The organism is Micromonospora humidisoli, from assembly GCF_016900955.1.
Classification (GTDB): Bacteria; Actinomycetota; Actinomycetes; order Mycobacteriales; family Micromonosporaceae; genus Micromonospora; species Micromonospora wenchangensis.
The window spans coordinates 402169-459839 of sequence record NZ_JAFEUO010000004.1 but is presented as its reverse complement, the minus strand read 5'-3'; the positions used below and the strand labels follow the sequence as shown (position 1 = coordinate 459839).

Below are 57671 nucleotides of genomic sequence, written 5' to 3'. Positions count from 1 at the left end.
CGTCCATCGGCGTGACCCTCGGAGCGGCGGTTCCCGTCCAGGCCGCCCCCACCGACCGGTACGTGGCCCTCGGCGACTCGTACGCCTCGGGTGTCGGCGCCGGCAGCTACACCTCCGAGAGCGGTTCCTGCCAGCGCAGCACCAACGCGTACCCGGCGCTGTACAACACCAACATCAAGCCGGCTTCGTACAAGTCGGTGGCCTGCTCCGGCGCGACCACCACCGACGTGGTCAACAGCCAGCTCTCCGCGCTCAGCTCCACCACCACCCTGGTCAGCGTCACCATCGGCGGCAACGACGTCGGCTTCACCTCGATCATGTCGACCTGCGTGCTCCAGGGGGAGACCCAGTGCATCGCGGCGGTGCAGGCCGCCGAGAACAAGGCCCGCGCGGAACTGCCCGCCAAACTCGCCACCGTCTACAACGGCATCAGATCCCGCGCCCCGTCGGCCCGCGTGGTGGTCGTCGGCTACCCGGTCTTCTACCAGCTCGGCACGGTCTGCGTGGGGCTCAGCGCGAACTCCCGCACGAAGATCAACGAAGGTATCAACCTGATCGACGACATCACCCGTACCGCCGCCACCTCGGCCGGCTTCACGTTCGCCGACGTACGGTCCATCTTCGTCGGCCACCAGTTGTGCAGCTACGGCGAGAAGTGGCTGCACGCGTTGAACTTCGCCAACCTCGGTGTCTCCTACCACCCGACGGCGGCCGGCCAGTCCGGCGGCTACTACCCGGTCTTCCGGTCCGCCGCCGGCTGACCTGACCCGCGTTCCCCGGCTCTACCGTGACCGCGTCGCCCTGTCCGGGGGCGGCGCGGTCACGGCCGCTTCCCGGATCGCCGGCTGCCGGTCCGGTCCGCAGGCCCCGCTGTGCGGGCCGGTCCTGTGTGGGCCGGTCCTGTGTGGGCCGGTCCTGTGTGGGCCGGTCCTGTGTGGGCCGGTCCCTGCGTGCGCCGGTCACCACGCGGGGGTGGGCCGGCTTTCCGGGCGCGGCCGGGCTTGCCTGGTGAGGGACGTCGAACGGGCCGACCCATGGATCTTCCGGGCCGGTGGATGCCAGCGGCCCGGCTGGACGCCGACGTCGACCCTAGTCGTCGCGGACGCTTTAGAGCTGATGACGTTGACGACTCGCTGGGCGGTGCCCGTTTGTCGGTGCTCGCTTGTCGGTGCTCGGCGCTCGGTTCTCGGTGCAGCCCTGAACCGTCGCTTCGGGCCGTTCGGGCCGTTCGGGCTGCTCGGGCCCTCCGGGTCGGGCGTGGTCGAGGCAGCCCCGGTCGCCCGCAGCGCGTGGGTAGTCGTCGGTACCGCACTGTCCGGCGGGATTCCCGGCCAGGGTGGGTTGTCGTGATCGGTAGGTGACCACGTGGTGTGTTGCCGACCCGGAGCCGAAAAAGGTGCTGCCCGGCGCGGGTCGCGGCCCGATCGCTGCTTCCGGTGCGAGGAGGTGCCGTGACCCCGCCCGCCCTCTCCGCAGGGGTGATCCGTTGATGTCGTCAGGTCGAAAGGGCGCGGAGGGGCATCGGTGGCGGCGGGTGGTACGCGTCACGGGCGGTGCTGGGTGGGCTGGGCCGCCGCCGGCCGGCGGCGGCCCAGCCGGCCCTCGGCCGAGGTGTCCCGGGTCGGACCGGTGGGCGACGGGCCGCTGTGGGGGAGGGCTTTCAGCCGGGCAGGACCTTCTCGATGGCGGCCCGCAGCTCGGTCGAGTCCGGAGCGACAGTCGGCGCGAACCGGGCGGCGACCGTACCGTCCGGGGCGACCAGGAACTTCTCGAAGTTCCACCGGACGTCGCCGGTGTGCCCCTCGGCGTCGGGGGTGTCGACCAGCGCCGCGTAGAGCGGGTGGCGGGCCGGGCCGTTGACGTCGACCTTCTCGGTCAACGGGAAGGTGACCCCGTAGTTGACCTGGCAGAACTCGTCGATCTCGGTGGCCGTGCCGGGTTCCTGCCCGGCGAACTGGTTGCACGGCACGCCGAGCACCACCAGGCCCCGGTCGGCGTACTCGGTGGCCAGCGCCTGGAGGCCGGCGTACTGCGGGGTGAGGCCGCAGCGGGAGGCCACGTTCACGACCAGCAGCGCCCGGCCCCGGTGGCCGGCCAGGTTGGCCGGGCCGCCGGCCAGGGCGTCGATCTCGATGTCGAAGACGGTCATCCCGCGAGGTTAGCGCCCGGCCCTCCCGCCGGTTCGCCGCCGCCGCGCCCCCCGCCACGCCAGGTCGCCCTGCCACCTGGCCGTGGTCGGTGCGATGAATCGACGGATACGCATCTTGACGAAGTGATGACGGTGTGAGTAGCGTCTCCCCATCGATTTGGAAAGTTTCCTAACTGTTTGAGGAGGCGCCTCATGAAGAGATCGCTCCGCCGCGCCCTCTGGGCCGGCGCCGTCGTGGCGCTGACCGTGGCGGCGGTACCGGTGACCTCGGCGTTCGGCGCCGGAAGCGTCACCGCGACATTCGCCTCGGCGCAGGACTGGGGGACCGGCCACGAAGGGCGGGTCACCGTCACCAACGGCTCCAGCGCCAGCGTCAGCACCTGGCGTATCGAGTTCGACCTGCCGTCCGGCACCACCATCAGCAGCTTCTGGGACGCCGACGTCACCAGCAGCGGCAACCACTACGTGGCGGTGAAGAAGAGCTGGGCCGGGCCGCTCGCCCCGGGGGCCAGCTTCAGCTGGGGCTACAACGGCACCGGGCCGTACAAGGCGCCGCTGAACTGCACGATCAACGGCGTGTCGTGCGGCGGGGGCACCCCGCCCACCACCACGAAGCCGCCGACGACCCCGCCACCCACCACCGCCCCGCCGACGACCCCGCCCCCGACGACCCCACCGCCCACCACCCCGCCGCCCAGCGGGGACAAGAAGGTCGTCGGCTACTTCGCCGAGTGGGGCGTCTACGGGCGCAACTACCACGTCAAGAACATCGCCACCAGCGGCTCCGCCGCCAAGCTCACCCACATCCTGTACGCCTTCGGCAACACCACCGGCGGCCGCTGCACGATCGGGGACAGCTACGCCGACTACGACAAGGCGTACACCGCGGCCGACAGCGTGGACGGCGTCGCCGACACCTGGGACCAGCCGCTGCGCGGCAGCTTCAACCAACTGCGCAAGCTCAAGAAGATGTACCCGCACCTCAAGGTGATCTGGTCCTTCGGCGGCTGGACCTGGTCCGGTGGCTTCACCCAGGCCGCGCAGAACCCGGCCGCGTTCGCCGAGAGCTGCTACAACCTGGTCGAGGACCCGCGCTGGGCGGACGTCTTCGACGGGATCGACGTCGACTGGGAGTACCCCAACGCCTGCGGTCTGAGCTGTGACAGCAGCGGCCCGAACGCGTTCAAGAACGTGATCTCCGCACTGCGGTCCAAGTTCGGCTCGTCGGCCCTGGTCACCGCCGCGATCACCGCCGACGGCAGCAACGGTGGCAAGATCGACGCCACCGACTACGCCGGTGCGGTGGGCAACCTCAACTGGCTGATGCCGATGACGTACGACTACTTCGGCGCGTTCAACGCCCAGGGTCCCACCGCCCCGCATTCGCCGCTCACCTCGTACACCGGAATTCCGCAGCAGGGCTTCAACTCCGATGCGGCGATCCAGAAGCTCAAGTCCAAGGGCGTGCCGGCCAACAAGCTGCTGCTCGGCATCGGCTTCTACGGTCGCGGCTGGACCGGGGTGACGCAGGCCGCCCCGGGCGGCACCGCCACCGGCGCGGCCCCCGGCACCTACGAGGCGGGCATCGAGGACTACAAGGTGCTGAAGAACACCTGCCCGGCCACCGGCACGATCGCCGGTACGGCGTACGCCAAGTGCGGCAGCAACTGGTGGAGCTACGACACGCCGGCCACCATCGGCGGCAAGATGACCTACGCGAAGAACCAGGGCCTCGGCGGCGCGTTCTTCTGGGAACTCTCCGGCGACACCGGCAACGGTGAGCTGATCGGCGCCATCAAGGGCGGCCTCGGCTGAGCCGAGCGTCCGACGCACCACCCGCGCGGGGAGGGACCGGCCACCGGTCCCTCCCCGCACGGCTGTGGCGGGCCCCGACGAAACGCCGGCCGGGCGGCGCGGCGCGGCCGTGACGGGTTGCCACCTGACGGGTGCGGTGTGGCAGACTCGCCGCTCGGCATCCGGTCGACATCCGCACCGTCGACATCCGCACCCGGGGAGGACGCATGGGTCGCAGGCTCCGCACCGCCGGCGTCGTACCGCTGGCCCTGCTGCCGTTCGCCCTGCTCGGCTGCGGCCAGAGCGGCGACGGCGAGGCCGACGGCGGGCCCACCAGGGTGCCCGCCGAGGAGGCGTCGGCCAAGGCCCGCGAGCGGGTCCAGGCGTACCTCGACGCGATGACCGCCAAGGACCCGGCCGCCGGCCGCAACCAGCTCTGCGCGACGATGCAGGCGGGGTTCGACGCCGCCGCGACCGGGCCGAACGGTGATTTCGCCGACCATTTCGAGGTGCCCGGGGCGACCGTCACCGACATCCGCACCGGTGCCCGGGGGCAGGAGGTCAGCACCACGGTGACCGTTTCGGTGGGATCGACGAAGGTCACCAGGCGGCTGCTGTTCACCGTCACCCGGGACGGCGCGGACTGGTGCATCGCGGGCGAGGAACCCGGCGGGCACAGTCCCGCGCCGTCGCCGACCCCGTGACTCCCAACTGCCGGAACCCCGCCCCTCGGGGCCGCGACGTCCGGACCGTCGCCGTACGCTTTCTGCCATGCGCCATGAGTGGCATCAGCTGAGCTACCCCGCCGTGAGCAGCCCCGGGCTGCAGACCAGCCGCCCCACCGTCGACTCGGCGGAGGACGCCGCCCTCGGTCTCGACAGGTGGCGTGACCTGCCCCGTGAGCAGATCCCGCCGTGGTCCGACCCGGCCCAGGTCGCCGAGGTGTGCAAGGTGCTCGACACCGTGCCGTCGGTGGTCGCCCCCTACGAGGTCGACCAGCTCCGCCGCAAGCTGGCCCTGGTCTGCGAGGGCAAGGCGTTCCTGCTCCAGGGCGGCGACTGCGCCGAGACCTTCGCCGACAACACCGAGAGCCACCTGCTGGCCAACGCCCGCACCCTGCTCCAGATGGCGATCGTGCTCACCTACGGCGCGTCGCTGCCGGTGGTGAAGGTGGCCCGGGTCGCCGGCCAGTACACCAAGCCCCGGTCGCTGCCGACCGACGCCCGGGGGCTGCCCGCGTACCGCGGCGACATGATCAACGCGCTGGAGGCCGACCCGGCCGCCCGGGTCGCCGACCCGCAGCGCATGATCCGGGCGTACGCGAACTCGGCCGCCGCGATGAACATGCTGCGCGCCTACCTGGCCGGCGGACTGGCCGACCTGCACGCGGTGCACGACTGGAACAAGGGCTTCGTCAAGAACTCCCCGGCGGGGGAGCGCTACGAGGCGATCGCCCGGGAGATCGACCGGGCCATCGCGTTCATCCGGGCCTGCGGGATGACCGAGGACGAGGCGCTGCGTACCGTCACCCTCTACTGCTCCCACGAGGCGCTGGCCCTGGAGTACGACCGGGCGCTGACCCGGGTCTCCGACCGTCGGGCATATGGGTTGTCCGGGCACTTCCTGTGGGTCGGCGAGCGGACCCGGCAGCTCGACGGCGCGCACATCGACTTCATCTCCCGCATCGCCAACCCGATCGGCGTGAAACTCGGCCCGACCACCAGCCCGGACGAGGCGATCGAGCTGTGCGAGAAGCTCAACCCGGACAACATCCCCGGCCGGCTGACCCTGATCAGCCGGATGGGCAACCACAAGGTCCGCGACGCGTTGCCGCCGATCGTGGCCAAGGTCACCGCCGCCGGGGCGAAGGTGGTGTGGCAGTGCGACCCGATGCACGGCAACACCCACGAGTCCTCCAACGGCTACAAGACCCGGCATTTCGACCGGATCGTCGACGAGGTCCTCGGCTACTTCGAGGTGCACCGGGGGCTGGACACCCACCCGGGCGGCATCCACGTCGAGCTGACCGGCGAGGACGTCACCGAGTGCCTCGGCGGGGCCCAGGGCATCGAAGACCTCGACCTGCCCGGCCGGTACGAGACGGCGTGTGACCCCCGGCTGAACACCCAGCAGTCGCTGGAGCTGGCCTTCCTGGTGGCGGAGATGCTCCGTGGCTGACCCGACGACGGGCGTCGGCCCGGTGGCCGACCTGCGTTCCGACACGGTGACCCGACCCACCGCCGGAATGCGGGAGGCGATGGCCGCCGCCGAGGTCGGCGACGACGTCTACGCCGAGGACCCGACGGTCAACGCGCTGGAGGCCGAGGTCGCCGCGCTCTTCGGGCACGAGGCGGCGCTCTTCGCCCCGACCGGGACGATGGCCAACCAGCTCGCCCTGCAACTGGTCGTCCCACCCGGTGACGAACTGCTCTGCGACGCCGACGCGCACGTGGTGACGTACGAGGTCGGCGCGGCGGCGGCGTACGGTGCGATCTCCACGCGGACCTGGCCGCCCCTCGGCGCGGGCCTGGACCCGGGCGTGGTGGAGGCGATGATCCGGCCGGACGGCTACTTCGCGGTGCCGACCCGGGCGATCGCCGTGGAGCAGACCCACAACCGGGGCGGTGGTGGGGTGATCCCGCTGGCGACCCTGCGGGAGCTACGCCGGGTCGCCGACACCGCCGGCCTCGCCCTGCACTGCGACGGGGCCCGGATCTGGCACGCGCACGTCGCCGACGGGGTGCCGCTGCACGAGTACGGCGCGCTGTTCGACACCCTGTCGGTCTGCCTGTCCAAGGGCCTCGGCGCACCCGTCGGCTCGCTGGTCGTGGGCAGTGCCGAGCGGATCGAGCGGGCCCGGTTCCTGCGTAAGCGGATGGGGGGCGGGATGCGGCAGGTCGGGGTGCTCGCCGCCGCCGGCCGGTACGCCCTGGCCCACCACCTCGACCGGCTCGTCGACGACCACGCCCGGGCCGCCCGGCTCGCCGAGGCGCTCGCCCCGTGCGGGGTGCTCGCCGGCCCGGTACGCACGAACATCGTGCCGTTGGACCTGACCGGGCACCGGCTCGACGCGCGGGCCCTGGCCACCGCCGCCCGCGCGGAGGGGGTGCTGCTGTCGGTGCTCGGCCCCCGCACCGCCCGTCTGGTCACCCACCTCGACGTCGACGACGCCGCCATCGACCACGCCGCCAAGATCCTCCCCGACCTGCTCGCTCCCTGACCCCCGCTACCGGTGCCGCCCCGCCCCGCCCTTCCATTCCCTTCCCGGCTTCCGGTGTTGATCAAGAAGTTTGCGTCAGCGTGGAGATCAAACTTGACGCAAACCTCTTGATCACCGCGCAAACCTCTTGATCACCGAGGGCGTGGAGCCGGCGGTGGCGGGCGGCGGGAGAGGACGGGGCTGTCAGGGGTGGAGGCGGTTCAGGGTGGCTATGTCGGTGGCGTGGCCCTCGTGTTTCTCGGTGGGGGTCTCCACGACGACGGGGATGCCGGCGGTCGCCGGGTGGGCCATCAACTCGGCGAAGGCCGGCTCACCGATGTTGCCCTTGCCGATGTTCTCGTGCCGGTCCCGGGTCGAGCCGCACAGGTCCTTGGAGTCGTTGGCGTGGATCAGCTTGAGCCGGTCCGCCCCGACCGTGGCGACCAGGGTGTCCAGGGTCGCCGTCATGCCGCCCGGCACGGCCAGGTCGTGCCCGGCCGCCCAGGCGTGGCAGGTGTCGAAGCAGACGCCCAGCCCCGGGTGCCTGTCGACCGCGTCCAGGTAGGGGCCGAGGTGCTCCACCCGGGAGGCCAGTGACCGGCCACCCCCGGCGCTCGGCTCCACCAGCAGCAGCGGACCGCCGCCGGCCGTGGTCTCGTCGAGTAGCGGCAGCAGCGACTCGCGTACCTGCCGCAGGGCGGTCTCGGCGTAGCCGGCGTCGACCGCGCTGCCGGCGTGGAACACCACGCCCCGGGCCCCGATCGCCCGCCCCCGACGCAGCGCGTGCGCCAGCGTCTGCGCCGACTTCTCCACCGTCGCGGCCGTGGGCGAACCGAGGTTCACCAGCAGCGACGCGTGGATGTAGACCGGTACGCCCCGGGCGGCGCAGCCCTCGGCGAACAGCGCGTCCTGGGCCGGGTCGCCGGGCGGCAGCGCCCAGCCCCGCGAGTTGGCGACGTAGACCTGCACCACCCGGGAGCCGGTCGCGTCCACGTACGGCAGGGCCGCCCTGGCCAGCCCACCCGAGGTGGGGGTGTGCGAGCCGACCGGCCGGTGGGCGCTCACAGGCAGCCCAGGGTGACCGGGGTGCCCGGGGGCACCTGCGAGTTCTCGCCCGGGTTCTGGAACCGGACGATGCCGTTGGGGTTGAACTGGACGTTCACCGTGAACCCCGCGCCCTCCAACTGCTGCTTGGCCTGCTGGCAGGGCAGGTCGACCACCCGGGGGACGGTCACCTGCGGCGGGCCCTTGCTGACGTCCAGCTTGACCTTGGTGCCCTTCTCCACGCCCGCGCCGTCGGCCGGGCTCTGCCCGAGCACCTCGTCGCGCGGCTTGTCGGATTCCTTGTACGTCTCGACCAGCTCCAGGCCGAGCCGGGACAGGGTGCTGCGGGCGTCGTTGAGGCTCTTGCCGACCAGGTCGGGCACCGTGATCGGGGCGCGGCCCCGGCTCAGGATGACCGTCACCTTGGTGCCCGGCTTCACCTCGGTGCCCACCTTCGGGTTGGTGTCCACCACCACCCCGGCCGGCAGGTTGTCGTCGTAGCGGGGCGTGCCCTTGGCGACCACCAGTTTCGCGCTGGTCAGGTCGGCCTCGGCCAGGTCGAACTCCTTGCCGACGACGTCCGGCAGCGGGAACCGCTCCGGGCCCAGGGAGAGCGTCAGCGTGATGGTGCCACCCTTGAGGATCTTGGCAGCCGAGCCCGGGTCCTGGGTGATCACCCCGTCGCGGGGGACCTTCTCGTCGTAGCGTGGCGCGGCGAAGGCGATCTGGAAGCCTGCCCGGTCCGCCTGCGCCTGTGCGTCGGCCCGGCTCAGGTTCACCAGCTGCGGCGCGACCGTGTACCGGCCCACCCCCACCCACCAGCCGCCCATCGCGGCGAGCAGGCCGACCACCACCACGGCCGCCGCGACCGACAACCGGCCGCGCGGGGTGCCCATCATCCGGGTACGCAGCTCCGCCAGCCGGGACCGCAGGTCGGTGTCCTCGGCGGCCCGCCGCCGGTGCGGGCGCTGCGGGGCGGCCGGCTCGGGCAGCCGGGCCCAGGTCGGCCGGGTCACCGGGCTGACCGCCGCGACCACCATCGTCGGCTCGGCCACCGCCGGCAGCTCCCCGGCCACCCGGCCCAGCACGGCGGTGTGCGCGTTCGGGTTGCCCAGGTCGTCCCGGGCCACCTGCACCTCGGCCAGCAGGGCACCCGCGTCGGCCGGGCGGGCGCCCGGATCCCGCCGGGTCGACCGCGCGACCAACTCGTCGAGCACCCGGGGCAGGCCGGGCACCAGGACCGACGGGGCCGGCACGTCCTTGTCGACGTGCTGCCAGGCCACGTCGACCGGACGGTCCCCGTCGTACGGCACCCGGCCGGTGAGCATCTCGAACAGCACGATGCCGGCCGAGTAGACGTCGGTACGGGGGTCGGCGCGTCCGTCGGTGACCAGCTCCGGCGCCACGTACGCCACGGTCGCCATCAGCTGGTTGCCGTCGCCCTCCTCGGCGCTGGCCTCCACCGCGCGGGCCAGGCCGAAGTCGGCGACCTTGACCACGCTGTCGACCAGGTTGGCGACCCCGCCGGTGGGTGCCTCGGCGACCAGCACGTTCTCCGGTTTGACGTCGCGGTGGACCAGCCCGGCCCGGTGCGCGGCGGCGATCGCGGCGAGCATCTGCTCCATGATCGCCAGCGCCTCGTCGGGGTTGAGCCGGCGGCGTTCGGCCAGCACCTCGCGCAGGGTGCGACCCCTGACGTACTCCATCACCAGGTAGGGCAGCCCCTGGTGGGTGCCCTGGTCGTAGACGGCGACCACGTTGGGGTGGGTCAGCCGGGCGATGGCCTTGGCCTCGTCGGTGAACCGGTCCGGGAAGCCCGCCAGCCGGGACCGAGCCTGCGCGGCCTGGGACGGGTGGATGATCTTCACCGCAACGGTACGCTCCAGGCGCTCGTCGGTGGCGGTGTACACGGTCGCCATGCCACCACGGGCCACGCGACCGCGAATGCGGTAGCGCCCGTCGAGCAGCGAGCCCAGCAACGTGTCGGCGACCTGTATGTCCATCGGCAGGGAGTCTATGTGTCCTGAGGGTGAAGGTTGAACAGGATGCTACAGCCGGGGCCGGCACCGGTCGGTCCCGCCGCGCTCACCCCCGGCCCGGCGGGGTGCCGCTGCACGGGTGGCCGGGCGACGTGGCAGGGTGGTCGGGTGACCGAACCCGTACCCGCCGACCAGGCCGTCGGCAGCGACCTCGCCGGTCCCAGCGACCCGGCCGCGTGGCTCACCCTCCCGGACGTCGCCGAGCGGCTCGACCTGTCGATCAGCAAGGTGCACCAGATGATCCGGGACCGCGAGCTGCTCGCCGTCCGCCGTGACGGTGTCCGCCGGATCCCCGCCGACCTGGTCGCCAACAAGACGGTGCTCAAGCACCTGCCCGGCGTGCTCACCCTGCTCGCCGATGCCGGCTACGACGACGAGGCCGCCCTGCGCTGGCTCTACGAGCCCGACGACACCCTCTCCGGCGGCACGGGCGCGGTGACCCTCGGCGGCGACCACGCCCGCGAGGTCAAACGCCGCGCCCAGGCCCTCGGCTTCTGACCCCACCCCCACTCCTGATCCCGCCGGCCTTCACCGCGCCGGCCGCCCGCCGAACCGCGTTGATCAAGAGGTTTCGGTCATCCCCGGGGACATCCGTGACGCAAACCTCTTGATCAACGCGACCCAGCGACGTGCCCAAGCGACGCGACCGAGCGACGCGACCGGGCCGGGCCGGGAGCGGGGTGGGTCAGTCGGCGCGGCGGGTGGCGGCGATGGCGAGGTCCACCAGGGCCTGCCGGGCCTCGGTGTCGAGGTCGACGCCGGTCAGGGCGGCCAGCGCGGTGTCGGTCAGGGTGACGATGCGTTGCTCGGTGCGGGCCAGCGCGCCGGTGCCGGCGATCACCTCACGGAGCCGGGCCACCCCGTCCGCGTCCAACTGCGGATCGCCGAGCCGGCCGAGCAACAGCTCCCGACCGGCCTCGTCGGCGGCCTGGACCGCCGCCGCGACCAGGTAGGTGCGCTTGCCCTCGCGCAGGTCGTCGCCGGCCGGCTTGCCGGTCTGCGCCGGGTCGCCGAACACCCCGAGCACGTCGTCGCGGAGCTGGAACGCCTCGCCGAGCGGCAACCCGTACGCCGAGTAGGCGGTGCACACGTCGGCGGAGGCGCCGGCGAGCGCGCCACCGAGCAGCAACGGCCGCTCGACGGTGTACTTGGCCGACTTGTACCGGGCCACCTTGCCCGCCCGGTCCAGCGAGACCTCCCCGGTGGCCTGGGTCAACACGTCGAGGTACTGCCCGACGGTGACCTCGCCGCGCATCTCGTCGAAGACCGGCCGGGCCCGCGCCACCGTGTGCGGGTCCAGCCCGGCGGAGTGCAGCAGCTCGTCGGACCAGACCAGGCACAGGTCACCGAGCAGGATCGCCGCCGCGTCGCCGAAGGCGTCCGGGTCGCCGCCCCACCCGTGGGCGCGGTGCCGGGTGGCGAACCGCCGGTGCACGGCGGGCTCGCCACGCCGGGTGTCGGAGCGGTCCATCAGGTCGTCGTGGATCAGGGCGCTGGCCTGGAAGAACTCCAGCGCCGCCAGGGCGGTCACCACCTGGTCGGCGTCCACCCCGCCGGCGCCCCGGAATCCCCAGTAGGCGAACGCCGGCCGCAGCCGCTTGCCGCCACCGAGCACGAACCCCTCGACGGTCTCGGCGATCGGCGTCAGGGCGTCGTCGATGCCGGCCATCCAGCTACGCCGGCCGGCCAGGAACTCGGTCAGCGCCTTGTCGACACGCTGCCGCAGGCCGGCACGGTCGACGGGGGAGACGGGAGCAGCGTGGGTCACGCCACGACGCTAGCCGGTCCCCGCCGCTGCCGCCTCACCAGCGTCTCGGCGCGTCACCCGGTCCGCCTCCCGCCCCGTACGACAGGCGGGCGCGGCACCGCGACGGCGGGGGCCGGCCGTTGCCCGCACCGGGCCCGGCCGACGGCCGGCCCGGGACGGCCCGGCGTCCGGGGACCGGCCCGACGGGTGCGGTCCGGCCGCCGGGCCCCCGACGGCGGTCCGGCGGCCGGCGGCCCGATCGGGGCGTCGAGCACGACGGCGAGCTGCCGCCGCCAGCGGTCGCCCGGGACGCGCACCGAGCGTTCCCAGCGGGACACCTCGTGCCGGGTCAGGGTGGCGGTGCCGGCGGCGGCGCAGAGTTCGTCGGCGAGCCGCCGCTGGCTCCAGCCCCGGGCCAGCCGGAGCTGCGTGATCAGCCGCCCGAGCGGGCGGGGGTCGGACGGGGTCATCGGGCCTCCGGCGGTTGTCGGCGCGGCCCGCCCGCCCCGCAGGGCGGCCGACGTGCCGCTGTCGTGTGCTGCCGACCCCCGCGCGTGACCCCGGGCGTCGGCCCCCACCGACGCCACCCGCGCCCCCTCGTTCTACCCCCGGGGTACGACGGGCGACCGTCACCGGGTTTCGGTGGGCGTCGATGCTCAGGTGGGAAGTGCGTGGGGGTGGGCGGCGACGCCCGCTAGAGTCGTCTCGTGGCGCTCGGTCTTCCCTCCGTCCTTCCCAATCCCCAGCCGGCGATCGGGGAGCTGATCCGCGACCGCCAGCCGACGTTCTCCTTCGAGTTCTTCCCGCCCAAGACGGCGCAGGGGGAGCGGCTGCTCTGGCAGGCGATCCGGGAGCTGGAGCCGCTGCGCCCGTCGTTCGTGTCGATCACCTACGGGGCCGGCGGTTCGACCCGGGACACCACGGTCGCGGTGACCGAGCGGATCGCCACCGAGACCACGCTGCTGCCGATGGCGCACCTGACCGCCGTCAACCATTCCGTCGCCGAGCTGCGCAACGTGATCGGGCGGCTGGCCGGCGTGGGGGTACGCAACGTGCTCGCCGTGCGGGGTGACCCGCCCGGTGACCCGGGCGGCGAGTGGGTCCGCCACCCGGAGGGCGTCGACTACGCCGAGGACCTGGTCCGGCTGGTCCGTGAGGCCGGTGACTTCAGCGTCGGGGTGGCCGCCTTCCCGTACAAGCATCCCCGCTCGGCCGACGTGGCCAGCGACACCGCGCACTTCGTGCGTAAGTGCCGGGCGGGCGCGGAGTTCGCCATCACCCAGATGTTCTTCGACGCCGACGACTACCTGCGGCTGCGCGACCGGGTGGCGGCGGCCGGCTGCGACACGCCGATCCTGGCCGGGGTTATGCCGGTGACCCAGATCGGCACCATCGAACGCTCGGTGCAGCTGTCCGGCGCGCCGTTCCCGCCCGCGTTGGCCGCGCGGTTCGAGCGGGTCGCCGACGACCCGGAGGCGGTCCGCCGGCTCGGCATCGAACAGGCCAGCGAGATGTGCGCCCGGCTGCTCGACGAGGGGGTGCCCGGCATCCACTTCATCACCCTCAACCGTTCTCCCGCGACCCGGGAGGTGTGGCGCAGCCTGCGGGCCGACGCCCGGGTGTGAACGCGCCGGCCCCGACACCTCGACCGCGCCGCGACGGTTGACCGATGGTGGGCACACAGCTGAAGTGGGACGAGTACGCGACCGCGTGGGCGCGGTTGCACGGCGGCTTCGACCCCCGGGTCGCCGCGCCGGTGGTCCGTGCCTGGCTGCGTTTCGCGTACCACGTCGGTTACGTGCTGGGTCGGCTGCGGGTGACCCCGACCGCGGTGACCGTCGGCGGGGTGCTGCTCTGCCTGTGCGTGCCGCTGTTCAGCGCCCGGTCGGCCCACGGGCCGATCGTCGGCGCGTTGTTCGTGCTGCTCGCCTCGGTCGCCGACAGCGTCGACGGGGCGGTCGCGGTGGCCACCGGCCGGACCACCCGGCTCGGCTACGTCTACGACTCGGTCGCCGACCGGCTCGGTGAGATCGCCTGGCTGGCCGCGTTCTGGCTGGTCGGAGCGCCCGGAGCGCTGGTGGTCGCGGCCGGCGCGCTGTCCTGGCTGCACGAGTACGTGCGGGCCCGCGCGGTCGCCGCCGGGATGCGGGAGATCGGCGCGGTCACCGTGGGGGAGCGGCCCACCCGGGTCTGTGTCGCCCTGGTGGGGTTGCTGCTGGCCGGGCTGACCGGGCTGATCGACCCCGATCTGGCCGCCGGCACGATCACCATGGCCGCCGCCGTCTGGGTGCTGCTGGCCGGCTTCGGCCTGGGCCAGCTGCTGTCCACCGTCCGCCGGGCCCTGCTCGACGCCGGCTGACCCGCCCGCCCCGACGGGTCGGGCAGGGGCGGGGGCCTACCAGGCGGGGCCGATCTCGTCGGCGACGATCTGCGCGGACAGGGTGACCATGGGCAGGCCGCCGCCGGGGTGGGTGGAGCCGCCGACCAGCCACAGCCCGTGCACCGGGCCCCGGTTGGCCGGGCGGAGCAGCCCCCCGGCCGTGCCGTAGATCGACCCGCCGGGCGCGGCCGTCGTGGCGTCCAGGTCGGCGGGGGTACGGATCTCACGGAACACCAGCCGGTCCCGCACGTCGACCCCGCGCGCGGCGAGCACGTCGAGGACCCGGTCGGCGTACGCGTCGGCGAGCCCCGGCCGACGCCAGTCCACGGCGTCCGGGGCGGTGCCGTGGCGGGCGGCGTTGACCAGCACGAACCACGCCTCGTGCCCGGCCGGGCGGGCGGTCGGGTCGTCGGCCACGGTGACGAAGACCGTCGGGTCGGTCGCCGGCCGGGCCCGCACCCCACGCCCGGGGTCGCCGAAGACGGCGTCGAACTCGGCGTCGTAGTCGGCGGGGAAGAAGACGTTGTGGTGGGCCAGCCCGGAGTCACCGCGGACCCCGAGCAGCAGCACGAAACCGGCGAGGCTGCGGTCGGTGAGCGCGGCCAGCCGGCCCGGGTGCGGCAGCAGGTCCCGGTAGACGGTGAGCGCGTCGGCGTTGGCGACGACCACGTCGGCGGGGACGGGCGCGTGCACCCCGGCCAGGCGTACCCCGTGCACCCGGCCGCCGGCGGCGTCGATCCGGGTGACCGTCTCCCCGGTGCGCACCGTCACGCCCAGGTCGAGGCAGCGGGAGAGCAGCGCGTCGGCCAGGGTGCCCAACCCGCCGCGCAGGTACCAGCCGCCGAAGGTCAGCTCGGCGTAGGGGACGGCGACCAGCGCGGCCGGGGCGCGGCGCGGGTCCGCGCCGGTGTAGGTGGCGTACCGGTCGAGCAGCATCCGCAGCCGGGGGTCGGACAGGTGGCTGCGGCCCAGCCCGCGCAGGGTGCGGCCGGGCCCGATCGCGGCCAGGTCACCCAGCCGCCAGGCCAGCGCGGCCAGGTCGCGTGGCGAGTCGACGGTACGCCGCAGGATGTCCCGGTGCGACGCGGTCCACACCCGGGCGGCCCGCCGCCACAGCCGCCGCCAGTCCGCGGCGGCCCGGTCGCCGAGGGCGGCACCGATGCGGGCGGCGAACTCGTCGGGGTCGGCGCACGAGTCGAGGGCCGGCCCGCCGCCGGGGAAGACGTGCCGCACGATCGGGTCCAGCGGGACCAGGTCGAGATACTCGTCGAGTTTCGCGCCGGTCGCTTCGAACAGCTCGTGGAAGACCTGCGGCAGGGTGAGCAGGCTCGGCCCGGTGTCGAAGTGGAAGCTGCCCGCCGGGGTGTCCTGGACGTGCCGGCCGAGCTTGCCGCCGACGGTGTCGGACCGTTCGAAGACGGTCACCTCGTGCCCGCTGACGGCGAGCCGGGCGGCGGTGGCCAGCCCGCCCACGCCGGCGCCGATGACCACGATCCGCGCCATGCCGTGCCTCCTAGCTGACCGGACGGCCCCGCCAGGACAGGCGACGCCGCTTCCGCAGATGGTACGACCGCAGCGTCAGCCAGCCGAGCACCACGACCGAGCCGGGGTGGGCCAGCGCGTCGGGCCAGGCCCGGCCGCCGGTGGCGCGGGCGCTCACCACCCGCCCGGCGACTCCCGCCGCGTACCCGGTCAGGGCCAGCCCGGCGGCCGGCGGCGAACCCGCCACCAGCGCCGCCACCGCCAGCAGCGGCGGCGCGCTGTAGAGCAGCAGCAGCGCGGCGACCACGGTCGCGGCGGCCACCGGGTGGCCGAAGGTGGCCCAGAGCGACTTGGTGTAGCCGTCGCGCAGCTGCGGCCAGCTCTCGTACATCAGGCAGGTGGCCAGCCGGGAGCCGTCGGCCAGCGCGATCCGCCCGCCTGCGCGTTTCACCGCCCGGGCCAGCTCGATGTCCTCCAGCACCCGGTCGGCGACGGCGGCGTGCCCGCCGGCCCGCTCGTACCCGGCCCGGTCCACCAGCAGGAACTGCCCACCGGCGGCGGCCAGCGACGGCCGCGGCGAGCGTTCCATCGCGCGCAGCGGCAGGAAGGTCAGCCACAACCACTGCAACAGCGGCTGCACCAGCCGGTCACCCACCGTCCGCACCATGATCCCCGGGTACGCCGACAGCAGCGTCGCCCGCGCCGCCCGCAGCTCGGTCACCGCCGCCGCGACCGCGTACGGGGTGAGCACCACGTCGGCGTCGACGAAGGCGTACACGGTGGCGGCCGGCCCGGCGTGCCCGGCGAGCTGGTGGCAGGCGTGCGGCTTGCCCAGCCAGCCCGGCGGCGGGGTGACCCCGGTGTGCAGGGTGACCCGGGGGTCGTCGCCGACCACCGAGCGGACCACCTCGGCGGTGCCGTCGGTCGAACCGTCGTCGAGCACCACGATCCGCAGGCCGGGCACCCCCTGCTGGGCGAGCAGCGCGCGCAGGCACGGGGTGACCCGGTCGGCCTCGTCGCGCAGCGGCAGCAGCACCGCCACCGTCTCGTCGACCCCGACCGGCCCGTCGACGGGCCGGCGCAGGAAGTACCGGGCGTTGACCCAGGTGTGCGCGGTCAGCGCGGTCACCGCGACGGCCAGCACGAGCGCGACGACGGTCACCGCCACGCCCCCGTCGACCCGGGCCGGGGTTGCCACAGGGTCGGCGTCGGCCCGCGTCGTGCCGGCGGGCCGGTCCGGGTGCCGGTCATGCCGGGGTGTCGACGCCGGTGCGTCGCGGTGCCGGCCGGTCGGCGGGCCGGCGGCGGGCGCGCAGCAGGGTCACCGCCAGCGGTACCGCCACCACCGCCATGCCCACCGCGCCCCAGATCGCCGAGGCGGGCAGCCGGAGGAAGACGGCGTGCGCCAGCACGCTGGAGAAGTACGTCCACAGGTAGAGGGCGAACATCGGATCGTCGCGGGGGCCGGTGACCGCGACGGCCGGCCCGGCCAACGGGCGCAACGCGCTCATCAGCAGCACCGCGAACAGCAGCCAGCCCAGGTAGTTGCTGACCGGGATGCCGGGCAGTCCGGGCAGCGCCGGGGTGGCGTCGCGCCACACCCAGTAGCCCTCGGCCACCATCTGGGGGTCGAGGAAGAGGTCCCAGCCGGCCAGTCCGACGGTGGCCAACGCCACCCGCCCGACGTGCCCCGCCCACCCGGCCGACGCGGCGTCGGGTCCCCGACCGGTGGGCGTGGTCAGCCGGACGGCGGCCAGCCAGGCGGGCCAGGCCATCCAGGTCCAGGCCAGCGGGATGATCAACGGCACCCCGGCCAGCTTCGGCCCCAACTCGCCCGAGTAGTCGTAGCTGCCGAACGGGAAGCCGGTGGCCACCCCCAGCGCCTCGATGGCGAACCCGCCGCCGGTGGCCACCGCGACCAGCGCCGCCGCCGTACGGGCACCCCGGGTGAGCAGCGCGTGCCCCACCGCGAGCAGGTAACCCAGCACGACCGTGGCGACGGTGAGCCGGGCCCGGGTGACCCCGCCGGTCAGCGGGTAGCAGATCTGGATCAGCACCAGCAGGGCCAGCAGCAGCCAGGGGACGTGCCGGCGGGTCACGACGAGGCCGGGCCGGACGTGTCGGGTCGGGGCAGCGGCAGGTCCCGGCCGAGCACCCCGAACGGTCGTTCGTCACCGGGGAACCGGAAGTGCCGCAGCACGTCGACGAAGCCGAACCGGCGGTACAGCCGCCAGGCCCGCGACGCCTGCTCGTCGGCCTCCGGGGTGGACAGCAGGGTGGTGCCGCCCTCGGCGAGGCTGAGCAGGGCGGTGAGCTGCCGGGCGCCCAGGCCGTGCCCCTGCGCGGGCGGTCTGACGTGCAGTTCGACCACCTCGAAACAGTGGGTCAGCCAGCGCCGCCGGGCGTCCGGGGGCAGCGCCCGGTAGACCTGGTCGTGCCACCACTGGCCACCCGCGCCGAGGTAGCCGTACCCGAAGCCGGCCAGGTGGCCCTCGCTGGTGAGGCTGGCGACGGCGCGGAACCCGGGCCGGCGGGCGTGGGTGGCGATGTAACCACGGCGGGCCTCCAGCAGGTCGCTGCGGTAGCCCATCGCCTCCCCGTACACCGCGACCACGTCGTCGAGCCGCCGGACGAGATCCTCCGGCGTCCACCGCACCAACCTCATGCGCGTCCTCTCACGGTTGCGGATCACCGTCGGCGACCCAGCCCAGCACCGACCGGTCACCGACCACTGCGCGCACCTCGAAGCGCGCGAACAACTCCTCCGCGTACCACCCTTCGGTGGGGGTGCGGGTGATCGCCGCCCGGTGCTCCGGGTGACGGTACGCGAAGGCCACGAGGTCCGTCGGGTCGCGCCACACGCTGACCGTGCCCTGCCAACCCAGCGGCGCCTCGCCGACACCGAACCGGGCGAGCAGCCCCGGCGCGGCGTGCAGCGCGGCGGCGACCGGCGGGACGGCCTGCCAGAAGGTGAGCGCACGGCGGGGACGCAACCGGGCCCGGGTCAGCGCCAGCACCGGCCCGTCGACCCGGCCGCCCGCCGGCTCGCCGAACGGACGCCGGCCCGACCACTCGCCCCGGCTGGTCACCGGGCGCAGCTCCAGCCGGGCCGAGGCGCGGGCGATCCGGGCCCAGGAACGGCCCACCGGGGAGGCGTCGAAGTCGGCGGCCGCGGCGGGGGAGTCCCACACCACCAGCGCGGCCCACCGGGTCAGGTCGGCGTCCCCGGGGCCGAAGCCGGTGCCGGTCCCGGTGCCGAGCAGTTTGCCGAACCGTACGCCGGGGGTGCGTCGCAGCTGCCACGGATGCCGGGCCATCCGGGCCAACGCCCGGCCCAGGGCGGCCCGGGGCACCCGCCACACGTGCAGGGTGACCAGCTCCGGGGTGGTGTTCACGCCACCTCGGCGGGGGTGCCGCCGGTGATCCGCAGCAGCTCCGGGTAGGTGGTGGGGAAGACCGCCTGCGGTACGCCACCGGCGGCCCACACCTGCTGGTGCCCGGCCAGGGCGGTGTCGACCAGGGTGCGCAGCGGCCCGGGGTGGCCGACCGGGGCGACCCCGCCGATCACCTGCCCGGTGTGCGTGCGGACGAAGTCGGGGGTGGCCCGGCGCAGGTGGGTCACCCCGAGCCAGGCGGCCAGGCCGGCGGTGTCGACCCGGTGTGCGCCGGAGGTGAGCACCAGCAGCGGCGTGTCGTCGGCCTCGAAGACCAGCGAGTTGGCGATCGCGCCGACGGCGACGCCCAACGCGTCGGCCGCCGCGACGGCGGTGTGCACCGCCTCGGGCAGCAGACGGACCCGGCTGGCCACGCCGGAGGCGTCCCGCGCGCCCGCGTCGTCGAGCGCCCGCTGCACCGCCTGCACGTTCGGGTGTGACTGCATGCGGCCATTGTCCCCGGTACGCCCCGACGCCCCGCAGCCGGCCGCCCACCGTGGCGGGTCAGCGGGCGGGCGGCGACCCGGGCCGGGTGCCGGGCCAGTGCCCGGTGGCCCGGATCCGGCCGTCGGCGGTCACCAGCAGCGCCTCGTGGTCGGCCAGGCCGGTCAGCCAGGTCAGCGCGTCGTCGGCGTCCCGGGTCATCGCCGCGGTGGCGTACACGTCGGCCCAGAGCAGTTCCGGCCCGACCACGGTGACCGACCGCAGCGCGGTCGCCGGTCGGCCGGTACGCGGGTCCACGATGTGCGCGCCGCGCCTGGCGGTGCCCGAAGTGGCGACCGCGCCGTCGCGCCGGTCCAGCACGTCCAGCAGGTGGCCGGGGCGGTCCGGGTCCTCGATGCCGACCCGCCAGGCCGGCCGGTCCGCCCCGGTGCGCAGCAGCACGTCCCCACCGGCGTTGAGACAGAGGTCGTGCCCGGCCAGATCGGCCAGCCATCCGGCCGCCCGCTGCACCGCCCAGCCCTTGACCAGTCCGGACGGGTCATAGCCGGCACCGCCGGTGGGCAGCGGCAGCCGCCTGGCGTCGAACCGGCCGCCGGTGCGCGTCCGGGCCAGCTCGCACAGCTCCGCCACCTCCCGCACCAGCGGGCTCGCGGTGGCCGGATCGGGTTCCCGCCCGGCCAGCTCTCCGATCTCGCTCTCCGGCCGGTAGGCGCTGAACGTCGCGTCGATCGAGCCCAGCCAGGTGAAGAACCGCTCCACCCGGGCGGCGACGGCGTCGTCGTGCACGTCCGGGCCGCGCAGGTGCACGCTCACCGGCAGCCCCATCACCTGCACCACCCAGGCCCGCCGGTCCAGCTCCGCCGTCCGGCCCGTCGGGGTGCTCATCTCAGGTGCGCCGCGTCGATGGCGGCCTGGAGGGATTCGCGGTAACCGTCGCTGGTGACGGTCGCCCCGGACACGGTGTCGATCCGGGCGCTCTGCGCGGTGAGCGCCGCCTGCCGCAGGACCGGCACCGCGTAGTCGTTGATCTGCTGGTCCCGGAAGTTGCCGTCGGGCACCTGGAGTGCCGTGACGTCGGTGATCCGCCCGCCCGCCACGGTGATCCGGACCTGCACCGGCCCCCACCGGGTCTGCGCCACCGACCCGTCGTAGCTTCCGCCGCTGTCGCCGGTGGGCGGTTCGGTGGACGGGTCCCCGGAGCCGGGGGTGGTGCCGCCGCGGTCGACGGCGACGGCACTGCTCCCCCCGCCGACGCCCATGGTGCTGGTCCGGTAGCTGAACAGCAGCACCAGGGCGGTCACCGTGGAGAGCAGCCAGATGGTGATCCGTCGCACGGTTCCCCCTTCCCGCCCGTCACCAGGCGAAGCGTTCGTGATGGACGTGCCGCTCAGGCACCCCGGCGGCCCGGGTCGCGGCCTGCACGGCGTCGACCCAGCCGTCCGGGCCGCACAGGTAGACGTCGTGGTCGGCGATGTCGGGGGAGAGCCGGCGCAGCGCCTCGGCGTCCGGCAGCCCGGCCGCGTAGCCGGGCAGCCAGGCGGGCTGCCGGCCGCGCGGACCGACCAGGTAGTGGACCGACACGCCGCGGTCGACCGCGAGCCGCTCCAGCTCCGCCCGGAAGGCCAGCTCCTGCGGGGTACGCACGCGGTAGAGCAGCACCGCCTGCCCGGGTGCGTACGGCAGCTCCCGGAGCAGGGCCAGCAGCGGGGTGACGCCGATCCCGCAGGCGAGCATGGTGATCCCGCCGCCACGCCAGTGTTCCCCGGTCAGCCGCCCGTACGGGCCCTCCAGCAGCACCCGGGTGCCCGGTCGCAGGGTGGCCACCCGGGAGCTGTCGTCGCCGAGGTCCTTGACGGTGATCCGCATCAGGTCGCCCGTCGGCGGGGCGGATAGCGAGTACGGGTGCGCCCGGGACCAACCGGGGCCGGCCAGGAAACGCCAGCCGAAGAACTGCCCGGCCCGGACCGGCAGCCGGTCCAGGTCCCGCCCGCGCAACCAGACCGAGGTGACGCCGGGCGCCTCGGGGACCACCGCGGCCACCTCGACCCGGTGCCGCAGCGAGCGGTACGCCGGCAGCCCGAGCCGGAACACCAGCACACTGCCCAGCGCCCCCAGGTACGCCGTCCACCAGTACGCCCGCGCGGCGGCCGAGGAGACGAAGTCCGCGCCGGTCCACAACTGGTGCGGCAGCGCCAACCCGATCCCCAGGTACGCGTACAGGTGCAGCAGGTGCCAGGACTCGTAGCGCAGCCGACGGCGGGCCGCCCGGACGGAGCTGACCACCACCAGCACCAGCAGTGCCAGCGCGGCGGTGGCCAGCAGCATCCCCGGGTACCCGGTGACCAGCAACCAGAGCTGTGTCACGGGGTTCTCCCGGGCCGTGCCGGCGTACCCCAGGGTGGTCAGCAGCACGTGGGCCAGCAGCAGGTGGAACGAGGTGAAGCCGGCCAGCCGGTGCCAGCGGGCGATCCGGTCCTGGCCGAAGCGCCGTTCGACGAGCGGCACCCGGGCCATCAGCACCACCTGGACGAGCATCAGGTCGGCGCTGAGCAGGCCGGTGAGCCGGCCGGCGGAGGTGAGGCCGGTGGCCACCCCGGAGAGCAGTTCCTGCACTCCCCGGTCGGCGGTCCAGAGCGCGACGACGACCAGCAGGCTGAGCACCGCCGCGCTGCCGGCCAGGTCGGCCCACCAGCCGGGGGCGGTGGGCAACGGTCGGCGCGGGGTGTCCCGGCCCAGGACGGTGGTGCTCATCAACGGGTGGTTCCGGCGGGTCCTTCACTCATGCGTTCCACCCTGCGGCGGCGACCTCGGGTCAGGCTTTGCCGTCACTGTGCGCCGGCTGGGAATCGTCGCTGGCACGCCGTACGCCGGACGTTGCGTTTTCGTCGGGGGCAGGGTGTACTGTCAGGGCAGTTAGAACGAGTGTTCGATTCACTCGCACACCCGTTCCAACGCCCCCGGGGCGGTGTTTCGCGGCGTCGACCCGGGCAGGTGCGGTTTCGCGGACCGCACCGGGTTCCGGGCAGTCGCGAGCCCGGTCCCGTCAAGGCAGGTCGTCGCCCGCCGCCCTCGACCCCCGGGCGGCGGGCGACGAACCCGCCGGTTCGCCGGCCGGGTGTGGTGTGGGGAAGCATCCGCACCCGGCCGGCCCCCAGCGGTGCGTCTTCCTCCGCACCACCCGCCCCGGGCGTCGCGCCGGTGGAGCCTCTCCACCTGGCGTCCCGCCCGACCCGGTCACGCGGAGGAGACAGTCATGCCGACCAACCCGGCCCAGGCGCCGACGGTGCCCGCGCACGTGTTGCCGCACCGCACCCCGACCCAACTCCTCGCGGCGGCCCGCCACGGGCTGGCCGAGGCCGCCCAGACCCGTCCCGACGGGCTGCGCTACGCCGCCGCCCACCTGGCCGCGCTCCGCGCCGCCGCCGCCCTGCTCGCCGCCCGGGCCCGGCCCGCGCCCGCCCGCCGCCGCCGGATCACCAGCGTCTGGGTGCTGCTCGCCGGGGTCGCCCCCGAACTGGACGAGTGGTCCCGCTACTTCGCCGCCACCGCCGGCAAGCGGGCCGCCGCCGAGGCCGGCATACCCCGGGTGGTGAACGCCCGGGAGGCCGACGACCTGCTCCGGGCCGCCGAACAGTTCGTGACGGTGGTGGAGCAGGCGCTCGGAGTGACCCACCAGCCCGCCCTCGACGGTCTCGCCGCCTGACCCGGCCGTGCCCGGGTCCCCGCCGGGCACCTGATCCGGCCGGGCACGGGCACCTCGACGCAGCGTCCCACCGCGTCCGGGGCGAGCACGCAGTGCACCTGATCCACGCAACGACACGACGGGGGGTTGGTCCGATGGCGGGCCGCATGGTGGTCGGTTCCGCCGCACTGGCCGATCTGGTCCGCCCGGCGAGCGCCCCGGACCCGGCCGGCAGCCACCGGGTGCTCCCGGTGGCACCGGAGCTGACCGGCCTGCTGCCGCACCGGGGGCTGCGTCGGGGTAGCACGGTCGCCGTCACCGTCGGCCAACCCCGGCGCAGCGGCGGCACCTCCCTGGTGCTGGCGTTGCTCGCCGAGGCGTCCCGGGCCGGGTCGTGGTGCGCGGTGGTCGGGGTGCCCACGTTCGGGGCGGGCGCCGCCGCCGAGGTCGGCATCGCCCTGGACCGGCTGGCCCTCGTCCCGCACCCCGGTCCGGAGTGGCCGACCGTGGTCGCCGCCCTGATCGACGGGGTCGACGTGGTGGTGACCGCCGTACCGCACACCGTCGCCGCCCCGGTGGCCGACCGGCTGGCCGCCCGGGCCCGACAACGCGGCTGCGTGCTCGTGCCGTACGGCCGGTGGACCGGCGCGGACGTCACGCTCCAGGTGGTCCGGGGGGTCTGGGAGGGGCTCGGGCCGGGACGGGGTCGGCTGCGCCGACGCGAGGTCACCGTGTCGGCACGCGGGCGCGGCGCGGCGGCCCGTCCGAAGGAGATCACGATGTGGCTGCCCGGCGACGGGCTCACCCGGGTCGTGCCCCGCGCCGCGCCGGCCGTCCCCGTCGGACCTGCCGTCCCCGTCGCGCCGGCCGTCCCCGTCGGGCCCCGGCCGGGCGGATTCACCGTGGTCGGGTCCGGGTGACCGGCGCGCCCATCCGTACCCTGCTGCTCTGGTGCCCGGACTGGCCGGTGCTCGCCGCCGAGATCGTCGACGGGGTGCCCGCCACCGGCCCGGTGGCCGTGCTGCACGCCAACCGGGTGGTGGCCTGCTCCGCACCGGCCCGCGCCGCCGGGGTACGCCGGGGCCTGCGCCGCCGGGAGGCGCAGGGGCGCTGCCCCGCGCTGACCGTCGTCGACCACGACCCCGGCCGGGACGCCCGCGCCTTCGAACCGGTCGTCGCCGCGGTGGAGGAGGTCGCCGCCGGGGTCGAGGTGGTCCGCCCCGGCGTCTGCGCGCTCGCCGCCCGGGGGCCCGCCCGCTACCTCGGCGGTGAGGAGGCCGCCGCCGAGCGGATCATCGAACAGGTCGCCGAGTCCTGCGCGGTGGAGAGCCAGGTCGGGATCGCCGACGGGGTCTTCGCCGCCGGTCTCGCCGCGCGTACCGGACAGGTGGTGCCGCCCGGCGGGACCCCGGGGTTCCTGGCCGGGCTGCCCGTCGAGGCGATCGGCCGGCCGGCCCTGGCCGACCTGCTGCGCCGGCTCGGCGTACGCACGCTCGGCGGGTTCGCGGCGCTGCCCGCCGGTGACGTGCTGGCCCGGTTCGGCTTCGACGGGGCCCTCGCCCACCGGCTCGCCGCCGGGCACGACCACCGGCCGCTCGCCGTCCGGCAGCCCCCGGTCGACCTGACCGTCACCGCCCACCACGATGAGCCCCTCGACCGGGTCGACGCGGCGGCCTTCGCCGCCCGGATGCTCGCCGAACGGCTGCACGCCCGGTTGGCCGGGCACGGGCTGGCCTGCACCCGGCTCGGCATCGAGGCGGTCACCGCACACGGTCAGGAGCTGCACCGGGTGTGGCGACACGACGGGTTGCTCACCGCCGCCGCGATCGCCGACCGGGTGCGCTGGCAGCTCGACGGCTGGCTCTCCGGCAGCACCGGTCGGGCCGGTGCCCGACCGGCCCGGCCGACCGCCGGGATCGTCCGGCTGCGGCTGGTGCCCGACGGGCTGCTGGCCCGGGGTGGGCTGCAACCCGGCCTGTGGGGGGAGGCCGGCGAGGAACGCGACCGGGCGCACCGGGCGCTAAGCCGGGTGCAGGGCATCCTCGGCCCGGAGGCGGTGGTCACCGCCGTGCTGGGCGGCGGTCGGTCCCTGGCCGACCAGACCCGCCTGGTCCCCTGGGGCGACGAACGCCTCCCGGCCCGCCCCGGCCCGCCACCGCTGCCGGGCGCACCGGCCAAGCCACCACTGCCGGGCGCATCCGTCACGCCGCCGGTGGACGGGTCGTCGGGTGTCGTGCCGCCGCCGTCGGCCGGAGCGGGTCGGGGTGGTGCTGAGGTGACGGGTCGGGGCGGTGCCGCGCGGGCCGGGCGGCGGGGGAGTCCCGTACCGCCCTGGCCGGGGCGGCTACCGCCCCCCGCGCCGGCCGTGGTGCTGCCCGTTCCGCTCACCGCGACCGTGCACGACGTCACCGGGGAACCGGTGCTGGTCAGCGCCCGGTTGGCGGTCAGCGCCGCGCCCGCCCGGCTGGCCGTCGGCGGCGCCGCCCCGACGGAGATCGTCGGCTGGACCGGTCCGTGGCCGGTGGACGAGCGGTGGTGGGCCCCCGCCGAGGCCCGCCGTCGGGCCCGGTTCCAGGTCTGCCTGGCCGACGGTGCCGCCCTGCTGCTGGCCGTCGAGGCGGGCCGGTGGCTGGTGGAGGCGATCTATGACTGACCGGTGGTCCGCGCTTGTCCGGTCGGTGTGGCGTCCCGTCCGGGGCCATCCCGCGTCCCGACGATGTTTCCGGGTGAGCGGTATGCCTGGCGGTCATGAATATGACTCAGCGGCATACCGCTCACCGAGCGATCCATTCCCGTCCGCGACGCCCCTGCCGCACCACGCAGCCTGCCGCAGGAAGAGATCCGGATGAGCTTCCACAATCCGAAGCTGCCCTGGTCGGAACTGGAGCGGGTGCTGTCCGGACGGTCCACCACCGACGGCGGCGCGGGCCCCGGTGGGTCCCGGGGTGACGGGGGACGGGGCGGGCGGCGGCGCGGGGAACGGCACCTGCACGTGGTGGACCCGCTCGCCGACGCCGACGGCGGCGACTCGCCGGCCTGGACCCGGCACCGCGAGCGGTACGCACCGCCGGAGCTGACCCGCCCGGACGACCCGGTGCCCTACGCCGAACTGCACGCGCACACCAACTTCAGTTTCCTCGACGGGGCGAGCCACCCGGAGGAACTGGCCGAGGAGGCCGCCCGGCTGGGGTTGACCGCGCTCGCCGTGACCGACCACGACGGGTTCTACGGGGTGGTCCGGTTCGCCGAGGCGGCCCGTACGCTGCACCTGCCCACGGTCTTCGGCGCGGAACTGTCGTTGGGGCTGCCCGGCCCGCAGCAGGGCGAGCCCGACCCGCTGGGCCGGCACCTGCTGGTGCTCGCCCACGGCCACGAGGGGTACGCCCGGCTCGCGTCGGTCATCTCCCGGGCCCAGCTGCGCGGCGGCGAGAAGGGCCGGCCGGTCTACGGCGACCTGGAGGAGGTCGCCGCCGAGCTGCGCGACCACGTGCTGGTGCTGACCGGCTGCCGCAAGGGGCACGTGCCGGCGGCGCTGCTCACCGCGGGGGTGGACGCGGCGGCCCGGGAACTGGACCGGCTCACCGCGCTGTTCGGCGCGGAGACAGTGGCGGTGGAGCTGACCGACCACGGGCACCCGGTCGACGCCGACCGCAACGACGCCCTCGCCGAGCTGGCCGCCACCGCCGGGCTGCCCACCGTGGCCAGCAACAACGTGCACTACGCCAGCCCGGGGCGACGACGGTTGGCGACCACCCTGGCCGCCGTCCGGGCCCGGCGCAGCCTGGACGAGATCGACGGCTGGCTGCCCGCCGCCGCCACCGCCCACCTGCGCAGCGGCGCGGAGATGGCGACCCGGTTCGCCGGGTACCCGGGTGCGGTGTCCCGGGCCGCCGAGTTCGGCGCGGAACTCGCCTTCGACCTGCACCTGGTCGCGCCCCGGCTGCCGGCGTACCCGGTGCCGGCGGGGCACACCGAGATGAGCTGGCTGCGCCACCTCACGCTGGCCGGGGCGCACGAGCGCTACGGCCCGCCCGGGGCGCACCCGGAGGCGTACGCGCAGCTGGAACACGAGCTGCGGATGATCGACGAGCTGGGCTTCCCCGGCTACTTCCTGGTGGTCTACGACATCGTGGCGTTCTGCCGCGCGCAGGACATCTACTGCCAGGGCCGGGGTTCGGCGGCGAACTCGGCGGTCTGCTACGCGCTGCGGATCACCAACGTGGACGCGGTCCGGCACCGGCTGCTGTTCGAACGGTTCCTCGCCCCGGAACGCGACGGGCCACCCGACATCGACGTGGACATCGAGTCCGACCGGCGGGAGGAGGTGATCCAGCACGTCTACGCCCGGTACGGCCGGGAGCACACCGCCCAGGTCGCCAACGTCATCTCCTACCGGCCCCGGTCGGCGGTGCGGGACGTGGCGAAGGCGTTCGGCTACTCACCAGGCCAGCAGGACGCCTGGAGCAAGCAGATCGACCGCTGGGGTTCCGTCGCGGCGGTCGACGTCGAGGGCATCCCCGAGCAGGTGGTGGCGTACGCCGACGAGTTGCAGACGTTCCCCCGGCACCTGGGCATCCACTCCGGCGGGATGGTGATCTGCGACCGGCCGGTGATCGAGGTGTGCCCGGTGGAGTGGGGGCGGATGCCCGGCCGCAGCGTGCTCCAGTGGGACAAGGACGACTGCGCGGCCGTCGGGCTGGTCAAGTTCGACCTGCTCGGCCTGGGCATGCTGTCGGCCCTGCACTACGGCTACGACCTGATCGGCCAGTCCCTGGACCTGGGTGACATGACGCTGGACGACCCCGAGGTCTACGACATGCTCTGCCGGGCTGACTCGGTGGGGGTGTTCCAGGTGGAGAGCCGCGCCCAGATGGCCACCCTGCCCCGGCTGAAACCCCGCGAGTTCTACGACCTGGTGGTGGAGGTGGCGCTGATCCGGCCCGGCCCGATCCAGGGCGGCTCGGTGCACCCGTACATCAGGCGCAAGAACGGCCAGGAGCCGGTGACGTACCCGCACCCGCTGATGCGCAACGCGCTGGAGAAGACCCTCGGCGTGCCGCTGTTCCAGGAGCAGCTGATGCAGCTCGCCATCGACCTGGCCGGCTTCGACGCCGCCGGGGCCGACCAGTTGCGCCGGGCGATGGGGGCGAAACGGTCGGTGCAGCGGATGGCGCAGCTCGCCGACCGGCTCTACGCCGGGATGGCCGGGCGGGGGATCACCGGGGAACTGGCCGACGACGTCTACCGCAAGCTCACCGCGTTCGCCAGCTACGGCTTCCCGGAGAGCCACGCGATGAGCTTCGCCTACCTGGTGTACGCCAGCTCCTGGCTCAAGCGCCATCATCCGGCGGCGTTCCTGGCTGCCCTGCTCAACGCCCAACCGATGGGCTTCTACGCACCGCAGACCCTGGTCGACGACGCCCGCCGGCACGGCGTCGAGGTCCGCCGGCCGGACGTCAACGCCAGCGGGGCGGGGGCGGTGCTGGAGTCCACGCCGGAAACGCGCTGGGGGAGCGTGCCGGGGGAGCCGCCGCACGCCTGGGGGCTGGGCGGTCCGGCGGTCCGGCTCGGGCTGGGCGGGGTCCGTACCCTCGGCGACGACCTGGCGGGGCGGATCGTGGCGGAGCGGACGGCGCACGGGGCGTACCGGGACATGCCGGATCTGGCCCGGCGGGTCGGTCTGACCGCGGGGCAGCTGGAGGCGCTGGCCACCGCGGACGCCTTCGCCTGTTTCGGGCTGACCCGGCGGCAGGCGCTCTGGGCGGCCGGGGCGGCGGCCCAGGACCGGCCGGGCCGGCTGCCCGGCACGGTGACCGGCGCGGCGGCCCCCACCCTGCCCGGGATGGAGGCGGTGGACCGGCTCGTCGCCGACGTCTGGGCCACCGGGCTGTCCCCGGAGACCCACCCGGCCCGGTTCGTCCGGGACCGGCTCGACGCGCTGGGTGCGGTGCCGATCGCCCGGCTGGGGCGGGTGGAGCCGGGTCGGCGGGTGCGGGTCGGCGGCATCGTCACCCACCGGCAACGGCCGGCGACCGCCGGTGGAGTCACCTTCCTCAACCTGGAGGACGAGACCGGGATGCTGAATGTCACATGCTCCCCGGGGCTGTGGCAGCGCTACCGTCGAATCGCCCGCACCAGCAGCGCGCTCGTGGTCCGTGGTCGGTTGCAGCGGCACGAGGGGGTCACCAACCTCACCGCCGACCGGCTGGACCCGATCACGCCGCCGGTGGAACCCGCCTCCCGCGACTTCCGGTGAAGTGATCCACATTACGGTTTTCCCGGCCGGGAGACAGGAGAATTCCGGCACGCGCGGGCAGAGCGGCCCGTGCGCGGCAAGGGGGAAGGCCAGTGACGATGGACAGCACTTACACCGGTGGACTGGCGAACGCCCGGCGCACCCGGCTGGGCGCCGGTTGGACGCCCGCCCAGGACGCCGAGCCGCGGGAGTACCAGGTGACCGAGGGGCCGGTGGCGAACACCCGCCGGTCCCGCGCCGAGGAGGACCCGGCCGGCGGCGGGGAGATCTGAGCCGGCGACGGCACCGCCGACGGGGGGTCGGGTGGCGTGGGTGACTAGGCTCGACCGGGTGGAACAGAGCACCCGCAGCCGGTTCGCCGAGCCGCCGTTGACCCCCCGTACCGCCGTCATCTGGTCGGTGCTCGCCGCCGAGTTGCAGCGGCGGGCCGACGACACGTTGACCGTGCTCGACGTGGGCGGCGGCACCGGCGGGTTCGCCGTGCCGCTCGCCCAGGCCGGCCACCGGGTGACCGTGGTCGACGCCAGCCCCGACGCGCTCGCCGCGCTCACCCGACGGGCCGCCGAGGCCGGGGTCGCCGATCGGGTGCACGCCGTGCAGGGCGACGGCGACGCGCTGACCGGGCTGGTCGAACCGGCCACCGTCGACCTGGTGCTGTGCCACGCGGTGCTGGAGGTGGTCGACGACCCGACGCCGGTGGCGACCGCGCTGGCGACCGCGCTGCGTCCCGGCGGTGCGGCGAGCGTGCTGGTCGCCGGGCGGGCCGCCGCCGTGCTGGGGCGGGCCATGAACGGTCACCTCGACGTCGCCGCCGCGCTGGCCGCCGCGCCCGACGGGGCCGCCGGTCCCCGGGACACCCTGCGCCGCCGCTTCGACGCCGAGGAGGCCGCCGCCCTGCTGCGCGTCGCCGGCCTCACCGTCGAGGAGATCCACGGGGTACGCGTCCTCGCCGACCTGTTGCCCGCCACCGTCGCCGACGGTCAGCCGGGTGCCCTGGTCGAGCTGGAGAAGGTGCTGGCCGGGCGGCCGCCCTACCGGGACCTCGCCGCCCAACTGCACCTGTTCGCCCGCCGCCAGGCATGACCGGGGTGGCCCCGGCCGGCGCACCGGTGCCCCCGGCGGACCCGCTCGCGGTGCTGGCACCGCGCTACGGCGGGGGCAGCCTGGCCGACGTGCTGCCCAGCGCGTTGGCGGTGCTCGGCGTGCCGGGCGCGGTAGACCTGCTCGGGCTCGTCCCCGCCCTGGCCGGGGTACGTCGGGTCGCCGTGCTGCTCGTCGACGGTCTCGGCTGGTACCAACTGCCCACCGCCGCCCGGTACGCCCCGACCCTGACCGGGCTGGCCGCGACGGTGGGCCGCCCGTTGACCTCAGGCTTCCCGTCCACCACCCCGACCAGCCTGGTGACCCTGGGGGCGGGTGCGGCCCCCGGCGCGCACGGCGTGCTCGGCTTCACCGTCCGGGTGCCCGGCACCGACCGGGTGCTCAACCACATCGACTGGCCCGGCGACCCGGACCCGCTGCACTGGCAGCCGGTGCGTACCCAGTGGCAGCGGGCCCGCGCCGCCGGGGTCGCGGTGAGCGTGGTGAGCCGCCCCGAGTACGCCGGCAGCGGGCTCACCCTGGCCGCCAACCGGGGCGGCGACTACCGGGGCGCCGGCGGGGTGGACGCCCTGGCCCGGACGATGCTGGCGGCGCTGTCCGCCGGGGCGGGCCCCACCCTGGTCTCCGGCTACCACCCCGACCTGGACCGGCACGGTCACCTCAGCGGGGTCGACTCGGCCCCGTGGCGGATCGCCGCCGCCGAGGTCGACGCCCTGCTCGCCCGCCTCGTCGACGGGTTGCCGGCCGACGCCGCGCTGCTGGTCACCGCCGACCACGGCCAGCTCGACGTGCCGGCGGGGCACCGGTTCGACCTGGACACCGACCCACGGTTGCGGGCCGGCGTCCGGGTGGTCGCCGGGGAGCCCCGGGTGCGCTACCTGCACGTCGCCCCGGGGGCGGTGGACGACGTGGTGGCCGTCTGGTCGGCGGTGCTCGGGCCGGCCGCCCGGGTGTGCACCCGGGAGGAGATGGTGGCCGAGGGGTGGTTCGGCCCGGTCGCCGAGGAGCACCTGTCCCGGGTCGGTGACGTGGTGGTGACCTGCCGCGACACGTACGCGGTGCTGGCCACCCGGTCGGAGCCGCCGGCGGTGTCCCGGCTGGTGGCCTACCACGGGGCGGACACCGCGGCGGAGATGACCGTGCCGCTGCTGGTGGTCCGGGGCTGACGTGGCCGTCGCCCGTGGGGCGGGCGGGCCGGTTGTCGTACCTGGCGGTTAGCCTGCCGGGATGGGTCGGAGCCAGTCGTTGCCGCGCGGCGGTGACCCGCGTTTCGGGCCCGACGCCGACGACTCGGCCAGTCCGATCCTGCACGTCGACATGGACGCCTTCTTCGCCTCCGTCGAGGTGCGCCACCGGCCCGAGCTGCGCGGCCGGCCGGTGGTGGTCGGCGGGGTCGGGCCGCGCGGCGTGGTCAGCTCCGCCAGCTACGAGGCCCGGCGCTTCGGGGTGCGCAGCGCGATGCCCACCGCGCGGGCCCGCGCGCTCTGCCCCGGCGCGGTCTACCTACCCCCCGACTTCGCCCGCTACCGGGCGGCCTCCGACGCGGTGATGCGGATCTTCCGGGACGTCACCCCGTTGGTCGAGCCGCTCTCCCTCGACGAGGCGTTCCTCGACGTGGCGGGCGCCCGCCGGCTGTTCGGCCCGCCCGCCGCCATCGCCCGGCGCATCCGGGAGCGGGTGACGGCCGAGCAGGGGCTGACCTGTTCGGTCGGGGTGGGCCCGAGCAAGTTCGTGGCCAAGCTCGGCTCCACCCGGGCCAAGCCGGACGGTCTGCTGGTGGTGCCGGCCGGCCGGGTGCTGGAGTTCCTCCACCCGCTGCCCGTCGACGCGTTGTGGGGGGTGGGGGAGCGGTCGGCCGAGACGCTGCGCCGGCTCGGCCTGCGGACCATCGGCGATCTGGCCGAGGCGCCCGTCGGGATGCTGCGCAAGGCGCTCGGTGCGGCGTCCGCGACCCACCTGCACGAGCTGGCCCGGGGGCGGGACCCGCGTCCGGTCAGCCCGGAGCACGTGGAAAAGTCGATCGGGGCCGAGGTGACCTTCGACGTCGACGTGGTCGACCCGCAGCAGATCCGGCGGTCGCTGCTCGCGCTCAGCGAGAAGGTGGGCAGCCGGCTGCGCGGGGCCGGTCAGGTCGGCCGGACGATCTCGCTCAAGGTGCGACTGTCGGATTTCCGCACCGTCAACCGGTCCCGGACGCTCGGCGTGGCCACCGACGTGGCCCGGGAGATCTTCGACACGTCCTGGGGCCTCTGGACGGTTCTCGACCCGGGTGAGCCGGTCCGGCTGGTCGGCGTACGGGTGGAGGGTCTGGCCGGTGCGGCCGACACTCCGCGCCAACTCGCCCTCGGCGCGCCCGAGCGGGGCTGGCGGGAGGCGGAGACCGCCGCCGACGCCGCGGCTGCCCGTTTCGGGCGGTCCGTCATAGGTCCGGCCAGTCTGCTCGGCAGACGTGATCCCCGCCCCGGCGAAAATAGCAGTCGGCCATAGGTCGTCCCGCTTTCCGACGCGCGACCCCCCTCGTAGACTTGGCGGCAAGCAGCCGGTTGGCTGCCACGGTCTGTCGGCCCGACCGGGCCGACCAACGTGACCGGGGAGGAGTGCCGTGCCGCTCTCGGAGCACGAGCAGCGGCTGTTCGAGCAGATCGAGCGGTCGCTTGCCGAGGACCCCAAATTCGCCTCGGCCGTGCGCGCCAGCGACCCGCGTTTCCACACGCGGCGTCGCCTGCTCGTCGCTGCCGGCGTGGTGGTCGTCGGCCTGGCCCTGTTGGTCTACGGCGCGGTGATCAAGACGCCGCCACTGGCAGTGGCGGGGTTCGTCGTCATGCTGGCCGCGCTGGGCTATGCGGTGCAGTCGCACCGGCGGGGGCAGTCACCTGACCTGCACGTGGTGGGCGGCACGACGAGTCGTCGTCGTCCGCGTGGCCGCGGCGGCCGGCGGCCGTCGTTGCTGGACCGCATGGAGGACAGGTGGCGGCAGCGCCCGGAGGGACATCGTTGAACCCCGCCCACCCCTGAGGTGGACGGGCGACACCGACGACGGTAGGTGCCGGACACAGTCCGGCCACCTCCGTCGTATCACCACGCCCGGGAGTCGTATCACCACGCCCGGGACAGGGCGAGGTGCCCACGCATGTGGGGCGAGGTGGCGGTATCCGAAACGACTGATACCGCCACCTCGCCCCATGAGCGTCCCGCCGCGCCTGACCTCCCAGCCCCTCGGCCGGGAGGTCAGGCGCGGCGGGTGGCCAGCAGGCGGCGGGGGTTCCAGCGCAGCAGCAGGCGACGCAGCCGCCCGGAGGCCGCCACCAGCCGCGCCGAGCTGTCGCCGAGCGAGGTACGCCAGCGCAGCAGCACCGACGGCGGCAGCACGGCGGCGAGCAGCCGGGTACGCCGGTCGGCCCGCGCGGCGAGGGTGTCGCGTACCGTCCGCAGCGCCGGGTGCAGGGGCTCGCCGGTGAGCGGGTCCCGGGCGTACCTGGCGCGTTCCTCGGCCCGGCCGAGCAGCCGTACCGCGGCGGCGGGGCCGGCGTCCGCACCGACGGCCTCCCGGGCCAGCCGCTCGGCGGTCGCCCGGGGCGTCTCGGTCCGGTCGATCCGGACCCGGTAGTCGACCAGGGTGTCCAGCAGCTCGTCCCAGGCGGCGTGGGCGTCCGCGCGGGCCCGCTCGGCGTCCGCGCCGAGCACCGTCATCGGGATGCTCGCGCCCGCCCCGTCGTCGGGGGCCACGCCGGCCGCCACCGGGACTGCCCGATGGTGCCGTTGCCGGCGCAGCGCGCGCCGCCGCAGCGCCGGCAGCGCCAGCAGCACCGACAACACGAGCAGCGCACCCACCGTCCACCAGGGCCAGGTCGGGGCCTGCTCGACGGGGGCGCCGGTGGTCGGGTCGAACCCGGCGTCGGTGTCCTTGTCGGCGGCCTCGTCGCGCTGCGGACCGGTGGTGGCGCCCGGGTCCTCCGGCGCGGCGGGCGCGGCCGTGTCCGACGGCTCCGGGTCCGGGGCGTCGGAGTCCGGCGCCCACGCCGACCGGGTCGACCCCTGGACGCCGTACGCCGGGGTGGCGTCGAACGGCACCCAGCCGAACCGGTCGAAGTAGACCTCCGTCCAGGCGTGCAGGTTGCGGTTGGTCAGGACGGCGGTGTCCCCGTCGACGCTGCTGCCGTTGGTGAAGCCGAACGCCACCCGGGCCGGGATGCCCGCCTCCCGCACCAGCCAGGCCAGCGCCGCCGCGTACTGCTGGCAGTAGCCGACCTTGTTGGTGAGGAAGTCGACGATCTCCTGGCCGCTGGTGCCGCCCTTGGTGCTCAGCGAGTAGCTGAAGCCGTTCTCCCGGGAGAAGTAGTCGTAGAGCGACCGGACCCGGTCGTAGTCGTTGGACTTCCCCTCCACCAGCCGGTTGACCAGCAGGCTGACCTCGCGGACCTCAGGGGTGCGGGTCTGTTGCAGCCGGATCGGGTGCTCGGCCGGCAGCGGGCGGGCCCGGCGCAGCGCCGCCGGGCTGTACGTCGAGCGCACGTACTCGAAGGAGTACCGCTTGCCCCGGGAGTTGTCCCGGTTGGAGAAGACCACCCCGAGGTTCTGGTCGTACGACCAGTTGCCGTTGAGCCCGTCGAAGCTGACCGGGTCGGTGTAGACCGGCACGAAGGGCATGTTCAGCGACCGGTTCACCTCGACCGTCGCCCGGTAGGTCTGCTGCTCCACCCCCGCCTGGGCCCGGTCGGTCGGGTCGGGCAGGTCCCGGTTCACCGGCCTACCGTTGGGCGGGCGCACCCGGAAACCGTCCGGGCGCAGCTCGTCGGCGACACCGAAGCGCAGGTAGAACGGGTTCTCCTCGGTGGTGGTGACGGTGACCATGTCGGCCACCTCGGACTGGTTGAGCTGCCCGCTGAGGGCGGCGAACAGGTCGATCCGGCCGGGGCCGCCGCCCTGCCCGGGGCGTCCGTTGCCGGTGCCGGTGCCGGCGGTGTTGAACTGGTCCAGCAGCCCGCCGGTCATCCCCGGCACGGCCAGCGGCAGCACCACGGCCAGCACCACCCCGACCACCGCCAGCCGACGCCCGGCGGCGGCCAGCGGGGAGGACTCCCAGACGTCCACGTCGCGGCCCTCGCCGGTGAACCGGCGGCCGAACCGGCGGACCCGGTCGACGTTGTCGGTCACCAGCAGCCACAGGTAGCCGGCGGCGCCGACCACGAACGGCAGCGCGGGGACGCTGTCGACGTAGACCGCGACCGGCACCGAGTAGATGGCCAGCATGGGCAGCCCGGCCAGGGCCGGACGGCGCAGTCCGACGGCGAGCACGTCGACCACGATCGCCACCGCGCCCACCCCGAGCACGCTGATGAACAGCAGCGGGGTGGTGTCCGGCACCTTCACCCCGTAGGAGCGCATGTCCTGCAACGAGCCCTGCGCCAGCTCACCGAAGTGGGCCAGCGTCGCCGGGGTGGGCAGGAAGGCGATCAGCTCGCCGCCGCCCGGGAAGAGCCAGGTCAGGGCGAGCAGCAGACCGGCGAGCATGCCCAGCACCTGACCCCACAGCGGGGCCCGGACCAGCCGGGTGAGCGCCGCCGCGCCGGCCACCACGGCGACCGCGATGGTCGACTGGATCAGCCAGGTCCACTGTTGGAAGATCGACGACAGGGGGGCCGCGGCGAGCAGGGTCGCCGTGGCGGCCACGAAGCCGATGTTCCGGGACGCGATCACGACGTCACCCTCTCTGTCGGCGGGCGTCGGTGGCGGGGCCGTCGGCGGTGCGGCGGCCGGGGACGGTGCCGGTGCGCCGTCGGGTCACCGGACGGCACCGGCGACCGTCTCGGCGAGCGCCGCGCGCAGCGCGAAGCCCTGCGACCCGCGCCCGGCCTGCGGCCAGAGCGCCGGCAGCTGGCCGTCGTGGTCGACCCCGATGACCCGCCAGCCGCCCTGCAACAGCGACAGCGCGGCGGCGGCGTGGGCCTGTTCGGACTCGTACCGGGCCCGTTCGGGCAGGCTGAGCCAGGTGGAGCTGTGCAGCACGAAACCGACGCAGGTCGCCCCGTTGCCGCGCAACCCGCCGAGCAGTTCCGCCTCGCTGGTGGTCAGCGACCCGAACAACGCGATGATCAGGCCCCCGTCGGCGCGTTGGCGGACCCGCTGCACCAGCGTCGCCACGTCGCCGCGCTGGTCGAGCCGGACGTCGGCGAGGTGGTCGAGGAGCAGGCCGTCCCCGGTGGCCTCGCTGGCGTCGACGTCGACCCCGTCCCCGGTGACCAGGCGCAGCTTGTAGCCGGCCTGGCGCAGGTGCACGGCGATGCTGGCGGCGGCGGACACCGCCCACTCGAAACTGGCCGTCGGGCCGTCGCCCCGGTGCCCGTGCGCCCGGGTGTCCAGCACCACCGTGGCCCGGCTCTCCCAGGGCTGCTCCTCGCGGCGCACCATCAGCTCACCGGTACGGGCCGTCGACTTCCAGTGCACCCGGCGCAGGTCGTCGCCCCTGCGGTACTCCCGGGTGGCGGCGTCGTCCTCGCCGTGCACCGCCACCGACCGGGCCCGGCTGTCGCCACTGCCGGCGTACTCGCCCGGCAGCCGGACCGAGGGCAGCGGGGTGACCTGCGGGATCACGGTGAGCTGTTCGGTGCTGGGGAACGCCCGGCTCAGCTCACACAACCCGAACGGGTCGGTCATCCGGATCACCAGCGGACCCACCTCGTACCGGCCGCGCACGTCGGCACGCACCGTGTACGCGACCGAGCTGGCCTGGTGCGCGCCGAGCCGTTCCAGCACCACCCGGGGCCGGCTGCCCAGCGCGTACGGCAGCCGGTCCTCCAGCAGCAGGGTGCCGGTGGGCAGCCGGGACATGTTCTGCAACCGCAGCACCACCCGGGAGCTGGCCCCGACCGGCACCCGGTGCGGGTCCAGCGAACGGTTGCAGGCCAGCTTGTACCGGGTCCGGCCGACGTAGAGCGCGGCGAGCAACGGCAGGACGGCGAGCAGCACCGCCACCCGGAGCAGGTCCCGTTCGCCGAGGATGCCGGCCGAGATCGCGGCGGCGATGGCCGCCGCGAGGAACGACCGGCCCCGGGTGGTCAGGCCACGCAGCCCGTCCCGCACGTCACGGCCTCCGCGGCTCGAACGGCGGGCGGCCGTTGCCGGCGGCGGGGCGGGGCGTGTCGTACCCGGTGGGGCGCTTGCGGTCCGGCGGCAGGGCCAGCCGGTGCACCAGCTCGGCGACGATCGCGTCGGTGGTGCGGCGGGCGAGCTGGGCGTCGGCCGTGGGGATGATCCGGTGGGCCAGGACCGGCACCGCGAGCGCCTGGAGGTCGTCGGGGAGCACGTAGTCGCGGCCCTCCAGGGCGGCCACCGCGCGGGCGGTGCGCAGCAACTGGAGGGTTGCCCGGGGGGACGCGCCCAACCGCAGGTCGGGGGCTTCCCGGGTGGCGGTGACCAGGTCGACGGCGTACTGCTTGACGGCGTCGGCGACGTGCACGTTGCGCACGGTGGCGATCAGGCGGCGGACCGTGTCGGCGTCGGAGACCGGGCGCAACTCCTGGAGCGGGTCGGCGGCACCGTGCCCGTCCAGCATGGCCAGTTCGGCGTCCGGGCCGGGGTAGCCCATCGCGATCCGGGCGGTGAACCGGTCGCGCTGCGCCTCCGGCAGGGGGTACGTCCCCTCCATCTCGATCGGGTTCTGGGTGGCGATCACCATGAACGGGGTCTGGAGCTGGTAGGTGACGCCGTCGACGGTGACCTGGCGTTCCTCCATGCACTCCAGCAGCGCGGACTGCGTCTTGGGCGAGGCCCGGTTGATCTCGTCGCCGACCACCAGGTTGGCGAAGACCGCACCGGGGCGGAACTCGAAGTCGTGCGTCTCCTGGTTGTAGACGCTGACCCCGGTGACGTCGCTGGGCAGCAGGTCGGGGGTGAACTGGATGCGCCGCACGGAACAGTCGATGGACCGGGCGAGCGCCTTGGCCAGCTTGGTCTTGCCGACGCCCGGGACGTCCTCGATCAGCAGGTGCCCCTCGGCCAGCAGGACGGCCAGGGCGAGCCGGACGGTCGCTGTCTTGCCCTCGATGACCTGCTCGATGTTGGCCACGATGGCCTCGCTGGCGGCGCGGAACTCGTCGTGCGGCAGCACGCCGCCCACCTCGTCCCAGGTCTGTTGTGTCACGGGCCTTCTCCTCGTCGCGACGGCAGCTCGGTAAAGAGCACCTGGACCCGTCGTTCGGTTCGCAACGGGAAGCCTCGTCTGCCGCAGGAATCGCACTGGTCTCTCAGGCTAACCATGTTTACGGTGAACGCCGAACCCTGCCGGAAGTCGGCCGGTCACGCAGCGGATATTCGTCAGGTCGGGGGACCGGACGCGGCCGGGCGACCACGGAAGGTGACCGTCGTGCGGTGGATGTGCCGGGCGGTCGACCGACGCCACGGGGTAAACTGCAGTACATGGCCAGCGTCTTCCTGCTTCTTACCGGGCCGTGCTGATGCGCTGACGCGTGACAGCACGGCGGCCCCTCCTGTGCGGGGGGCTTTTTCGTGCCCGCGGCAGGGTCTCCCGGGCCCGATGCTTACCCGACCCGACATGACCGCGACGACCGCCAAGGAGAAGGCATGAGTGAGACAGCCGCACCGGCGGGCGACATCCCCCCGTACCGGTACACCGCGGCCATGGCCGACGAGATCGAGCGTCGGTGGCAGGACACCTGGGAGCGGGAGGGCACCTTCCACGCGCCGAACCCGACAGGTCCGCTGGCCGACCCGGGACACCCCCGGGCGGGCGCGGAGAAGCTGTACGTGCTGGACATGTTCCCGTACCCGTCCGGGGCGGGGCTGCACGTCGGGCACCCGCTGGGCTACATCGGCACCGACTGCTTCGCCCGCTACCAGCGGATGGCCGGGCGCAACGTGCTGCACGCGATGGGCTTCGACGCGTTCGGCCTGCCGGCCGAGCAGTACGCGGTGCAGACCGGCACCCACCCCCGCACGACCACGGTGGCCAACATCGAGCGGTACCGGGCGCAGCTGCGCCGGCTGGGGCTGGCCCACGACGACCGGCGCTCGGTGGCGACCATCGACACCGACTTCTACCGGTGGACGCAGTGGATCTTCCTGCAGGTCTACAACTCCTGGTACGACCCGCAGGCGCGGCGGGCCCGGCCGATCGCCGAGCTGACCGCCGCTTTCGCCGCCGGTGACCGGCCCACCCCCGACGGCCGGGCCTGGGCCGAGCTGAGCCCGGCCGAGCAGCGGCGGATCGTCGACGACCACCGGCTGGCGTACGTCTCGCAGGCGCCGGTGAACTGGTGCCCGGGGCTGGGCACGGTGCTGGCCAACGAGGAGGTCACCCCGGACGGCCGTTCCGACCGGGGCAACTTCCCGGTGTTCAAGCGCAACCTGAAGCAGTGGATGATGCGGATCACCGCGTACGGTGACCGGCTGCTGGACGACCTGGACACGCTGGACTGGCCCGAGTCGATCAAGCTCCAGCAGCGCAACTGGATCGGCCGCTCCACCGGCGCGCACATCGACTTCCCGACCGGGACCACTGATTCCGGTGTCGCGGGCGGAGCCCGCATCAGAGTCTTCACCACCCGGCCGGACACCATCTTCGGGGCCACCTACCTGGTGCTGGCCCCCGAACACGAGCTGGTCGACGCGCTGACCCCGGACGCCTGGCCGGACGGCACCCGGGACGCCTGGACCGGTGGCCACGCCGACCCCCGGGCGGCCGTCGAGGCGTACCGGAAGGCGGCGGCGGCCAAGACCGACGTGGAGCGGCAGGCCGACACCAAGGAGAAGACGGGCGTCTTCGTCGGCGCGTACGCCACCCACCCGGTCACCGGCGGGCAGATCCCGATCTTCATCGCCGACTACGTGCTGGCCGGCTACGGCACCGGCGCGATCATGGCGGTGCCCGCCCAGGACGAGCGGGACTGGGCCTTCGCCGAGGTGTTCGAGCTGCCGATCGTGCGGACCGTGCAGCCCGCCGACGGGTTCGACGGGCAGGCGTGGACCGGGGACGGGCCGGCGATCAACAGCGCCGCGCCCGAGCGCGGCCTGGACCTGAACGGGCTGGGGGTGGCCGACGCCAAGGCGGCGACCATCGCCTGGCTGGAGGCCAACGGCCACGGCGTCGGCGCGGTCACCTGGCGGCTGCGGGACTGGCTGTTCTCCCGGCAGCGCTACTGGGGCGAGCCGTTCCCGATCGTCTACGACGCCACCGGCACGGCCATCGCGCTGCCCGAGGAGATGCTGCCCGTCGAACTGCCCGAGGTGGACGACTTCTCGCCCAAGACGTTCGACCCGGACGACGCCGACAGCAACCCGGAGACCCCGCTGTCGCGGCGGCGCGACTGGGTCGAGGTGGAGCTGGACCTGGGCGACGGGCGGAAGCGGTACACCCGGGAGACCAACGTGATGCCGCAGTGGGCCGGCTCCTGCTGGTACGAGCTGCGCTACCTGGACCCGACCAACTCCGGGCGGTTCGTCGACCCGGAGAACGAGGCGTACTGGATGGGTCCGCGCGCCGAGGGTGACTGCGGCGGCACCGACCTGTACGTCGGCGGCGCCGAGCACGCCGTGCTGCACCTGTTGTACGCCCGGTTCTGGCACAAGGTGCTGTACGACCTGGGCCACGTGTCGTCGTTCGAGCCGTTCCGCAAGCTGTTCAACCAGGGCATGATCCAGGCGTACGCGTTCCGCGACTCCCGGGGCACGCCGGTGCCGGCCGAGGAGGTCGTCGAGGTCGACGGCCGCTGGTTCCACGGCGAGCACGAGGTGACCCGCGAGTACGGCAAGATGGGCAAGTCGCTGCGCAACGTGGTCACCCCCGACGACATGTGCGCGGCCTACGGCGCGGACACCTTCCGGGTGTACGAGATGTCGATGGGCCCGCTGGAGGTGTCCCGCCCCTGGGAGACCCGGGCGGTGGTCGGGTCGTACCGGTTCCTGCAACGGGTCTGGCGGGCCGTGGTCGACGAGCAGACCGGCACGCTGCGGGTCACCGACGCGCCGGCCGACGAGGCCACCCGACGGCTGCTGCACCGGGTGATCGACGGGGTCCGGACCGACATGGAGGGCATCCGGTTCAACACCGCGATCGCCAAGCTGATCGAGCTGACCAACGCGGTGACCCGGCTGGAGCAGACCCCGCGTGAGGTGGCCGAGCCGCTGGTGCTGATGCTGGCCCCGTTCGCCCCGCACGTGGCCGAGGAGCTGTGGCGGATGCTGGGCCACGACACCTCGCTGGCGTACGCCGACTTCCCGGCCGCCGACCCGGCGCTGCTGGTCGCCGACACGGTCACCTACCCGGTGCAGGTCAACGGCAAGGTCCGGGGCCGGATCGAGGTGCCGGCCGACGCGGCGCAGGAGGCCGTCCGGGCGGCGGCCCTGGAGGCGGTCGCGTCCGCGCTGGCCGGCAAGGAACCGCGCAAGGTCATCGTGGTGCCGGGCCGGCTGGTCTCGGTCGTCGCCTGACGGTGCCGTCCGCCCGTGGCGGGGCGGCTCACGCGGCCGGCGCGGCCGGTCGCGCGCCTGGCCGGTTTCCGGGCCCGGCCGGTTTGTGGGGCCGCGGTAGCGCGCGGTGACGGCGGGCCGGGACAACTGTCGACGTGAGCGGTATGCCTGAGAGTCATATTGATGACGCTCAGGCATACCGCTCACCCGGCCCGACCATTCCGGCGGGACCCGTCCCGGGTTGCCGCCCGTCGCCCGAGCCGCCACCCGTCGCGCGCGCCCCGGCGGGCCGGTTCCGTCCGGTCAGGGGCGGGGGTCGGCGACTGCGGACCGACGGGCGCGCTCCGCCCGCCACCACTGGTACGCCAGCACCGCGCTGGCGATCAGCCCGAGGCTGGCCGGGGCGGCGGCGTACCAGTTGATGCTGCCGGGGGAGCTGGCCGCCGCGCCGATCGCGGCGTAGCCGAAGGCGGTCGGGGCGGAGGCCAGCACGCTGCCGACCAGGAACGGCAGCAGCCGCGCGCCGGTGGTGCCGTAGCCGTAGCTGACCAGCCCGAACCCGGCGATCGGCAGCATCCGTACGGTGACCACACCGAGCACGCTCTGCCTGGCGAACCAGCCGTCGAGCCGGGCCAGTCGGCCGCGTACCCGCTCGGCGACGAACTCCCGGCCCAGCACCCGCCCGACGGCGAAGCCGAGCGCGGCGGCCAGCAGCGCCGCGCCGAGTGCGTACGCCGCCCCCTCCAGCGGGCCGAACACGGCCCCCGCCACGAGCGTGACGAACGTACGGGGAACCAGGGCCACCAGCAGCAACGCCCCGACGACGATCCCGGCGACCGGGGCGTACCCGCCGAGGGCGTCGGCCAGCCGGGGCAGCTCGGCGACGTCCGGGTGCGGCGTCACCAGCAGCAGCACCACGAACCCCGCCAGCATGACCAGCAGCAGGGCGAACCGACGTGCCGACGGCTGGCGCAGCAGCCGCCGGACGGCGGAGGTCACGGGCGGGCGGCGGACATCACGGGCGGGCGGCGGCGGCCACCGCGGCGCGGCGTTCGGTGCGCAGCCGCTCGGCCCAGGTGTCGTCCAGCGGCGGCAGTTGGTGCGCGCCGGTGGCCCAGCGCAGCAGCAGGTCGGCCAGGGCGGGGTTGCGGGCCAGCGCCGGCCCGTGCGAATACGTGCCCAGCAGCTTGCCCCGCCACGCGCCCTCGGTGACGCCGTCGTTGCCGACCCCGGCACTGACCCGGGCCAGCGGCGACACGCCGGGGCCGAGGTGGGTGCGACCGCCGTGGTTCTCGAACCCGGACAGCGCCGGTACGCCCAGCCGGGGGTCGATCTCGCCGGCCAGCTCGCCGACCGCCCGGGTGGGCCCCCGGTCGGAGGAGAGGTCGAGCAGTTCCAGCCCGGCGCACCGGGTGCCCTTGGCGAAGAAGGAGGTGCCGAGCAGTTGGTAGCCGGCGCAGACGCCGAAGACCACCGAACCCTGGGCGACCGCGCGGTGCAGGCCGCCGTCGGCGAGCAGCCGCTGCGCGCCGAGCGCCTGCGGGCCGTCCTCGCCGCCGCCGAGCAGGTAGATGTCGGCGGTGGCGGGCAGCCGCTGGTCGGAGCGGACCTCCATGACCTCGACCGGCATCCCGCGCTGCTGCGCCCGGCGGGCCAGGATCAGCAGGTTGCCCCGGTCGCCGTAGGTGGAGAGCAGGTCGGGGTAGATCCAGACGATACGCAGGCTCTCAGTTGACACGGTCCAACTCCGCTCGGATGTCCTGGAAGGCGGTGTAGTTCGCGATGACCTCCAGCCGGCCCGGGGGGACCGCCCGGACCGCCTCGCCGAACGCCCGGACGTGCTGGAACGGCACCCCGTTGACGTCGAGCCGGACCGCCAGGTCGTACGCGCGGTCGCCGGTGATCAGCACCTGCCGGCCGCGCAGCGGGGCGAAGTCGACGTCGAACAGCCAGGAGGTGTCCAGCCCGTCGGGGTCCCGGGCGTTGATGGACAGCAGGGTGGGCGCCTCGTCGGCCATGTCGAACGCCTCCAGCCAGCTGGCCGGGTTCTTGGCCAGCAGCAGCCGGATGTTGCGTCCGTCCCGGTCGACCTGGGCGTACCGGCCGGCGACCGAGGTGACCGTGTGCAGCCGGGAGACGGCGTCGACGGGGCGTACCCCGAACTCGGCGGCGACGGCCAGCGCGGTGGCCGCGTTGCCGAGGTTGACCTTGCCGGGGAGCTGGAGGGTCACCTTGTGCCAGGCCCCGGTGGGGTCGAGCACACCGTCGTCCTCCACCGTCCACTGGGCGTCCGGGCGGCGCAGCGGGCAGCCGGTGCACCACCACTGCTCGCCGGAGCGCTGGATGGTGGAGCCGCACTCGGGGCAGACCCAGGAGTCGTCGTGCCAGCGCTGGCCGGCGCTGAACCAGGTGACGTGCGGCGGGCGGACGCCCTGCACGGGGTCGGCCGGTGGGGTGGCCGCCCAGACCACCATCGGGTCGTCGGCGTTGGCCACCACCCGCACGTCGGTGTGCCGGACCAGCGCCGCGCGCCAGAGCTGCGCCATCATGGCGACCTCCTTGGCCCGGTCGAGCTGGTCGCGGGAGAGGTTGAGCAGGGCCACCACGTGCGGCTCGGTGGCCTCCAGCACCTGCGCGAGGTAGTGCTCGTCGACCTCCAGCACCGCGTACGGGGTGCTGCCGGCCTTGGCCAGCGCCGAGGTGTGCCCGGTGGGCATGTTGGCGCCGAACGAGTTGGTGGCGACCCGGCCGAGCACGCCGACGGCGGCGGCGCTGAGCCGGGTGGTGGTGGTCTTGCCGTTGGTGCCGGAGATCAGCGCGATGGCGCGTCCGGCCGAGAGGTGGGCCAGCAGGTCCGGGTCGATCTTCAGCCCGATCCAACCGCCGATCACCGAGCCGTCGCCCCGGCCGGCGGCGCGCGACAGCGCCGCGGCGGTCCTCGACACGGAGCTGGCCACCTTCGCCCGCAGGGGCATCTTCGCGTCCGTCACGCGAGCGAGGTTACCGGACCTCCGCGCCCGCCAGATCGCCGCCGACGGCGAACCGTTCGGTCGGGGCGGGCCGGGCATCCGGTCGGCGGGCGCTCCACCGGATGGAGTCGATCTATGTCGGGTAGCGGACGCGGTCCCGGCCCGGCGCGCCCCTCCACTCCGCTCCACCCGCTCTGACGTGCGGTTTTAGCCGGGACGGCGACGCGCCGGGGCGGCGATTCTGGTTGCAGGTGGAGGGAAGTGGAGTAGAGTGGGGCGCAGTGGTGAGGCCGGGAGGGCCCACCGGCCCAGGGGGTCAGCGGCGCCGCGAACGCCGCTCAGGGCAAGGGGGTTGGGCCGGTGTTTCTCGGCACCCACACTCCGCGCCTGGACGAAAAGGGCCGTTTGATCCTTCCGGCCAAGTTCCGGGACGAGCTTGCGGGGGGTGTAGTGGTCACCAAAGGGCAGGATCGCTGCCTCTACGTCTTCCCCACCCCCGAGTTCCAACGGATCGCCGACCAGTTGCGCGCGCAGCCGATGACGAACAAGGCGGCCCGGGCCTACAGCCGGGTCTTCTTCGCCAGCGCGCACGACGAGGTCCCCGACAAGCAGGGCCGGGTCACCATCCCGTCCCACCTGCGGTCCTATGCCGCGCTCGACCGGGACCTGGTGGTGATCGGGGCGTCCACCCGGGTGGAGATCTGGGACCGGACGGCCTGGGAGACCTACCTCGCCGACAGCGAAGACGACTTCGCCGACATCGAGGAGGGGGTGCTGCCCGGCGGTCTGTAGGGCGCGGCGACGCCCGACGTACTGCGAGATCTCCAGCCGCTTTCGAGTTCCTGGCGCCCCTTCCCCGGTGCCAGGGGCACGATCTCCACTCCGGGCGTCGGCCCGGGGGCCGGGGCGGGAGCGGATGGGGATCTGGCGGTACGACGGCACGGCGTCGTCCGACGAGCAGAGCGCGACACGACGAGACATATTCCACAGTGGGGGTCGACATGGGGGAGCTACGCGGCACGCACGTGCCGGTGCTGCTTGAGCGGTGTCTCGAGCTGCTGGCCCCCGCGCTGGACCGGGGCGGCCGTACGGTCCACGTCGACGCCACGCTGGGGTTGGCCGGCCACGCCGAGGCGGTGCTGCAACGGCATCCGCACACGGTGCTGATCGGCCTGGACCGGGACACCGAGGCCCTGGCGCACGCCCGGGTCCGGCTGGCCCGGTTCGCCGACCGGATCCACCTGGAGCACGCCGTCTATGACGAGCTGCCCGAGGTGGTGGACCGGCTGGGCTATCCGGGCGTCGACGCGGTGCTGTTCGACCTGGGGGTCTCGTCGTTGCAACTCGACGCGCCCGACCGCGGGTTCGCCTACGCCCAGGACGCGCCGCTGGACATGCGGATGGACCAGACCCGGGGGGTGACCGCCGAAGAGGTGGTCAACAGCTACTCCCACCCGGAGCTGGCCCGGGTGCTGCGGGTCTACGGCGAGGAGAAGTTCGCCGGCCGGATCGCCTCGGCGATCCTGCGGGAGCGGGAGCGGGGGCGGATCACCTCCTCGGCCCGGCTGGCGGAGCTGGTCAGGGAGAGCATTCCGGCACCAGCGCGACGAACCGGGGGACACCCGGCCAAGAGAACGTTTCAGGCTTTACGCATCGAGGTAAACAGGGAACTGGCGGTGCTGGAGACGGCGCTGCCGGCTGCCCTCGACAAGCTCCACGTGGGCGGTCGCCTGGTGGTCCTGTCCTACCACTCGCTGGAGGACCGGCTCACCAAGCAGGCGCTCGCCGACCGGGTCCGCAGTAAGGGCCCGGTCGACCTTCCGGTGGAACTCCCCGGGTCGGGTCCGACGTTCCGGCTGCTCAGCCGGGGTGCCGAACCGGCCGGGGAGGCCGAGGTCGCCGCGAACCCGCGGGCCGCGTCCGTGCGGCTGCGGGCGGCGGAGCGACTCGACCCGGCCACCGGGCAGCAGGGGCGGACCGACCGCGAACGGTCCGGCCGACGGGTCAGGGCGATGCACCAACCGGGCACGGGGTCGACGCGGGGTTCCACGGTGGACCTGGAGTCGACTCCGGGGGACGGCAGGACGGACGAACAGGGGGAGGGGACATGAACGTCAACAAGCGTGACGGCCGCGACGCGGTCGTCGGGCAGCGCGCACCGCGGTCGGGGGGCCGGACCACGGCGCAGCGCACGACCCGTACCACGACGCCGGCGGACCTCGCCGGTCGAGCGGGGGAGACGCGCCGGGGGGCGCGCGAGTTCCCCACCCAGGGCAGTGCCGCGTTGCGGCCGGCGGAGCAGCCGGCCACCCGTACCGCCACCGCCGCCGGGTCGCCCCGGCTGCGGGTGGCGCCGCCGCCGCCGGTCCGGGTGCCCCGGGCCCCGTTCGCGGCGCTGATCGTGGTGCTGGTCGTCGGCGGGGTGCTGGGCATCCTCGCGGTCAACACCAAGATCAACGAGAATGCGTTCAAGCTCCAGCAGCTCCAGCAGCAGCAGGCCCGCCTCGACGTCGACCAGCAGCAACTGGAGAAGGAGATCGAGGAGGCCAAGGAGCCGGGCAACCTGACCGCGGAGGCCCGCAAGCTGGGCCTGGTCGAGGCCGGCGAACCGGCGTACATCCGGCTGCCGGACGGTCGGCTGATCGGCGTCCCGCAGCCGGCCGACGGGCAGCCGGCGATCACCAGCCAGCAGGGCAACGGGGGGTAAGGCCCGTGCCACCGAGATCCGACGATCCGCGCCGGGACCCCACGGGCTCCCGGCGCGGATCGGTTCGTGGCGGCGCCGGCCGGGACGGCGGGCCCCGGACGCCGGAACCACGCACCCCGGAACCACGCACCCCCGAGCCGCGCGGCGGGGAACCCCCGGCCGCCGGACCCCGCGCCGGTGAGCCCCGGGGACAGGGCCGCGCCGGTGAGCCCCGCACCGGGCAGCCCCGGACCGGGGACGTCGGGGGGATCTCCGACGCACGGGCGTACACCCCCCGGGGCCGGACCATCCGGGAGAGCAGCGAGGACCGGGGCGGACAGCGGCGTACCCCCCGGGCCGGCCGCTCCGGCGACCCGTTCCGCCCCGCCCTGCAGGTGCTCGACGGTGGCCGGGCCGCCCCCGGTCGGGCCGCCGCCAACCGGGCCGGCCGGCGGGAGACCGCCCCGACCGGGCGCACCGCCGTCATCCGGACCGTGCCGCCGAGGGCCGCCCCCGACGACGACGAGTTCGCCGAGCCGCCCACGCCCCGCCGCCGCCCCGGCCGCCGTACCGACACCCCCGGCCGGGGCGCCCCGCGCCGGACCGAGGCGCCCCGGCGTACCGACCGGCCGGCCGGGCGACGGCCGGTGCGCAAGCCGCGCCGCCCGCCGAAGCTCGCCGAGCCGCGTCGCCGGCTGCGGCTGGGCACCGTGCTGGTGCTGGCGATGTTCGCGGTGATCGGCATCCGGCTGGTCGTCCTCCAGGCCGTGGACACCCCGGCGTATGCCGGCGGCGGCGTCAGCGGCCGGCTCACCCGGGTCGACCTGCTGGCCCCGCGCGGGTCGATCGAGGACCGCACCGGCGCACCGCTGGCCCGCAGCGTCGAGGCACGGTACGTCTTCGCCGACCCCACCATGGTCAAGGACCGCACGGAGACCGCGAAGCTGCTCTCCCCGCTGCTCGGCCTCCCGGTCTCCGAACTGGCCGAGAAGATGAAACGCCAGGGCGGCCTCCAGTTCCGCTACCTGGCCCGGGGCGTCGACGTCGCCCGGGCCAAGCAGATCGAGGCCCTCGACCTGGCCGGCATCGGCACCCACCGAGACGAACGCCGCGAGGTGCCCGGCGGTGACCTGGCCGCCAACCTGGTCGGCTTCACCAGCCAGGACATGGACGGCCTGGAGGGCCTGGAGGCCCGCTACGACGACGTGCTGCGTGGGCAGGACGGCCGCCGGGTGTACGAGGCCGGCCTCGGTGACCTCAACGCGCCCATCCCCGGCGGCTACAGCCAGACCACCGAACCCAAGCCGGGCAGCTCGCTGGTGCTCACCATCGACCGGGACCTCCAGTTCCAGGTGCAGCAGATCCTCAGCCGGCAGATGGCGCAGACCCGGGGCGCGATCGGCGCGGCGGTGGTGCTCGACGTCAGGACCGGCGAGGTGCTGGCCCAGGCGAGCAACCCGACCTACAACGCGGCGTCGCCGGAGCAGAGCCGACCCACCGACCGGGAGGACGCCGCGACCAGCTTCGTGGTCGACCCCGGGTCGGTGCACAAGGCGATCACCTACGGCGCGGCCCTGCAGGAGGGCGTCATCACCCCGGACAGCGCCTGGCCGGTCGCCAACACCATCACCCGGGGCGACGTCACCTTCCGCGACACCCACCCCGCCGACGGCAAGAAGCTGAGCGTGGCCGGGATGCTCGCCTACTCGTCGAACGTCGGCACCATCGAGATCGGCGACCGGCTCGGCCCCGACCGGCTGATCGACTACCAGAAGCGGTTCGGGCTGGGGCAGCCCACCGGCGAGGGAATGCCCGGCGAGGCGTCCGGGCGGCTGCTCCCGGCCGACCGGTGGAGCGGCTCGTCGTACGGCTCGGTGCCGATCGGGCACAGCGTCGACGCCACCCCGCTGCAGATGGCCGCCGCGTACGCCACCATCGCCAACGACGGCACCTACGTCCAGCCCCACCTGATCAAGGAGGTGGTCGGGGCGGACGGCAGGCGTACCCCGGCCGCCGCCCCGGTCACCCGTTCGGTGCTCAGCCCGGGCAACGCCGCCGCGCTGCGTACCCTGCTGGAGGCGGTGACCACGGTCGACGGCGCGACCGGCCTGGCCGCCGCCGTGCCCGGCTACCGGATCGCCGGCAAGACCGGCACCGGGCTGCGCTACCTCGACGGCAAGCAGCAACCCGGCGAGGTCGGCTCGTTCATCGGGATGGCCCCCGCCGAGGCCCCCCGGTACGTGGTGGCGGTCTTCGTGTGGAACCCCGAGGGCGGTGGCGGCGCGGTCGTCGCCCCGGCGTTCCGCGAGATGATGGGCTTCACGCTGCGTCACTACCGGGTCCCGCCGTCGCGCGGGAAATCCCCCAACTTCGAGGTCTTTCCGCGCTGACCGGGAACGGCGGGACATCATCGGTGAGTGCCGACGAACCACCGGGGCGGCTGTGCGGCCGGAACCGGACGACCGGGTAGGGTCTGACGCCGTGCCCGGCAATCCACGCCCCCGTACCGTGCCCGGAGTCCGGCTCGGCGACCTCGCCGACCGGCTCGCCGTGACGCCTGCGGCCGACGCCGCCGCGCTGGTCGTGACCGGGGTGACCCACGCCAGCCAGGAGGTCCGCCCCGGCGACCTGTACGCCGCGTTGCCCGGCGCCCACCGGCACGGCGCCCAGTTCGCCGCCGCCGCCGCCACGGCCGGCGCGGTGGCCGTGCTGACCGACCCGGCCGGCGCGGCGACGGCCGGCGCGACCGGGCTGCCCGTCCTGGTGACGCCCGACCCCCGGGCGGTGCTCGGCGAGCTGGCCGCCGCCGTCTACGGCGACCCCACCGACGGACTCACCGTGATCGGGGTGACCGGCACCGCCGGCAAGACCTCGACGGCCTACCTGATCGAGTCCGGGTTGCGCGCCGCCGGCCACGTCACCGGCCTGATCGGCACCGTGGAGACCCGGCTGGGCGACCTGGTGACCGACAGCGTCCGGACCACCCCGGAGGCCACCGACCTGCATGCCCTGCTGGCCGCCGCGCGCGAGCGCGGGGTGACCGCGGTGGTGATGGAGGTGTCCAGCCACGCCCTGGCGATGGGCCGGGTCGGCGGGGTCCGGTTCACCGTCGGCGGCTACACCAACTTCGGCTCCGACCACCTCGACTTCCACGCCGACTCGGCCGACTACTTCGCGGCGAAGGCGAAGCTGTTCGACGGGCGCTGCCGGGTCGAGGTGCTCAACCACGACGACCCGGCGCTGCGCCCGCTGTACCGGCCGGCCACGGTCAGCTACTCGGCGGCCGGCGACCCGACCGCCACCTGGTGGGCCGACCGGGTCGGCGGCGAGGGTTTTGCCCAGCGGTTCACCGCGCACGGCCCGGACGACCTGGTCCTGCCCGCCGGGGTGGCGCTGCCCGGCCGGCACAACGTGGCCAACGCGCTGCTCGCGATCGCCTGCCTGGTCGCCGCCGGGGTCGACCCGACCACCGCCGCCGCCGGGGTGACCGCCTGCGGCGGGGTGCCCGGCCGGCTGGAACTGGTCAGCGGGGACGCCCCGGTGCGCGGCGTGGTCGACTACGCGCACAAGACCGACGCCGTGGTGGCCGCCCTGGCCGCGCTGCGGGACTCGGGCACCGGCCGGCTGATCTGCGTCATCGGCGCCGGTGGCGACCGGGACCGGGGCAAGCGCCCGGCGATGGGTGCCGCCGCCGCCCGGGGCGCCGACGTTGTGCTGGTGACCGACGACAACCCGCGCACCGAGGACCCGGCGACGATCCGGGCCGAGGTGCTGGCCGGGGCGTACGGGGCCGACGCCGCCGCCCGGATCGTCGAGGTGCCGGGCCGGCGGGAGGCGATCGCCGAGGCGGTCCGGCTGGCCGGGCCGGGTGACGTGGTGGCGCTGCTCGGCAAGGGACACGAACGCGGTCAGGAGATCGCCGGCGAGGTGCACCCGTTCGACGACCGGACCGAGCTGGCGGAGGCGCTGCGCGTCCGCTTCGGCGACCTGGCGGGTCAGCGGTGATCCCGCTGAGCCTGGCCGAGGTGGCCGCGGCGGTCGGCGGCCGGCTGCACGCCGCCGATCCCGATACCAGGGTCACCGGCCCGGTCGAGTTCGACTCCCGCCGGGTCGCCGCCGGTGCGCTGTTCGTCGCGTTCCCCGGCGAGCGGGTCGACGGGCACGACTACGCCGCCGGTGCCGTCGCCGAGGGCGCGGTGGCGGTGCTCGGCACCCGGGAGCTGCCCGGGGTGCCGATGGTGCTGGTGGACGACGCGCTGGCCGCGCTGGGCCGGCTGGCCCGCGCCGTGGTGGACCGGCTGCCGGCGCTGACCGTGATCGGGCTGACCGGGTCGTCGGGCAAGACCACCACCAAGGACCTGATCGCGCAGCTCGCCGTCCGGCTCGGCCCGACGGTCGCCCCGCCCGGATCGTTCAACAACGAGCTGGGGCACCCGTACACGGCGTTGCAGGCCACCGGGCAGACCCGGTACCTGGTGATGGAGAAGGGCGCGCGGGGCGTCGGGCACGTCCGTTACCTCTGCGACGTGGTGCCGCCGCGGATCTCGGTGGTGCTCAACGTCGGGGTGGCGCACCTGGGCGAGTTCGGCTCGGTGGAGAACATCGCCCTGGCCAAGGGGGAGCTGGTGGAGGCGCTGCCGGCCGACGGGCTGGCGGTGCTCAACGCCGACGACCCGCTGGTCGCCGCGATGGCGTCACGCACCGCCGCCCGGGTGGTCCGCTACGGCGAGTCGGCCGACGCCGACGTCCGCGCCGTGGACGTCACCCTGGACGGGCAGGGCCGTCCGGCGTACACGCTGGTCACCCCGGAGGGGACCGCCCCGGTGCGGCTCGGCCTGACCGGCCGGCACCAGGTCTCCAACTCGCTCGCCGCGGCGGCGGTCGCCCGGGAGCTGGGCATGCCGCTGGCCGAGCTGGCGGCGGCCCTGGGCGACCTGGGGCTGGTCTCCACCCGCCGGATGGACGTCTTCACCCGTCCCGACGGGGTGACCGTGATCGACGACTCGTACAACGCCAACCCGGCCTCGACGGCGGTGGCGCTGCGCGCGCTGGCCGGGATGCACCGGGGTGGGCGGACGTTCGCCGCGCTGGGCTACATGGCCGAGCTGGGCGCGTACGAGGACGAGGGGCACCGGGAGGTCGGCCGGCTCGCGGCCGAACTCGGTGTCGACCGGCTGCTCGTGGTGGGTGAGCCGGCCGCGCCGATCCACGAGGGCGCGACAGCGGTAAGTGACTGGGGAGGAGAGTCGGTGCTGCTCACCGATCAGGCGGCGGCAGTCGAGGTGCTGCGCAGCGAGCTACGACCGGGCGACGTCGTCCTGGTGAAGGGCTCCCGGTACCGGACCTGGGAGGTCGCCGACGCGTTGCGGGCCGACGTCCCGGGTGACGGGGCCGGCGCGGGGGGTGCCGCGTGAGGGCGGTCATCGTCGCCATCGGCGTGGCGTTCCTGGTGTCGTTGCTGGCGACCCCGCTGGCGATCAAGGTGTTCGCCCGGCTCAAGGCCGGTCAGCCGATCCGGTCGAACCTGGGGCTGGCCAGCAACGAGGGCAAGAAGGGCACGCCGACGATGGGCGGCGTGGTGTTCATCCTGGCCACGGTGATCGCGTACGTCGCCGGCCACCTCGCCCTGACCACCCTGCCGGACGCCCAGATCGCCCAGGTCGAGCCGACCATCACCGCCCTGGTGCTGCTGGGGCTGATGGTCTTCTCCGGCGCGGTCGGCTTCATCGACGACTTCCTCAAGGTGCGCAAGCGGCACAGCGGCGGGCTCAACAAGCGCGGCAAGCTGTTCGGGCAGATCCTGGTCGGCGCGGTCTTCGGGGTGGTCGCGCTGTACTTCCCGAGCAGCATGACCGACGCCAGCGGCGCGACGACCAACACCGAGACGGTGGGCAGCACCACGCTGAGCTTCATCCGGGACATCCCGGCGTTGGAGATCGGCAAGATCGCCTCGGTGGTCGTGATCATCATGGTGGTGATGGCGGCGACCAATGGGGTCAACCTCACCGACGGGCTGGACGGGCTGGCCACCGGTGCCTCGGTGATGGTGCTGGCCGCGTACGCGCTGATCGCTTTCTGGCAGTACCGGCACTGGTGCGCCGACCCGACGTACACCGCCAACCCGAACAACTACTGCTACGCCGTCCGGGACCCGCTGGAGATCGCGCTGATCGCCGGGGCGGCGGCCGGGGCCTGCGTGGGCTTCCTGTGGTGGAACACCTCGCCGGCCCGGATCTTCATGGGTGACACCGGCGCGCTGGGTCTCGGCGGGCTGATCGCCGGGATGGCGATGTCCACCCGTACGGTGCTGCTGCTGCCGATCCTCGGTGGGCTCTTCGTGATCATCACGATGTCCGTGGTGATCCAGATCATCTCGTTCCGGACCACCGGCAAGCGGGTGTTCCGGATGTCCCCGCTCCAGCACCACTTCGAGTTGGCCGGCTGGAGCGAGGTCAACATCGTGGTCAGGTTCTGGATCATCGCGGGGATCGGGGTGGCCATCGCGCTGGGCCTGTTCTACAGCGACTTCCTGGCCAGCATGGGCTGACCGGCCGGGCGTGCCGGACGGGGGTCCCTCCCACCGGAGGGGCCCCCGTTTCGTATTTCGACACGCCGACCGGGGGGAACGGCCGGAACGGGCCGCCCACAGCGGCGATGATGGGCGGGTGGGGGAGGACCTAGGCACGAGCACCGGGACGACGACGCAGACCCAGCCGCGGCGGGCCGCGGGCACGGGGCGTACCGCCGACCCGCCCGGCGGGCTGTCCGGGCTGGGCCCGGCCGGCGGCCTGGCGGCGCTGCGCGGCCTGCTGGCCCGCCCGTTGACCTCCTACTACCTGCTGCTGTCCAGCGCCGGCCTGCTGCTGCTGATCGGCCTGACCATGGTCTTCTCGGCCACCAGCGTGCGCGACTACGCCGAGGCCGGCGACGCCGCCGCCTCGGTGACCAAGCAGGCCATCTTCGCGGTGATCGGCATCGTCGCGTTCTGGGCCTGCCAACGGCTGCCGGCCACCACCTTCCGCTCGCTGGGCCGGCCGCTGCTCGGCGGGGCCGTGGTGCTGCTGCTGGTGCTCAACCTGCTGGTGGCCCTGAACGCCCTGTTCGGCCTGGCGTCGCTCGGCCCGCTGCGGGCCAACCTGCTCTGGCTCTACCTCGGGCCGATCCAGGTGCAGCCCGCCGAGCTGGCCAAGCTGGCGCTGGTGCTGTGGGGCGCGCACGTGGTGGCCCGCAAGGGCGCCGCGCTCGGCTGGTGGAAGGAGTTGGCCACCCCGCTGTTCCCCGTCGTCGGCCTGCTCTTCGTGCTGGTCGGCTACAACGACCTGGGTAGCATGCTCTGCCTGCTGGCGATCGTGGTCGGGCTGCTCTGGGCGGCCGGGGTGCGGCTGCGGGTCTTCGCCGCGCTCTCCGCCGTCGGCCTGGTCGGCGTCGGCCTGCTCGTCGCGGTGGCCTCCCTCGGGGCCGGCTCCGGGGCACGCGGGCAGGAGAACTACCGGCTGGCCCGGCTCACCTCGTTCCTCGACACACCCGACCCGGCCAAGTGTGTCGAGGACGCCTGCTGGCAGATGGTCCAGGCCCGCAACGCCATCGAGCACGGCGGCTGGTTCGGCGTCGGGCTGGGCAAGGGCAGCCTCAAGTTCGGTTGGCTGCCGGCCGCCCACAACGACTTCATCTTCGCCGTCATCGCCGAGGAACTGGGCGTGGTCGGCTGCACCGTCATCCTGGTGCTCTTCGCCGTGCTGGCCTACACCGGGCTGCGGATCGCCCGCCGGGTCGCCGACCCGTTCCGCCGGCTCGCCGCCACCGCCGTCACCGCCTGGCTGGTCGGCCAGGCGGTGATCAACGTCGGTGGGGTGACCAAGCTGCTGCCGCTGACCGGGGTGCCGCTGCCGTTCATCTCCGACGGCGGCAGCGCCCTGGTCGTCACCCTGGCCGCGGTGGGCATGCTCGCCTCCTTCGCCCGCGCCGAACCCGACGCGGCCCGAGCCCTGCACGCCCGTCCGCCCGCCCGATGGGTCCGACTAGTCTGGGCCCCGTTGCCGCCGCTTCCCGGTGCGCGGAGCCGACCGGCGTCGCCACCGGCTGCCCCGGGGTCCGTACCCCGGGCGCGCGGGCGGCGACCCGACGATCAGGCCGTACCGCGCGGCGTCCGGCAGGACCGGACCCGGGGCGGGCCGGCGAGCGAGAGGAGACGCTGATGGGTCCGCTGCGTTCGGTGGTGCTCTGTGGAGGGGGCACCGGTGGGCACATCTACCCGCTGCTCGCCTTCGCCGACTGCCTGCGCCGACACGACCCGGGCGTCCGGATCACCTGCCTCGGCACCCCCAAGGGCCTGGAGAACGAGCTGATCCCGCCGGCCGGCTACGACCTGCGGCAGATCCCCGCCTACCAGCTGCCCCGCTCGGTCAACATGGGGCTGGTCCGCACCCCGGACCGGATGTGGAAGGCGGCCCGCGCCGCCGGCAAGGTGATCGACGAGGTCGCCGCCGACGTGGTCGTCGGCTTCGGCGGGTACGTCTCCGTCCCCGGCTACCTGGCCGCGTGGCGGCGGGAGATGCCGATCGTCATCCACGAGGTGAACGTCCCCCCGGGGGTGGCCAACCGGCTCGGCATGAAGTTCACCAAGAACATCGCCGTCGGTTTCCCGCACCAGCCGGCCCAGGCCGAGGCGCTGCGCGACGCCCGGGTGGTCGGGGTGCCGCTGCGTCGGGGCATCGCCGGGCTGGACCGCAACGCGATGCGGGCCGCCGCCCGCGCCCACTTCGGACTCCGTCCCGACCTGCCGGTGCTCTTCGTCGCCGGTGGCTCGCAGGGCGCCCGGTCGATCAACCTGGCGGTCTCCGGCGCGGCCAAGGAACTGGCCCGCAACGGCGTGCAGGTGCTGCACGTGATGGGTGCCCGCAACGAGCCGGTGCCGGTCCCCACCGACCTGCCGGTGCCGTACGTGGCGCTGCCCTACCTGTCCGAGATGGAGCTGGGCTACGCCGCCGCCGACCTGATGCTGGCCCGGGGCGGGGCGATGACCTGCGCCGAGGTGGCCGCCATCGGGCTGCCCACCATCTACGTGCCGTACCCGCACTCCAACCAGGAGCAGAAGCGCAACGCGCTGCCCGTGGTGGAGGCCGGCGGCGGGCTGCTCGTCGACGACGCCGAGCTGACCCCGGCCTGGCTGGAGCGCACCGTGCTGCCCCTGCTGCGCGACCCGCAGCGGCTGTACGCGATGGGTGCCGCCGCCGCCGCGTACGGGCGACGCGACGGCGACGTGGCCCTGCTCAACTTCGTCTACGAGGCGGTGGCCCGGTGAGCCGGTCCAGCGCGACGGGAAGGTACCTGGCATGAACACCGCGCAGTTCACCCCGGCCGGCACGCTCACCGCTGAGGACCTGGGCCGGATCCACCTGATCGGGGTGGGCGGGGTCGGCATGAGCGGCCTGGCCCGGCTCTTCCTCACCCGGGGCCTGCCGGTCTCCGGCAGCGAACTGCGCGAGTGGCCGTCACTGGCCGGGATGCGGGCACTGGGCGGCACCATCCACATGAGCCACGAGGCGGCCAACCTCGACGGGGTGGACACCGTCGTCTACTCCTCCGCCATTCCGCAGGACCACCTGGAGATGGTCGAGGCGCGACGGCGCGGGCTGCGGGTGCTGCACCGCTCCGAGGCGCTGGCCGCGGCGATGACCGGCCGGCGGACCGTCGCGGTGGCCGGCACCCACGGCAAGACCACCACCACCTCGATGGTGACCATGGTGCTCCAGCAGGCCGGGGTCGACCCGTCCTTCGTCATCGGCGGGGAGATCTCCGAGGTCGGCTCCGGGGCGCACCACGGCACCGGCGAGCACTTCGT

General features: G+C 74.5%; 47 protein-coding genes and 1 pseudogene (2 of these 48 only partly in view). 28 read left to right on the top strand and 20 right to left on the bottom strand.

Annotated elements, in window-relative coordinates; all coding sequences use genetic code 11:
- Positions 1-761: the 3' portion of an SGNH/GDSL hydrolase family protein gene (locus tag JQN84_RS16835; RefSeq protein ID WP_204959310.1), read on the top strand. Its footprint begins 43 nt before the window's first position; only the last 761 of its 804 coding nucleotides appear in the window; its start codon lies off the left edge, out of view; its stop codon occupies positions 759-761.
- A gap of 899 nt (positions 762-1660) precedes the next feature.
- On the opposite strand, the gene JQN84_RS16830 is transcribed toward JQN84_RS16835, so the two are convergent.
- Positions 1661-2149, bottom strand: coding sequence for a glutathione peroxidase (locus JQN84_RS16830; RefSeq protein ID WP_204959309.1), 489 nt, complete (start codon positions 2147-2149; stop codon positions 1661-1663).
- Positions 2150-2341: 192 nt separating this feature from the next.
- On the opposite strand from JQN84_RS16830, the gene JQN84_RS16825 reads away from it, so the two are divergent.
- From JQN84_RS16825 to JQN84_RS16810, 4 genes are all read left to right on the top strand, one after another.
- Entirely contained in the window at positions 2342-3964 is a 1623-nt protein-coding gene (locus JQN84_RS16825; protein ID WP_204959308.1) for a glycosyl hydrolase family 18 protein, read from the top strand.
- A gap of 206 nt (positions 3965-4170) precedes the next feature.
- Positions 4171-4647, top strand: a complete 477-nt coding sequence (locus JQN84_RS16820) for a hypothetical protein (protein WP_204959307.1) — start codon at positions 4171-4173, stop codon at positions 4645-4647.
- A gap of 67 nt (positions 4648-4714) precedes the next feature.
- Positions 4715-6121, top strand: coding sequence for a class II 3-deoxy-7-phosphoheptulonate synthase (locus tag JQN84_RS16815; RefSeq protein WP_204959306.1), 1407 nt, complete (start codon positions 4715-4717; stop codon positions 6119-6121).
- 22 nt (positions 6122-6143) lie between these two features.
- A complete protein-coding gene (locus JQN84_RS16810; protein WP_204959636.1) occupies positions 6144-7163 on the top strand; it encodes a threonine aldolase family protein in 1020 nt (339 codons plus the stop codon).
- A gap of 183 nt (positions 7164-7346) precedes the next feature.
- Here JQN84_RS16810 and JQN84_RS16805 read toward each other — a convergent pair whose 3' ends face one another.
- Both JQN84_RS16805 and pknB read right to left on the bottom strand, forming a co-directional pair.
- Positions 7347-8207: a deoxyribonuclease IV gene (locus JQN84_RS16805; RefSeq protein ID WP_204959305.1), complete on the bottom strand. Its 861-nt coding sequence runs from the start codon at positions 8205-8207 to the stop codon at positions 7347-7349.
- Positions 8204-10189, bottom strand: coding sequence for a Stk1 family PASTA domain-containing Ser/Thr kinase (gene pknB, locus JQN84_RS16800; protein ID WP_204959304.1), 1986 nt, complete (start codon positions 10187-10189; stop codon positions 8204-8206). The genes JQN84_RS16805 and pknB overlap by 4 nt, the downstream gene beginning before the upstream one ends.
- Positions 10190-10333: 144 nt before the next feature.
- On the opposite strand from pknB, the gene JQN84_RS16795 reads away from it, so the two are divergent.
- Positions 10334-10723: an Rv2175c family DNA-binding protein gene (locus JQN84_RS16795; RefSeq protein WP_204959303.1), complete on the top strand. Its 390-nt coding sequence runs from the start codon at positions 10334-10336 to the stop codon at positions 10721-10723.
- 187 nt (positions 10724-10910) lie between these two features.
- Here JQN84_RS16795 and JQN84_RS16790 read toward each other — a convergent pair whose 3' ends face one another.
- Positions 10911-11993: a polyprenyl synthetase family protein gene (locus JQN84_RS16790; protein ID WP_204959302.1), complete on the bottom strand. Its 1083-nt coding sequence runs from the start codon at positions 11991-11993 to the stop codon at positions 10911-10913.
- Between the two features lie 53 nt (positions 11994-12046).
- Positions 12047-12442 carry a helix-turn-helix domain-containing protein gene (locus JQN84_RS16785; RefSeq protein WP_204959301.1) on the bottom strand — a complete coding sequence of 132 codons (396 nt, stop codon included), beginning with the start codon at positions 12440-12442 and terminating at the stop codon, positions 12047-12049.
- 237 nt (positions 12443-12679) lie between these two features.
- On the opposite strand from JQN84_RS16785, the gene metF reads away from it, so the two are divergent.
- Positions 12680-13597 carry a methylenetetrahydrofolate reductase [NAD(P)H] gene (gene metF / locus JQN84_RS16780; RefSeq protein WP_088643011.1) on the top strand — a complete coding sequence of 306 codons (918 nt, stop codon included), beginning with the start codon at positions 12680-12682 and terminating at the stop codon, positions 13595-13597.
- Positions 13598-13641: 44 nt separating this feature from the next.
- Complete coding sequence (locus JQN84_RS16775) at positions 13642-14331, top strand: CDP-alcohol phosphatidyltransferase family protein (RefSeq protein ID WP_204959300.1); 690 nt, start codon at positions 13642-13644, stop codon at positions 14329-14331.
- Between the two features lie 36 nt (positions 14332-14367).
- On the opposite strand, the gene JQN84_RS16770 is transcribed toward JQN84_RS16775, so the two are convergent.
- From JQN84_RS16770 to JQN84_RS16730, 9 genes are all read right to left on the bottom strand, one after another.
- Positions 14368-15855: a phytoene desaturase family protein gene (locus JQN84_RS16770; RefSeq protein ID WP_204959299.1), complete on the bottom strand. Its 1488-nt coding sequence runs from the start codon at positions 15853-15855 to the stop codon at positions 14368-14370.
- Between the two features lie 10 nt (positions 15856-15865).
- Positions 15866-16978: a glycosyltransferase family 2 protein gene (locus tag JQN84_RS16765; RefSeq protein ID WP_372445996.1), complete on the bottom strand. Its 1113-nt coding sequence runs from the start codon at positions 16976-16978 to the stop codon at positions 15866-15868.
- A 103-nt stretch (positions 16979-17081) separates the two neighbouring features.
- The gene (locus tag JQN84_RS16760) at positions 17082-17933 is read right to left on the bottom strand and encodes a carotenoid biosynthesis protein (protein ID WP_204959298.1); all 852 of its coding nucleotides are present in this window, start codon (positions 17931-17933) and stop codon (positions 17082-17084) included.
- A complete protein-coding gene (locus JQN84_RS16755; protein ID WP_204959297.1) occupies positions 17930-18499 on the bottom strand; it encodes a GNAT family N-acetyltransferase in 570 nt (189 codons plus the stop codon). The genes JQN84_RS16760 and JQN84_RS16755 overlap by 4 nt, the downstream gene beginning before the upstream one ends.
- Positions 18500-18509: 10 nt before the next feature.
- Positions 18510-19229: a monooxygenase gene (locus JQN84_RS16750; protein ID WP_204959296.1), complete on the bottom strand. Its 720-nt coding sequence runs from the start codon at positions 19227-19229 to the stop codon at positions 18510-18512.
- Positions 19226-19714: a YbaK/EbsC family protein gene (locus JQN84_RS16745; protein WP_204959295.1), complete on the bottom strand. Its 489-nt coding sequence runs from the start codon at positions 19712-19714 to the stop codon at positions 19226-19228. Before JQN84_RS16745 ends, JQN84_RS16750 begins: the two co-directional genes overlap by 4 nt.
- Positions 19715-19772: 58 nt before the next feature.
- Positions 19773-20597 carry an FAD:protein FMN transferase gene (locus JQN84_RS16740; RefSeq protein WP_204959294.1) on the bottom strand — a complete coding sequence of 275 codons (825 nt, stop codon included), beginning with the start codon at positions 20595-20597 and terminating at the stop codon, positions 19773-19775.
- Positions 20594-21046, bottom strand: a complete 453-nt coding sequence (locus JQN84_RS16735; protein ID WP_204959293.1) for an FMN-binding protein — start codon at positions 21044-21046, stop codon at positions 20594-20596. Before JQN84_RS16735 ends, JQN84_RS16740 begins: the two co-directional genes overlap by 4 nt.
- Before the next feature lie 19 nt (positions 21047-21065).
- Positions 21066-22463: a ferredoxin reductase family protein gene (locus tag JQN84_RS16730; protein WP_204959292.1), complete on the bottom strand. Its 1398-nt coding sequence runs from the start codon at positions 22461-22463 to the stop codon at positions 21066-21068.
- 502 nt (positions 22464-22965) lie between these two features.
- On the opposite strand from JQN84_RS16730, the gene JQN84_RS16725 reads away from it, so the two are divergent.
- The 9 genes and pseudogenes from JQN84_RS16725 (at position 22966) to JQN84_RS16685 (ending at position 33749) form a co-directional block, all read left to right on the top strand.
- Positions 22966-23415, top strand: a complete 450-nt coding sequence (locus JQN84_RS16725) for an SAV_6107 family HEPN domain-containing protein (protein ID WP_204959291.1) — start codon at positions 22966-22968, stop codon at positions 23413-23415.
- A gap of 134 nt (positions 23416-23549) precedes the next feature.
- Entirely contained in the window at positions 23550-24314 is a 765-nt protein-coding gene (gene imuA', locus JQN84_RS16720) for a DnaE2-dependent mutagenesis accessory factor ImuA' (RefSeq protein WP_204959290.1), read from the top strand.
- Positions 24311-26047, top strand: a pseudogene (locus JQN84_RS16715) (DNA polymerase Y family protein). Before imuA' ends, JQN84_RS16715 begins: the two are co-directional and overlap by 4 nt.
- Positions 26048-26239: 192 nt before the next feature.
- Positions 26240-29650, top strand: coding sequence for an error-prone DNA polymerase (locus JQN84_RS16710; protein WP_204959288.1), 3411 nt, complete (start codon positions 26240-26242; stop codon positions 29648-29650).
- A gap of 98 nt (positions 29651-29748) precedes the next feature.
- Positions 29749-29922 carry a hypothetical protein gene (locus JQN84_RS16705; RefSeq protein ID WP_232378670.1) on the top strand — a complete coding sequence of 58 codons (174 nt, stop codon included), beginning with the start codon at positions 29749-29751 and terminating at the stop codon, positions 29920-29922.
- Positions 29923-29962: 40 nt separating this feature from the next.
- Positions 29963-30733, top strand: a complete 771-nt coding sequence (locus JQN84_RS16700) for a methyltransferase domain-containing protein (RefSeq protein WP_204959287.1) — start codon at positions 29963-29965, stop codon at positions 30731-30733.
- Positions 30730-31917: an alkaline phosphatase family protein gene (locus JQN84_RS16695; RefSeq protein WP_204959286.1), complete on the top strand. Its 1188-nt coding sequence runs from the start codon at positions 30730-30732 to the stop codon at positions 31915-31917. The genes JQN84_RS16700 and JQN84_RS16695 overlap by 4 nt, the downstream gene beginning before the upstream one ends.
- Before the next feature lie 61 nt (positions 31918-31978).
- On the top strand, positions 31979-33238 hold the full coding sequence (locus JQN84_RS16690; RefSeq protein WP_204959285.1) for a DNA polymerase IV: 1260 nt from the start codon (positions 31979-31981) through the stop codon (positions 33236-33238).
- Positions 33239-33353: 115 nt separating this feature from the next.
- Positions 33354-33749, top strand: coding sequence for an SCO2097 family morphological protein (locus JQN84_RS16685; protein WP_088643026.1), 396 nt, complete (start codon positions 33354-33356; stop codon positions 33747-33749).
- Between the two features lie 230 nt (positions 33750-33979).
- On the opposite strand, the gene JQN84_RS16680 is transcribed toward JQN84_RS16685, so the two are convergent.
- From JQN84_RS16680 to JQN84_RS16670, 3 genes are all read right to left on the bottom strand, one after another.
- Positions 33980-36448 carry a transglutaminase TgpA family protein gene (locus JQN84_RS16680; protein ID WP_204959284.1) on the bottom strand — a complete coding sequence of 823 codons (2469 nt, stop codon included), beginning with the start codon at positions 36446-36448 and terminating at the stop codon, positions 33980-33982.
- A gap of 84 nt (positions 36449-36532) precedes the next feature.
- The gene (locus tag JQN84_RS16675; RefSeq protein ID WP_204959283.1) at positions 36533-37831 is read right to left on the bottom strand and encodes a DUF58 domain-containing protein; all 1299 of its coding nucleotides are present in this window, start codon (positions 37829-37831) and stop codon (positions 36533-36535) included.
- 1 nt (position 37832) lies between these two features.
- Positions 37833-38891, bottom strand: coding sequence for an AAA family ATPase (locus tag JQN84_RS16670; protein ID WP_088643029.1), 1059 nt, complete (start codon positions 38889-38891; stop codon positions 37833-37835).
- Positions 38892-39331: 440 nt separating this feature from the next.
- Here JQN84_RS16670 and leuS point away from each other — a divergent pair, with 440 nt between their 5' ends.
- Positions 39332-42196, top strand: coding sequence for a leucine--tRNA ligase (leuS, locus tag JQN84_RS16665; RefSeq protein WP_204959282.1), 2865 nt, complete (start codon positions 39332-39334; stop codon positions 42194-42196).
- Positions 42197-42478: 282 nt separating this feature from the next.
- Here the strand turns inward: leuS and JQN84_RS16660 are convergent, their stop codons facing one another.
- The 3 genes from JQN84_RS16660 to JQN84_RS16650 are packed head-to-tail and all read right to left on the bottom strand — an operon-like array spanning position 42479 to position 45150.
- Positions 42479-43174, bottom strand: a complete 696-nt coding sequence (locus tag JQN84_RS16660; protein WP_281895580.1) for a TVP38/TMEM64 family protein — start codon at positions 43172-43174, stop codon at positions 42479-42481.
- Between the two features lie 16 nt (positions 43175-43190).
- The gene (locus tag JQN84_RS16655) at positions 43191-43913 is read right to left on the bottom strand and encodes a type 1 glutamine amidotransferase (protein ID WP_204959281.1); all 723 of its coding nucleotides are present in this window, start codon (positions 43911-43913) and stop codon (positions 43191-43193) included.
- Positions 43903-45150 (bottom strand): MurT ligase domain-containing protein, encoded by a 1248-nt coding sequence (locus tag JQN84_RS16650; RefSeq protein ID WP_204959633.1) that lies wholly within the window; start codon positions 45148-45150, stop codon positions 43903-43905. Before JQN84_RS16650 ends, JQN84_RS16655 begins: the two co-directional genes overlap by 11 nt.
- Before the next feature lie 354 nt (positions 45151-45504).
- Here JQN84_RS16650 and mraZ point away from each other — a divergent pair, with 354 nt between their 5' ends.
- The 10 genes from mraZ to murC all read left to right on the top strand — a co-directional run.
- On the top strand, positions 45505-45936 hold the full coding sequence (mraZ, locus tag JQN84_RS16645) for a division/cell wall cluster transcriptional repressor MraZ (RefSeq protein WP_204959280.1): 432 nt from the start codon (positions 45505-45507) through the stop codon (positions 45934-45936).
- Positions 45937-46145: 209 nt separating this feature from the next.
- Positions 46146-47255 (top strand): 16S rRNA (cytosine(1402)-N(4))-methyltransferase RsmH, encoded by a 1110-nt coding sequence (gene rsmH / locus JQN84_RS16640; protein ID WP_204959279.1) that lies wholly within the window; start codon positions 46146-46148, stop codon positions 47253-47255.
- The gene (gene ftsL / locus JQN84_RS16635; RefSeq protein WP_204959278.1) at positions 47252-47851 is read left to right on the top strand and encodes a cell division protein FtsL; all 600 of its coding nucleotides are present in this window, start codon (positions 47252-47254) and stop codon (positions 47849-47851) included. The genes rsmH and ftsL overlap by 4 nt, the downstream gene beginning before the upstream one ends.
- Before the next feature lie 374 nt (positions 47852-48225).
- Positions 48226-50220 (top strand): peptidoglycan D,D-transpeptidase FtsI family protein, encoded by a 1995-nt coding sequence (locus JQN84_RS16630; RefSeq protein WP_372445995.1) that lies wholly within the window; start codon positions 48226-48228, stop codon positions 50218-50220.
- Positions 50221-50272: 52 nt separating this feature from the next.
- Complete coding sequence (locus JQN84_RS16625) at positions 50273-51835, top strand: UDP-N-acetylmuramoyl-L-alanyl-D-glutamate--2,6-diaminopimelate ligase (RefSeq protein ID WP_204959276.1); 1563 nt, start codon at positions 50273-50275, stop codon at positions 51833-51835.
- Complete coding sequence (locus JQN84_RS16620; protein ID WP_204959275.1) at positions 51832-53244, top strand: UDP-N-acetylmuramoyl-tripeptide--D-alanyl-D-alanine ligase; 1413 nt, start codon at positions 51832-51834, stop codon at positions 53242-53244. The genes JQN84_RS16625 and JQN84_RS16620 overlap by 4 nt, the downstream gene beginning before the upstream one ends.
- Positions 53241-54377, top strand: a complete 1137-nt coding sequence (mraY, locus tag JQN84_RS16615; protein ID WP_204959274.1) for a phospho-N-acetylmuramoyl-pentapeptide-transferase — start codon at positions 53241-53243, stop codon at positions 54375-54377. Before JQN84_RS16620 ends, mraY begins: the two co-directional genes overlap by 4 nt.
- A gap of 241 nt (positions 54378-54618) precedes the next feature.
- Positions 54619-56025, top strand: a complete 1407-nt coding sequence (locus tag JQN84_RS16610; protein WP_204959632.1) for an FtsW/RodA/SpoVE family cell cycle protein — start codon at positions 54619-54621, stop codon at positions 56023-56025.
- Complete coding sequence (gene murG / locus JQN84_RS16605) at positions 56025-57131, top strand: undecaprenyldiphospho-muramoylpentapeptide beta-N-acetylglucosaminyltransferase (RefSeq protein WP_204959273.1); 1107 nt, start codon at positions 56025-56027, stop codon at positions 57129-57131. Before JQN84_RS16610 ends, murG begins: the two co-directional genes overlap by 1 nt.
- A gap of 31 nt (positions 57132-57162) precedes the next feature.
- Positions 57163-57671, top strand: the start of a protein-coding gene (murC, locus tag JQN84_RS16600) for a UDP-N-acetylmuramate--L-alanine ligase (protein ID WP_204959272.1). The gene runs 964 nt beyond the window's last position; the window shows 509 of its 1473 coding nt (coding positions 1-509); the start codon lies at positions 57163-57165; the stop codon falls past the right edge of the window.

What these genes read in the sequence shown, in the direction of transcription:
- JQN84_RS16830 (WP_204959309.1), bottom strand. Translation starts at nt 2,149, where the DNA reads ATGACCGTCTTCGACATCGAGATCGACGCCCTGGCCGGCGGCCCGGCC.
- JQN84_RS16825 (WP_204959308.1), top strand. Translation starts at nt 2,342, where the DNA reads ATGAAGAGATCGCTCCGCCGCGCCCTCTGGGCCGGCGCCGTCGTGGCG.
- JQN84_RS16820 (WP_204959307.1), top strand. Translation starts at nt 4,171, where the DNA reads ATGGGTCGCAGGCTCCGCACCGCCGGCGTCGTACCGCTGGCCCTGCTG.
- JQN84_RS16815 (WP_204959306.1), top strand. Translation starts at nt 4,715, where the DNA reads ATGCGCCATGAGTGGCATCAGCTGAGCTACCCCGCCGTGAGCAGCCCC.
- pknB (WP_204959304.1), bottom strand. Translation starts at nt 10,189, where the DNA reads ATGGACATACAGGTCGCCGACACGTTGCTGGGCTCGCTGCTCGACGGG.
- JQN84_RS16785 (WP_204959301.1), bottom strand. Translation starts at nt 12,442, where the DNA reads ATGACCCCGTCCGACCCCCGCCCGCTCGGGCGGCTGATCACGCAGCTC.
- JQN84_RS16775 (WP_204959300.1), top strand. Translation starts at nt 13,642, where the DNA reads ATGGTGGGCACACAGCTGAAGTGGGACGAGTACGCGACCGCGTGGGCG.
- JQN84_RS16770 (WP_204959299.1), bottom strand. Translation starts at nt 15,855, where the DNA reads ATGGCGCGGATCGTGGTCATCGGCGCCGGCGTGGGCGGGCTGGCCACC.
- JQN84_RS16755 (WP_204959297.1), bottom strand. Translation starts at nt 18,499, where the DNA reads ATGAGGTTGGTGCGGTGGACGCCGGAGGATCTCGTCCGGCGGCTCGAC.
- JQN84_RS16745 (WP_204959295.1), bottom strand. Translation starts at nt 19,714, where the DNA reads ATGCAGTCACACCCGAACGTGCAGGCGGTGCAGCGGGCGCTCGACGAC.
- JQN84_RS16740 (WP_204959294.1), bottom strand. Translation starts at nt 20,597, where the DNA reads ATGAGCACCCCGACGGGCCGGACGGCGGAGCTGGACCGGCGGGCCTGG.
- JQN84_RS16730 (WP_204959292.1), bottom strand. Translation starts at nt 22,463, where the DNA reads ATGAGCACCACCGTCCTGGGCCGGGACACCCCGCGCCGACCGTTGCCC.
- JQN84_RS16725 (WP_204959291.1), top strand. Translation starts at nt 22,966, where the DNA reads ATGCCGACCAACCCGGCCCAGGCGCCGACGGTGCCCGCGCACGTGTTG.
- imuA' (WP_204959290.1), top strand. Translation starts at nt 23,550, where the DNA reads ATGGCGGGCCGCATGGTGGTCGGTTCCGCCGCACTGGCCGATCTGGTC.
- JQN84_RS16710 (WP_204959288.1), top strand. Translation starts at nt 26,240, where the DNA reads ATGAGCTTCCACAATCCGAAGCTGCCCTGGTCGGAACTGGAGCGGGTG.
- JQN84_RS16705 (WP_232378670.1), top strand. Translation starts at nt 29,749, where the DNA reads ATGGACAGCACTTACACCGGTGGACTGGCGAACGCCCGGCGCACCCGG.
- JQN84_RS16695 (WP_204959286.1), top strand. Translation starts at nt 30,730, where the DNA reads ATGACCGGGGTGGCCCCGGCCGGCGCACCGGTGCCCCCGGCGGACCCG.
- JQN84_RS16690 (WP_204959285.1), top strand. Translation starts at nt 31,979, where the DNA reads ATGGGTCGGAGCCAGTCGTTGCCGCGCGGCGGTGACCCGCGTTTCGGG.
- leuS (WP_204959282.1), top strand. Translation starts at nt 39,332, where the DNA reads ATGAGTGAGACAGCCGCACCGGCGGGCGACATCCCCCCGTACCGGTAC.
- JQN84_RS16650 (WP_204959633.1), bottom strand. Translation starts at nt 45,150, where the DNA reads ATGCCCCTGCGGGCGAAGGTGGCCAGCTCCGTGTCGAGGACCGCCGCG.
- rsmH (WP_204959279.1), top strand. Translation starts at nt 46,146, where the DNA reads ATGGGGGAGCTACGCGGCACGCACGTGCCGGTGCTGCTTGAGCGGTGT.
- ftsL (WP_204959278.1), top strand. Translation starts at nt 47,252, where the DNA reads ATGAACGTCAACAAGCGTGACGGCCGCGACGCGGTCGTCGGGCAGCGC.
- murG (WP_204959273.1), top strand. Translation starts at nt 56,025, where the DNA reads ATGGGTCCGCTGCGTTCGGTGGTGCTCTGTGGAGGGGGCACCGGTGGG.